The sequence below is a fragment of the Nostoc edaphicum CCNP1411 genome (assembly GCF_014023275.1).
In the GTDB taxonomy this organism is placed as follows: Bacteria; Cyanobacteriota; Cyanobacteriia; order Cyanobacteriales; family Nostocaceae; genus Nostoc; species Nostoc edaphicum_A.
Map to the genome: position 1 here is coordinate 113253 of NZ_CP054697.1, position 57671 is coordinate 170923.

Here is a 57671-nt window from a genome sequence, read left to right on the forward strand (position 1 = left end):
GTTTTCGATGATGCGGATCATGGGGCGCGATTGTTTGCGCTGCAAGAGTTTGGCAACATTTACACGCGGATCATGAATCCGACAACGGATGTATTTGAAAAGCGAATTGCTGCTTTAGAGGGGGGTGTAGCAGCGTTAGCTACCTCTAGCGGTCAGGCGGCGCAGTTCTTGGCTTTAAGTACGATCGCACAAGCTGGGGATAATATTGTTTCCACCAGTTTTTTATATGGGGGAACCTATAACCAATTTAAAGTTGCTTTACCACGTTTAGGGATAAATGTCAAATTTGTCGAAGGAGACGAGGTAGAAAAATTTCGTCAGGCGATCGACGATCGCACAAAAGCATTGTATGTGGAAACCATCGGCAATCCCCAATTCAATATTCCCGACTTTGTTGCCTTAGCCCAAATTGCTCATGAAAATGGGATTCCCCTGATTGTCGATAATACCTTTGGGGCTGGCGGATATCTGGCTCGACCAATTGAACACGGTGCAGATATCGTAGTCGAATCTGCAACTAAGTGGATTGGTGGTCACGGCACTTCTATCGGTGGCGTAATTGTCGATTCTGGCAAATTTGACTGGGGTAATGGCAAATTTCCCGTCTTTACTGAACCATCCCCCGGTTATCATGGGTTGGTTTTTCAAGAAGTATTTGGTGTAGGTAGTCAATTTGGTAATATTGCCTTCATTATCCGTGCCAGAGTAGAAGGGTTAAGGGATTTTGGCCCCTCATTGAGTCCATTTAACGCCTTTCTATTATTACAGGGATTAGAAACTCTTTCTCTGCGTGTAGACCGCCATGTGAGCAACGCTTTAGAATTAGCCCAGTGGTTAGAAAAGCAACCACAAGTAGCATGGGTCAATTATCCAGGACTTCCCCATCACCCTTATCATGAACGAGCCAAAAAATATCTCAGACACGGATTTGGCGGTGTCTTAAATTTTGGTATCAAGGGCGGATTAGAAGCGGGTAAAACCTTTATTAATCATGTCAAATTAGCAAGTCATTTAGCAAACGTTGGGGATGCTAAAACCCTCGTTATTCATCCTGCTTCCACAACCCATCAACAACTAAGTGATACGGAACAACTTTCCGCCGGTGTGACATCTGATTTGGTGCGTGTATCAGTGGGTATTGAACACATCGACGATATCAAAGAAGATTTTGAGCAAGCATTTCAATTTATTAGTCATTAGTCATTGGTCATTTGTCATTGGTCATTTGTCATTATTCTCTTATGCCTCGTCAGTTCCCCTATTCCCCAATACAGTTCAGATAAGACCAAAACACTTGTAGAGACGGCGATTTATCGCGTCTCGAAAACCCAAAATTTTTGCCAGTAGCCCTTAACTGAACCGTATTGCCCTATTCCCTATTTCCTATTCCCTATTCCCTGTTCTAGATGAATTATCAGCACTTCATTTCACCACAAACTCAGTATTATCATTTGCCGATGCCATTTGAGTTAGAAAAAGGTGAAGTTTTAACTGGGGTTCAGGTCGCTTATCGGACTTGGGGAAAATTAAACTTAGAAGGCGATAATGGAGTGTTAATTTGTCATGCTTTAACTGGTTCGGCTGATGCGGATGACTGGTGGGAAGGTTTGTTAGGTTCAAAAAAAGCACTGGATAGCGATCGCGATTTTATTGTATGCAGCAATATTTTGGGAAGTTGTTATGGCACTACCGGAGCAACTAGCATCAATCCCCAAACAGGAATCCGTTATGGCGGCTCATTTCCAGCGATTACGATTCGGGATATGGTTCACTTACAAGCTGCACTGATTAAATATTTGGGAATTAAATCTTTACAGCTAGTCATTGGCGGGTCACTCGGTGGGATGCAGGTACTAGAATGGGCATTATTATATCCAGAAATTGTACAGGCGATCGCACCTATAGCCACTTCCGGTAGACATTCAGCTTGGTGTATTGGGTTGAGTGAAGCTCAAAGACAAGCTATCTATGCTGATCCCAATTGGCTTGGGGGTGAGTATACATCAGAACAGCCACCAAACCAAGGATTAGCTGTAGCGCGGATGATGGCGATGAGTGCTTACCGTTCTTGGCAGACCTTTACAGATCGTTTTGGACGACAGTATGATGCTTCTGCTGACCAATTTGCGATCGCTAGCTACTTACAACATCATGGTCAAAAGCTAGTACAGAGATTTGATGCCAATACTTACATCACTCTCACTCAAGCAATGGATAGTCATGATATTGCTCAAGGTCAAGACTATAAATCTGTTTTGCAAAGCATTGAACAACCTGCTTTAGTTGTTGCTATTGATTCTGACATTCTTTATCCGCCGATAGAACAACAAGAATTAGCAGATTTAATTCCTAATGCTCAACTAGGTTTGCTGAAATCAATTTATGGTCACGATGCTTTTTTAATTGATATAGAAGCCCTGAATGAGCTATTAATTAACTTTCGACAAGCTTTCATACTCTTCCTCGTTATTAAACTCGCGCTCGGCTATCAATTTTAATTAGCATCTGAAGCGCGTGTAGGTTATTAAGAAAAATGTAGATAGTGAGTATCATGAAGTTTCTGGAAAATCTTCATAATTAATCTGATGAAAAATAATCCATTTAAGCTGATACCGGCCTGTTACTTAATTTTGATTAAGGATGACAAAATATTACTTATTAGACGTTTTAACACAGGATATGAAGATGGAAACTATAGTGTTGTTGCCGGTTTAGTAGATGGAAATGAAACTTTTGTCCAGGCTATAGTCAGAGAAGCAAAAGAAGAAGTGGGAATAGATTTAAATATACAAGACTTGGAAGTAGTTCATATTATTCATCGCAAAGATTCTGGGGAGGAATGGATTGATGCTTTTATTTTGGCAAATAAATGGAAATATGAACCTGAAAATATGGAGCCTCAAAAATGTGACGACTTAGGTTGGTTTGAAATTGAAGCTCTTCCCAAAAATATAGTTCAATACGTAAAACACGCAATTGAAAATATAAAAAAAGGAATCTTTTATAGCGAGTATGGTTGGTAATTTACACCATTGGTTAAAAGTAGTTGGAAAACTGCAAAATTTTAGAGATTTTTCCTCATATTCGCCTCAATTACTTGCTGTTAACGGCATGATGAAAGGAGAAACACTTTCATAAGCTTTAGCTGCTTGCAAGACTAGTAAATCTTGATATTTTGCAGCAACAATTTGTATACCTACAGGCAAACCATTTTTGGTGAAGCCACAAGGTACAGATGCAGCAGGTTGCTGTGTGAGATTAAAAGGATAAGAAAAAGGCGACCAATCTCGTTGCGGATTGTCAATATATGACAGGGGTCGATTTTGTCCAACAGGAAAAGCAACTACAGGTAAGGTGGGAGTAATCAGTAAATCATAGTTTTGATGAAATCTTTGCATTTGTCTTGCCAAAGCTTCCCGCGCATCTTGGGCGCTGAGATATTCTGCTAAAGTGAGGCGATCGCCTATTTGAGCAATACTCTGCAAACCTTCTTCAATTACAGCTTGTTGTTCTGGACTAAAGCCACGTAATAACTTAGATGCGCCAGCTTGCCAAAAAGTTTGAAAAATCAGGCGAGGATTTACAAAACCTGGATCGACTTCTTCGACAATCGCACCGAGTTTGGAAAAAACATCTACTGCGGCTTTAACTAAAGCAGCTACCTCTGAATCAACTTCAGCGTAGCCAAAGTTAGGACTGTAAGCAATTCTCAATCCGGCTACACCTTTATCTAAATCAGAAGTATAGTCTTGTTGATCATCTGGTAAAGCATACCAATCACGCACATCAGGATGGGCAATAACATTTAATGCGACAGCTGCATCAGTGACAGTGCGAACCAAAACGCCAACATGAAACAAATTTCCCGTATGGGCTGATGGATAGCCAGCCACACGTCCAAAAGTCGGTTTGAAACCAAACACACCTGTTAACGCCGCCGGTGTTCTGGATGATCCGCCGCCATCTGTACCGAGATGCAGTGTTCCCATTCCCAATGCAGCAGCGACAGCCGCCCCACCACTACTTCCTCCAGGAGTCAAGTTTAAATTCCAGGGATTGCGAGTGATACCAGTTAGTTGACTTTCGGTGACACCTTTCCAACCAAATTCAGAGGTTGTGGTTTTTCCTAATAAAACTGCTCCCTGTTCCCGTAAACGGGCTACCGCAGGTGCATCTTCTTCCCAAGGTTGATTGACGATAATCGCTTTACTTCCTCGGCGCGTTGGCAAACCCTTGGTTAACAGTAAATCTTTAGCAGTAAAGGGTATTCCATCCACCAAGCCAAGGGGATTTCCATTTAACCAACGCACTTCTGAAGCTTGGGCTTCAGCCAAAGCAGTCTTTTCATCTACGATCGCAAAGGCGTTAACTGAGTTATTGTAAGTATTGATTCGTTCTAGGGCTGCTTTGGTGACTGCAACTGGTGACAATTGGCGATCGCCATAGAGCGATAACAGTTGAGAAGTAGATAAATCGGCAATTTCTGACATAATTTTAGGTTTTAGATACTATGTGAGCGAGACTGAGAAATGGTAGCTAGAGATATGCATTCCCTGCTTCATGTAAAATCGATGTGCAGCAAATCTTTGAACTCCAGATTCCAGCCCAATTTCGTTGCAGCCATTTAAACGAGCATAGTTGATGAGCCATTCAAACACCTTTTCACCAAATCCACGCGATCGATGCAACTCATCAGTCACTAAATCATCAATATATAAATATTTTCCATTAGACAAACATTCCGATATTCTGAACCCAGCAACACAGTGCAATTTTCCAGCTTCTTCTAGATAACAAAGCTGATAACCATAATCAACATTCTGGCGCTGAACCTGCTGAATAAATCCTTGCTCAGTCAGATGTGAACGCAATTGCTTGATAATTGGGAAACATTGCAGTATTTCACTCTCCTCACTTGCTATTCTGATGTTGCTCACACGTCCTCCGTATGCGTAACGAAAACCGATTAAGTAGCCACGTTAACCAGTGAATTACCGACTGTCCTCAAGCAGAAAGCTGAGAAACTAGAAGCCCAACCAGTGCTGGCGTAAGCTAGATAGTTTTAAACTAGGCTGTGAAATATCTACGCAGCCTGGTTTTTAAAAGTTGCATTAAGTGCGATGAGCGAAGCTTAAGCCTATGGCGATCGCAATTTTTCTAAAAACCTCACTGGCTGGAGAAGCTTGTTCACTAATTGCGATCGGATTTCCAGTATCTCCACCGCTACAAATGCGGGGATCAATGGGAATTTGTCCCAACAGAGGCGCAAGTAATTCTGCGGCCAGTTGTTCACCACCACCACTACCAAAAATCGGTGTGCGTGAACCACAATCACCGCAAATTAAATAACTCATATTTTCAATAATGCCAAGCACAGGAACACCCACTTGGCGAAACATATATATATTACGTCGTACATCTGCAACAGCCACTTGTTGAGGAGTCGTCACTAAAATGACTCCGCAAATTGGGCTTTCTTGGATAATTGTAATTTGAGCATCACCTGTACCAGGAGGTAAATCTATCAATAAATAATCTAATTCGCCCCATTCTACATCTTGCAAAAATTGCGTGATAATTTTATGCAATACAGGCCCCCGCCATGCTAAAGGGCGATTTGCTTCTGCAAGTAAACCCACTGACATTATTTTTATTCCTTGAGCTTTTAGAGGTAAAAACTTATCACCTGTGGGAGTATTAATCACTTGAATATCAGCTTTCCCTAAACCTAACATTTGGGGAATATTGGGGCCATAAACATCAGCATCTAATAGTCCTACTTTTGCACCTTGTAATTGTAAAGCTGCGGCTATATTAACGGCTGTTGTGGATTTACCCACACCACCTTTACCGCTAGAGATGCCTAGAGTTGTTCTCACGCCAGGAATTGTACAAATTTGAATATAAGTTTTTTTACACCAAGATAGAAATGACAATTTAGATTGAATTTCTGGCTGTAATTGGTGCTGATGAGAACCAATATATAAACGTAAGTAAATATAGTCATCAACTATGCGTAAGTTTCGTACCATTCCTAAACTAACGATGTCATTATTTAAGGTAGGTTCGATAATCTGCTTGAGCAATTGGACGATTTCTTGCTGATGTGCTGTAGTCATATCTTCTGGATGTTAGCTAAATATTGCAGAGATAATTTACCATTTATTCCACATTTACCCGGCTTTCTCACAAGCTTCGCGATCGCTATAGCGTAGATGCGTTGGCGTAGCCTCTCGTAGAGAAGCAGCTTGTCGTCAGACATCGCTACAATCAAACGATTGTGAACTTGATGCCAAAGGTCAGGCTGTTCCAAATACGGGTTCATTCCAGGAAATGGATTTACCATTGCACTTTACCTTAGTTATTCACTGCTCCCTTGAGACTATTCTATCTGTTTTAATCTTCTGAATTGCCCGTTGCGCTTGGATCGACACTTCTTTGTCAGGGTCATCTAAGGCTTGTTGCAGTGGGTTAATAACATCAGGATGAGCTAAATTACCAAGTGCGATCGCAGCTTCTTTGCGAACATCTGCATATTCATCTGTTAATGCTTGGATTAATCTCGGTATAACTTGAATATCTGGGATTTTTTGCAAAGCTTGTGCTGCTGATTTGCGTACTTGCCAATGTTCATCACTTAAAGCTATTTCTAATGCTGAAGTTGCTTGTTGATTTTCATGAATAGCCAGAGATTTGGCTGCATTACGGCGAACTTGCCAGTTGCTATCATTTGTAAGTGCTTGACAAAGTATTGTAATCACTTCTGCATCTTGTAAATGTTCTAAAGTTAAAGCAGCAGCACGACGTACACTTGCTTCCTCATCAAAGATTAAATTTAAAGCTTGTGGACATTTTTCTAGTTGATTGATATATCGCAGTGTCGTAACGGCTGCTTCTCTTAACTCAGGATTTTTTGATTCTAAAAATGGTAAAATTTCGGGTAAAGATTGAATATCATGTACCTTCCGCAAAAGCACTAAAATATTTAATTGAAGATTTATATCATTACTTTGGAGTTTATCTAGTAAAAGTAACAATTCATCTTGTGTAACTAACTCGTTTAATGCTGATGCAGCTTCAGTGCGAATATCTGTATCTGCTGAACCGAGGCTTTCAATTAAGGCAGGGATGGCAACGGGATTAGCAATTTCCCAAAGAGCAGCGATCGCTATTTTCTGAACAGCAATATTTTCATCTTTCAAAGCGATAATTAAAGCGTCTATTGTTTCTTCATCGCCTAAATGTTGTAAGGTTTTGACGGCTACTAAGCGGTCATTTACATCAGGAGATCGCAGCATTTCTAGCCAATCTTTGAGGTCATCATTCATTAATTTTTACCACAGAGGCACAGAGTTACAGAGAATCTTTAACGTAATAAAAAGGGAATTTGTACTGTAATTGCATTAGTAGGACATTCTTTTTCACAAGGTAGACAAAACCAACACTCATCATATTTCATGTAAGCTTTGCCTGTCTCTGGATTTTTCGCCAACACATCTAAAGGACAAACCTCAATACAAGCTGTACATTTTTCTAAACATTTCGATTCATCAACGATGACAGGAACATCTATTCTTTGTGTGATTAAAGCCATACATTTATTACTCCCTAATTCAATTAATAAACTTTAAACGAAAAATTCTAATCCTTCCCACGGAGATGCTTTAGCAGTTTTGATTCTGGTGTCTAAATCAGAAGCATGAATTTCCAGTTTATGGTCATTTGGATCAAGGAAATACAAAGAAGCACCTTCGGATTGATTTTCTTGCCAAATTTTTGCCCCTGATTGTTGAATGTGTTGGCTAAGAATAGGAAAATCTTCAATAGAAACAGTCAGACCAATATGGGTATATTCAGGTATAGGACTTTCTCGAACTTTCTGGTCTAAAATCAATGCCAACCAAATGTCACCAGCCGAAAGATAAGCACCTTTAGTCCATTTTGCCAGTAAGCGAAAACCTAGCACATTGGTATAGAAAGTGAGAGATTTCTCTAAATCTCTGACAGATAAAGTAATGTGGTTAACTCCAGTAATCATTTTTTAAGTTATTTACTCTTGAGACTGCAATTTTTTATAGAATGTCACCGACTGTTTGATATTCGTATAACCAATTTTTTCATAAAAAAAGTGAGCCTCTTTACGTTTAATATTAGAACGGAGTATGACTCCTTCACAGCCAAGCATATTAGCCCACTGTTCAACTTGTTGCATTAAAAGCCTTCCAATTCCATTATGTCGATAATTTTTATCTACCACTAAACCGAAAATGATTGCTTGGGTAGGAATAATTATTAATTCTGAAATATGAGCGTGTGCCCAACCAATTACATATTCATCTTCTAGAGTGGCAACATACACAAGATGAGCATCGTTATTTTTAATTTTAGTAAGGCGTTGCTCTATTTGTTGATTTGTCACAGAATACTCAAGTTGTTCGCAAAGACTAGCAATTCTTTCTACATCTTTAATCTCAGCTTTTCTAATTTTAATTGTCTGACCTATAGTCATTTTAATTGTCATAAGTTTAAAACACATTTATTCAGTTATTCAATGTTGCGCGGATAAAACGATAACCCAAATCAATCTCCATTAAATTACGAACATCACCATATTTATTTACCCATTCACCACTACTTAAATCTGCTGCCAATAACTGTAATCCTTTATTTATTAAATCTTGATTGCCTAACGCAAAAGATGATATTCCCGCACGTACTTCTGGTTGAAGATATAACTCTGGTCGTCTCCAGGCTGCTGCTGCGAATAAATCAGATAAATCGTATGGTAACAAAAGTGGTATAGCTTCAACACGCCTTTTAGTACTCCTTTGAATTAAATTAATCTGTTCGTTAAGTGGTAAAAATCGTAAAGCATCTTCCCACAAAAACGGAAAATAATCATAAAGCCATATTTTCTGAGCAAACCTAATATCAAAACTTAGCAAAATGATTGCTCCATCTCTAATAATTCGTTGCATTTCTTGAAACGCTTTTTCGAGATGAGTAAAGTGATGAATTGCTAGGATACTTACAACGCCATCAACAGACTTATCTGGTAGAGGTAAATTTTCTGCATAGCCAGTGAACCACTTAACTTGTGGATGTTTTACTGCTTGTTGTTGCATTATTAAAGAAGGTTCAATAGCATTAACAAGAAATCCTCTGTTAGCTAGGGCTAAACTGTAACCACCAGTACCAGCACCAATATCAGCAATAATGCTACCTTTGGGTAAATTGAGTAAATCAATTAGTTGATTTACAATGCGGATATCAGGAATGCGAGTTTTTGAATATTGTTGACCAATTGAGTTATAAATAGACATATTTCTTATAAAATAAAACAAATAATTTAAGATTGAACTTTAAATGAATAAAGAATCTGTTAGTTAACCAATTCTACCAATTTTAATAGTTCACATATCATAAACTTTGGTTGCACTTCCTGTATTAAATTCTGGTTTTTTCGGTTGTAATAGCAAAAATCAATATTAACTTGCATTGCTCCCGCATAGTCATGAGTGAGAGAATCTCCTACGTAAAGGACTTCTGCTGGTGTTAAATCTAATTTCGATAACGCATGATGAAATATTTCAGGAGGTGGTTTAGCAAAACCAATTGCTTCAGAAACTACAATTTCCTCAAAAAAATGCTCAATTCCCGCAGCTTGCATTCTCGGTATTTGCGATGATACAAAACCGTTGGTGATGACAGCCAAACGATAACTACGTGCAAGAGCGTTTAATACTTCATTTACATCAGGTTCCATTACGGCTGAATTATTAAAAATATGCCAAAAACTTTGACTAATATTACTACTTTTATCTGTTTGTATATCTAAGTGAGCAAATGTATCTCGATAAGACATCTCTATTAACTCATCAGGAGAAAAAGTTTCTCGCTGACTCCAATACTTGGAATTATAAGTTTCATATACTTGAAGAAAACTAGTTTCATTTATTCCATGTAAGTCTAAAGATATTCCACAAACTTTCAGCGCTCCGAGTATAGCTTGGCGTTCACATAGCTCAAAATTTAATAGTGTATTATCGAGATCGAAAATTATTACTTTATAACTCATTCAATTATTTAATTCACGAAAAGGCTTTTTTAGATAGTTGAAATTTTTCTAATTATTTTTAGTATCTCTCTGAAATCTTGACTATAAAGTTTATAATTTTTATCATTAGGCTTCCTGACTAAAATTGCTTGTATATCCGCCCGCAATGCTCCAGCAATATCAGCATGATAGCTGTCACCTATCATTACACATTCTTTCTTTTCAATATTTAAATCATTGATGACATAATCATAAAATTTGAGGCTTGGTTTCTCATGTCCAATTTTCCCCGATGTATATATGCCTTCAAAGTATTTTGTAATATTTAGTTTGTCTATAATTTCGTGCAGTTCAGGTATATGATTTGAGAGAATTATATTTTTATAATTATTTGTAATTGCATCTTGCAAAGTAGAAATTACATCATCATATAAATGCCATTTTTCTAAGTCTTTATATTCATTCTGGACTTGGGAAGCATATTTTATTGCCTGAGTTCTATTTATTCCTACTTTTTCATATATTTCTGCAAAATATTCATTCATATACTCCCACCATGTTTTCCCATTCAACAATAAACTATGGGGAGTTTCAGGAGAGTGCCAAGTAAAGCCAATATTCACAAATGGTCGAATATCTTCTACATCTATATTGTGAATTCCATGATGTTGTAATATGGAATGCAAAGTTTCACTCCACATTCCGTCACGATAACCTAGTGTATGATCAAAATCCCAAAATAGATATTTCATATTTATTTAACTGCTATATTGTAGGCTTCATGATGTAAATTTACGTCCACAATATAAGGATCTACAGGACGTTTAAACAATATCATTTGCTCTGATTCATCTTTTTTTAAGTTGACGTGACAAAACCACTCATCATCATTCTTTTCAGGATAATCTAAGCGGTAATGATAAAGTCCCCAACGAGTTTCTTGACGATATAAGGATGCTCTAGCTGCCATTTCTGCACAGTCTCTAATAAAATGAACTTCCAAAGAACGCATTAATTCATGGGGGTCACGAGCGCCCATTATATCTAATGTTTGTTGATATTGGACAAAATGTTTCAGACCAATCTCAATTTTATTGCCTGATTTTGGTGGTTGCAGATAATCATTAACTAACCGTCTTAATTTGTATTCAACTTGAGTATGAGGTACACCATTGGGACGTGTTAATGGTGCATAAATTCTGGCTTTTTCAGCTTCTAAAAAATCTGTATCTGGTTCGATAAAATCTAAATCTTCGATATATTCAATAGCATGAGTCCCGGCTATGCGACCGAAAACAAATGCCCCAATCATATAATTATGCGGAACGCTGGCCATGTCTCCGGCTGCATATAAACCGGTGACAGTTGTTTGAGCGTTTTCATTCACCCACACACCAGAAGCACTATGACCACTACATAAGCCAATTTCAGAAATGTGCATCTCTATGCCGTGGGTGCGGTAATCTTCATTTCTACCTTGATGAAACCGTTCTCTACTTGGTCGTTCATTTGCCCAAAGTATGGATTCAATTTCGGCAATTGTATCTTCATCAAGATGGGTCATTTTGAGTTGGACTGGCCCTTTCCCAGAATTTAATTCTTTCCAGATTTCCAACATCATTTGACCACTCCAATAGTCGCAGCTAATGAAGCGATTTCCTTCGGCGTTGGCTGTATGTGCGCCAAAAGGCCCAGCAACATAAGCACAGGCGGGGCCGTTGTAGTCTTTGATTAAAGGATTAATTTGAAAACATTCAATATTACTAAGTTCTGCACCTGCATGATAAGCCATTGAATAGCCATCCCCGGCATTAGTAGGATTTTCATAAGTGCCGTAGAGATAACCGGAAGCGGGTAATCCTAATCTGCCGCAAGCACCTGTACATAAAATGACTGCTTTAGCTTGAATGACAATATAATCACCATTTCTGACATCAAATCCTACTGCACCAATAGCACGTCCTTCTTTGATTAATACGCGGGTTGCCATAACGCGATTTGTCACTTTGACTTTGTGGCGTTTGACTTGGCGAGTGAGAATTGTTTTGAGGTCTTTTCCTTCTGGCATAGGTAAGACATATTTACCCACACGATGCACTTGTTTTAGGTCATAGTTGCCTTGGGCATCTTTTTGAAATTTCACGCCCCAACTTTCTAATTCTTGGATAACTTCGTAACCTAATTTGCCTGTTTGATATACGGCTTTTTGGTTGACAATACCATCGTTAGCAAGGGTGATTTCGCGGACGTATTGTTCTGGGGTAGAATGACCGGGAATAACTGCGGTATTCACTCCATCCATACCCATTGCGATCGCACCACTCCGTCGGATGTTAGCCTTTTCTAAGATCAGCACCTCTGCATCAGGATTGGCTTGTTTGGCTTTAATTCCAGCCATTGTACCGGCCGTACCGCCACCGATGACAAGTACATCCGTTTTTATTTGTTGGGTGTTGATGTCCATAAGCTTTTGGGAGTAGAGAGGGACTTCTAAGATTTATTACCGTTCCAAACAATATCTTTGACTTGGATTTGCTTAGGAACTAGCTTGATTTTGTAAAAAGTATCGGCAATGTTTTGTTGCTGAGTGATTACTTCATCTGTTAGCGGTAAAACACCATACTTTCGTCGTTTTTCGGCAATTTCTAATGCTGCTGCGGGAATACCTAACTCTGGTTCTAAAAACTTGGCAACTTCTGCTGGATTATTTGTTGCCCATTTATCTACAATGCTTACTTCATCTAACAGGGTTTTCAACAAATCTGGGTGAGATTTAACAAACTCTTGACGCGCAAGATAGTAACCCCGATTCGGTGCTAAATTTGTTGCATCTGTTAATTTTCTAACCTTTGTGTCGTGTTCAACTGCTGCTAGGTAAGGGTCCCAAATTGCCCAAGCATCAACATTACCACCAGTAAATGCAGCACGGGCATCTGCTGGTGTTAGATGTGCTGGTTGAATGTCACTATACTTTAATCCGGCAGCTTCTACAGCTTTGACAACAAGATAGTTACTGTTCGAGCCTTTAGCAAAGGCTACTTTTTTCCCTTTAAGGTCAGCAACCGTTTTAATTGGTGAATCTTTAGGTACAATAATTGCTTCAGCTTTGGGACTCCAAGGATCGTAAGCAACATAAACCAAGGGAGTACCTCCGGCTTGGGCAAATATTGGTGGTGATTCACCTGTATAGCCAAAGTCAATACTACCTGCGTTCATTGCTTCTAGCATCGGTGGGCCGGCGGGAAATTCTGCCCATGTCACCGAAGCACCAGCAGTCGTTAAAGTTTTTGCTAAATTACCTCGGTTTTTGAGAGCGCTGAGAATAGTCGCCGCTTTTTGATAGCCGATACGAACTACCACACCTTGTTTTGCTGTCTGTGTTGCTACAGAATTACCTGTATTGGTGGCAGAACACGCAGATATCACAAAAGTCAAACTTAACCCACAGGTAAAGAATAAGGCAAATATGCCAATTCTGGATATTTCATAATTTTGAAGAAGGCTGCTGACAATCTTCATCAGTCGATTTGGTAAATACTTAGTGAGCATAAGTACATTTAAACTACAATCAATATAAATACTACGATAATTCGGGCAATTTACCGTATTTTGCTCATAGAATATTCACATAGATAAGCCGCAAATGCAAGCTCCAAAAATTGTGATCGCATTCCTTAGTGTGTATTAGCTAGCTGTTGAACTTTTTCTCCAAATCTTCCTTTGCCCTTAGAAGACTGAGAGAACCAAACTTTTGATGACCAATACGAACTACCTTTTCTGGGTCTTGACCTATGCTAAATGACGGCATAGATGCGTAAATTACCGAATTATTTGGAGAACAAGCAGAAATTATCAAACTCAAGCTGAGACTAACAGCAAATAGAAAGGTAAATGTTTTGTTTGAATGCTGTTTGAATAAACCTATCTATAATTTTGTGGAATTTTAATACAAGTGCAGAAAAAACATCCTGATTTATAAACATTTTGCCCTTAATTTAAAATATGGAAAATTTATACTTAAAAAGTATTAAAGGCTTAACTAACTTTCATTAGAATTATTGAGAGTATTACAAACTACAGTAAGCTGACGAATTTAAGGTAGTATCTAGCTAAAGAATGATATCTTTCTGCTTCAATTATTGTTTTCTGAGAGTGATGGAAGAGCGCTAACTAGGGGAAAAGCGTTGTATGTTGAGTACAGGACTTACGCAAAATAATAGAAAAACGAACGCATACTCCTACGGGGATCTTGCTACGCGCAGCGTCTCGTAAGAGTTGTACACAAAGAAATGAGAGTTTCAGAGAGTTATTGCGTAAGTCTTACCAATAAAGAGATAACGTAACTATTGATTCTAGCTAAAACCGCCATGAACCCTAGTTTTTTAACTGCCCATACTACAACCGCGATCGCTATTGTTGGCGGAGGTTTTAGTGGTTCTCTAGTTGCTACCCACCTATTGAAAACTGCTAGTCAACCCCTCACCATTAAGCTGATTGAGCGTAGCGATCAAATTGGCAAGGGAATCGCCTACAGCACAGATACCAACTGTCATTTGCTAAATGTATCGGCAGGCAACATGAGTGCATTTGCCCATGATCCAGGGCATTTGTTACGTTGGCTTCAGCACAACCGCGATGAGTTAACAGTATTTTTTTCAGAAGAAGTAAATGCCAGTACCTTCATACCTCGTAAGGTTTATGGTTTATACATTCAATCGGTTTTAGCAGAAGCAGAAGCCACAGCACCCAGTGATGTGCGACTAGAACGCTTGACCGATGAAGTGGTAGGAGTACAGCCTGAAGAAAAAGGCGCAATGATTTCTCTACGTAGTGGTCGCTGTTTTGCGGCAGACAGAGTTGTGTTGGCATTGGGGAACTCACCTTCTGCACCCCCCGCTATTCAAAACCCAAATAGTAATGATGATTATCTGCGGAATGCTTGGTCAGCCGATGCCCTAGCAGACCTTGATGCTGATGCACCTGTGTTGCTAATTGGTACGGGGCTGACAATGGTGGATATGGTTCTATCTCTGAGCGATCGCCAACATCGGGGTAAAATTTATGCTGTGTCCCGACGAGGATTATTTCCCCTCAAACATCAAGCGGCTCAACCTTATCCCTGCTTCTTGACGCTAGAAAATTCACCAAAAAGTGTGCGTTCCTGGTTACGTCGGCTACGTGCCGAGGTGGAAATTGCTGCTGCCCAAGGCTACGACTGGCGAGCAGTAATTGATTCTCTGCGCCCCATAAATCAGAAAATCTGGCAAAAACTACCGACGGAGGAACAGCAACGTTTTTTGCGTCATTTGACACCCTATTGGGACGTGCATCGTCACCGCATTGCCCCAGAAGTAGCAAATGTTGTCACTGAAATGCTAGATTCTGGTCAACTCACCATCTCTGCTGGGCGGATTCGGGAATATCTTGCTTTACCTGATGGTGTAGCAGTGACTGTATCCCAACGCAAAACCCAAACTAATCATACCTTCCACGTTCGCCGGGTGGTGAATTGTACAGGGGTGGCAGCAGATTATCGCCGATCGCCTCATCCTTTGATTACTAATTTGCGATCGCAGAAATTAATTCGCCCCAATGCCATCGGTTTAGGATTAGATACAGATACCCACGGTGCTTTGTATGCAGCAGACGGTAACGTTTCGACGCTGTTTTATACCTTGGGAACCCCGCGCAAAGGCGACTTGTGGGAAACTATCGCCGTTCCAGAATTACGGGGACAGGCGCAGGAATTATCTAAGGCGTTGTTGCAGTCGCTACCAGTGCGTGTGCGCCCTATTCCAACGATGCCTTTGTTAAACGATGGCAGTGCAGAGATACCGCAGTCAACTTTCTTATTTCGGCAATTTTTTGACCCTGCAACTAGTAGTTATACTTACTTAATTGGCGATCGGCAGACAGGAGATGCTGTTCTAGTCGATCCTGTATTAGAGCAAGTTGACCGCGATTTGGAATCATTGGATGAACTGGGATTAAAGCTACGCTACTGTCTAGAAACTCACCTTCATGCCGATCACATCACAGGGGCAGGTAAACTGAGGCAACAAACAGGTTGTGAGGTGATTGTTCCTCAAAATACTGCTGTGACAAAAGCCGATCGCTCCCTTGTCGGTGGCGAAATCTTAGAGGTGGGATCGGTAATCATCGAAACGATTTTCACACCAGGACACAGCGCTAGTCACATAGCATATTTGGTGAACAAAACACATCTGTTAACTGGTGATGCCTTATTTATTCGTGGTTGTGGACGCACAGATTTTCAGGGGGGCGATCCTGGAACCTTATACGATGTGGTGACACAACGCTTATTCACCTTGCCAGATGAGACTTTGGTGTATCCTGCCCATGACTATAAAGGGCGCACTGTTTCCACCATTGGCGAAGAAAAGCGGCTTAATCCTAGATTTAGCGTTCGCGGAGCGACTCGGAACGAGTATCGCAGTCGCAGCCAATTTATTACCATCATGAATAATCTCAAATTGAGTTATCCCCAGAAGATGAATGCAACAGTACCGGCGAATGAATACTGTGGTGATTTTATTCCTCAAGAAAGCTTAGACCAAGCTACGAGTTCGGCAACAGATGAAGAACAGAAACAAATAGAACTCACAGTTATGACTAATACAGAAATTTACAATGATTACTTTGCTATGTATATCTAGAGCAGAGTGAAAATCAAGGGCTAGTGAGGCACTGAGTCCACTACCAGCCCCAACAATCAATGTAATATTTGTTTGGCATACCCCCAATTTCTCCCTCAAATGATTAACACAACAAACAATTTACTAAAGCTGTACTAAACAAGCTCCTGACTTTTAGTCAACCATGCTCCACGGTTCGAGCAAAAAATTCCTGCAAGACAGGGCAGAACAAATCCTAGAGTAGTCAAAAAACCTCGTCCAAAGTTTCCATCTAGAAAACCAATCCACATTCTACTTTCGCTAGTTTTTTATCTCCTCAGGCTTATAGTGTGGCGGCTATTACTATCGCCAACGGCAGTAATAATGTAGGCATTTATATGCCCTTATTTGCTAATAGTACTTTTTCTGAGTTGCTAGTGATTATTGCAGTCTTCTTGTTACTGGTAGGTGTTTGGTGTTACGTAGCTTATAGATTAACCTGTCAGAAGTCGCTCGCAAATTTGCTAACCCGTTACGGCAATAATTTTGTTCCTTTTGTCTTGATAGGTTTAGGTGTGTTTATTATCTTAGACAGTGCTTCATTGACTCCAACTGCTTTGACAGCTACTTGTCTATGTTTAATGGGACTAATCAAAATAATCCAAACTTCTAAATTCAAAGCACAAAGTTTGTAATTTTCAAGGGATATGAAAAAATTTCCCCTTTATCAAAAATTATGCAAAAATATTGAAAAAGCTTCTTTAAGCGCTTACCAGTAATAAAATGCTCCGCCGTCGCTTTTGCCTTGAAGGCGAAAGCGCCAAAGATATAGTCGTGTAGCCAAAATATCCTTGATACGGTGAGGCAGCGCGCAGAAAGGGGGTTTCCCTCATGAGCGACTGCGGAACCTCGTTTGCGGAGCGTCTCCGCAGGAAAAGGGGCGGGGCTTTTTATTTCTTGAATCTCCCTTATGTTGGCAATAATTTTGCTTTTTAACTCTTTTACTCAAGTGTTAAGCAGCTAAAAGCTTCCTTCGCTGATTACAAAAATCTCAAACCAGGGAGAAAAATATGCAGTTCATCAAAATTATTCTTGTCGCTCTCGTGTTTATTGTGAATTTGACAATTGCTCAACCTTCTTGGGCAGGCAAAGATTTCACCAAAGGAACTGATTATGCTGAGGTAACTCAGGAACTCAATCAACTTTTAAATCTGAAAGATAACCCTGAACAAGCTGGCTATACACCTGAGCAATTTCAAGCCCGACTATCACAATTGCAGTCTCAGAAATATGTGATCGAAACAGCTAGAAAACGAGCGCAGTGCTTTAATCAAACCGGTAAAACTTTGGGTATCTACGCCAATAAACCGAAAAAATATCCAACTCAACTTTACTTCTTAGCAGCAGGGGAAATTACAGATGATGATTGGGATTGTGATGGTATCTACATACCCGCAGGTACTCAGGTAGTTTTAAGTCCTAATACTGAAGTACAAGAGTTAACCCAACCCATTGCTGTCAAGTTTGTCGATGGTACACAGTCCATTGCTAAAACTAATCCAGCTACTGGTGCAATTGAATTGAATGTTGCACCTGCCAAAGTCTTCAAAGCTGGTGAAGGCAACTGGTTGCTACCTACGTTATCTCAGGCAGATATTGACGCGCAAGTTCCTAGTCCACAAATCATTGACTAATGTTTGCTAGGCATTCAATTTTGATGCGATAAGCGCGTCAATTCTAATTCTACTAAATAATACTTTACCCCTCCTAACCAAGAGGGGTTTTTAATTAATAGGAGATTGAAGAGCAATTTTAATATAGTTAGCGACGAATTAGTGGACGTAAATCAACCGCCGAATTGCGTGATTTTGGGCAATATCAAGTTCTCTTCATCGCTGAAAATGAAAAACAGCTACTTGCACAAATTCAGCAAGTACCTATAACTGAGTATAAAACTCAACGCCGTAGATTAGCTTTGGCAGAAGTTCCTCACTAACAAAAACGTCGCCTTCGTCGTCATCCAGTTCGCACAATACAAACTTTGCTCAAATAGTTCAGATGGGAATACTAAAAATCTTTCAGAAAAAGATTGTTGGGCAACTTTAGTAACAGGACACCATAATAAACCTTCTCGTGCTAACAGACGATTCAACTCTTGAATGCCAGGGATTTTCGCCACAACAGTGTTAAAACTGCTGCCACCATTAAGGATAAATTTAGAACTCTGTCTCGTAATCCTAACTGTTTATAATATTTTTGTTGGGCAAAAACTGCTGGGGTTAATAAAGCTTTTAAGTGTTTAGCAATCGCTTCATTATCTATAGTAGGAGTATTATGTCGGTGTGGGTGGTCAGAATTTTGTTTTGGTCACTTGGGAATGGTGGGAAACTAAACTTTTCATTACCTCATTTGATAATTGAATTTACCTAAAAAGTGAGCCTCACATTTTACAAAGTTATTCTCTAGTTACAATACTTTTTTTACCCTATTTAAGTTGTCAAAGCCCTTAATAAGAATGATAATAAAATAGAGGGGGAGGTGTCGCTCCCTCGTCCCCCCATACACAATTATCATTCTTATTAAGGCTATTTTGAGTATTTTAACTGATTGACAAAAGGCACTTTATCTTAAATTCTCGCCGATGGCTATAGATTAATCTAACTTTCTAATTAAGAATTATTTTAATAAGTCCAGTTTTGCTTGGTCTGTAGGCTATATGTTCCATCTTTCACATTCACCCGCTCAGGAATCACATTTAAATCTCTAAATATATTTGCCTGATGCTGTAGAGCATTGAGCGATTGGTCGTCAATCGGAATGATGGCACGTTCGCTACTATGTTTCTGTAAAATTTCGAGAACGGATGGATCGATTTCATGATGTTCTACCAATCTTTGAACAGCTTCTAATTCCTGTTTTTTCGCCCAAGTTCCAGCTTCATTTACCTCTTCTAAAATTACCTTAAGCAAGTCGGGATAGTCGCGTACCAGTTCTGGAATCGCGTAGTAATAGGTAGGAACTTCCACAGAGGCTTTGTCACCAAATATGCTCTCTAAATCTGCAATCGATCGCCCTGGGTAAGCGCTTCGGACTTGCGTTGCTGTGTAGGGAACCCAAATCACCCAAGCATCGATTTCACCCCTGCGGAATCGCGGCAGCGCCTCTGGTTGTGTGAGATAAACTGGCTCGATGTCGCTAAAATCTAGACCGACTTTTGCCAGCGATCGCACAAGTATATAATGTGCGCTTGAGCCTTTGTCAAAAGCGATCTTTTTGCCCTTCAGGTCTGCTAGTGTCTGAATCGGCGAATCTTCCCGTACTAGAATCGCTTGACCTTTGGGAGCGGTATATTTTTCTTTAGCCACCCGCACAAATACGTGATCTGCCGCTTGAGAGAAGATGCTGGCCGTAGCACCACCGCCGCAGAAGTCAATTGTCCCGTTGCTAAGTGCTTCTATTAGAGAAGAGGCTGATAAAAAGCTCGTCCAGGTGACAGTCAGCCCATAAGGTCGCAAACGCATTTCCAGCAAGCCTTGAGTCCGCAGAACTTCCAGATTTGTCATCCCCTCTGGATATCCAATTTTCAGTTGCTTGAGCCGCCGCGCCTGCTCTCCTAAGGGCGTGTTGCTAGATTGAGCAGAACGCTGAGAAAACCAGCGATCCAAAAGTACACAGAAAATTATCCCCCCCATAAACAGTCCCACGGTTTCCAGTAACTGGATTGTCGACCTTTTGGGTAGTTTGAACTGATTACCAGATTCAGAAGCAGCAACAGCATGACCGTCAAAAACTAGAGGCAAGACCAAAATCAAGACAAGTCCGATGGAAAATCGAATTGCAAACCTGTAGGTAGCCGATCTACGACTGGCTGATCTGAGCGACCGTAAGATATTTTGACCTGTGCATCTAGGCAAAAGGTCAATCAAACGGCTAATCATAATGACTCCTTTGATAAATATAGGTGATGGAAATTGCCGGATGAACTTGGAGATGCAGGATAAATTCAAAGCACCGCTTGATATATAAACTACCAAACTTGCTCGCTCGTTACACCCAATATGCGATACTCACATTATCATATCGATATTGTGTGGATTTTCTACAAACGTTGAGCGATCGCTAGTTTTGGTCATCAGATAGGTGTTAAGTGAGGAATGTTGATGGATTGGTTCATTGCAACAATTAAGATTGGGCTAGCTGCGGCTGTGGCAACAACATTTGATGACAATATTTATCTAACGGCCTTCTTCAGTGAGGTCAATCGGACTTTTCGTCCTCAACATATTGTAGTTGGTGAAATTCTAGGGTTCACGGCATTAATCATAGTAAGTTTACTTGGTTTCTTACTGGGTCTAGCAATTCCATCAACTTGGACTGGTTTACTGGGGATTCTGCCGATACTCATTGGCTTGAACAATTTGCTTAATCTAAATAAGGATGACTCCGCTGAAGATAAGTCAGCCAATTTGAAAAGAAACTCTAAATTTCGAGGATTTGATTCCAGAAAGCGATCGCTCTGGGACGTAATCCGCGATCCGCAGACCTATCGCGTCTCCTCGGTAACAATTGCCAACGGCGGCAACAATCTTGGCATCTATATCCCCCTGTTTGCCACTAGCTCAATCCAAAATCTCACTGTGATCGTACCAGTTTGCTATTTTATTGTTTTTTGCTGGTTGTTTATGTCCTACAGTCTGACTCGTCTACCTGGTATCGCTTTGATACTCAGCCGTTATGCTAGCAAGATTTTCCCCTTCGTTCTGATGTGGCTGGGTTTTAGAATTCTGGTAGACAGCGAATCTTATCGTATTTTTCTCCCGAACACTTGACAGATAAACGTTATTAGTTATCAGTTTGGTGAGATTCTGAAGGCTAAAGTCAATAGAACTTAACTCGTGCATAAGCAGTCTCACTTTACCCGAATGATTCACCAACAACTCTAATAAGCTAAATTCTATACCTGTCAACCGAATGCGTTGCTCATTTTTGTGGACTTGCCGCTTATTGATATCGATTTTGAGATTGCCCACATGGATTATAAGAGAGTTAGGAATAGTATTGATACTGGTTTTGTGGGAGCGCCGTTTTAGTACGCAGGCAATCCGAGCTTCTAATTCCTTGGGTGAGAAAGGTTTTGTCATATAATCATCAGCCCCTAATTCCAGCCCAGTGATCCGATCTGCTACATCTCCCAAGGCTGTAAGCATGATAATTGGCACATCTGATTGTTTCCGTAATTCTTGGCACACACCGTAGCCATCCAGCTTTGGCATCATTACATCTAGAACTATCAAATCAGGGGTCAACAGGCGAAAAGCTGACAAAGCTTCTTCACCATCACTAGCTGTAACTACACTGTAGCCAATCATTTCTAGACGCGTCTGTAAAATCCGGCGGATGCTGGCTTCGTCATCTACTACCAGGATTTTTCCTTTATCACTTGATAAGTTTCTCAATGCTGTTCCTCCACAGCGAGAACTCTCAACCATCTATTATCTGCTTATTAGGAGTCAAAACTGCAAAACAGTATTGACATACAGTCATGAGGAAAGAAGCGATGCCTGCGGCGAGCTACGCTTACGCTTAATACTTGCATCTGTGCAACAGATTATGCTGGGACATCTACCTGAAAACAGATTTGTACACAATTAATAAATTATTCTGCAAGGGACTCGTATTTTCCATCGATTTGGTGTACCTTGTTAATTCCGTGCAAATTATTTATACCTAATTTCTCCCAAATTTACTCAGACAACTTTTTTGCCAATGCCTTCAAGGGAACAGCCAATGAAAACTTCTAATGATACAGATACTAAGAAGATCATCAAAAAATCCGACAAGCTTACTCTGAAACAGATGAAGTTGATCGAAGAAGCAGAAGACCAACTTCTTGAAGCTAATACTGACAATTCTACTGCCCCTGTGGTTGAGGTTGAGGAGAAATCAGTAGTCGCTCCTGAATCAAGAGTTCCTGATTATATTCCGCACCTTGACAATCCTCCAGTACAGTCTATTGGCAACTCTGGCTGGCAAGTGTCTGATGTCTGGCGGGATATTCGAGTAGATGATTTTTGTAATTAAAGCAGGCAATTTGTATTCCCAGACGGTTCTGCATCAAGGCGGTTGCAATTATCCATGATCCGAATCTTAGAGATTGAGGGACAGGCATCAAGCAAGGGAGAAAAGTTTTCCCGAATGCATTCTTGTGCAGCAATACCTTTGTCTCTTCGCTGAACCAATATTATGGCAACCGCCTGAGCAACTTTTGTAAACTATCTTTGCACTCAGTCAAAGTTATAGTTGCATTGTGCCTATAATAAGTTACGGCTAACTATAACTGGAAGTTAGCACCCTGTAAATGGTTATCGCTTGGATTACACATCAAAGGCGATACCAAAGACAAGCAAAATTTATCGGCAGCGTAATAGAAACTATTCCGTTGCCAACATGCACCCAGAGCGATCGCATGTTGGAAAAAGAGTGAGCAGAGGAGCAGGGGGGCAGAGGAGCAGAGGAGATGGAGAAAGAACCGATTAAAAGTCATAAAGACTTGAAAGTTTATCAAATGGCTTTTGATGCCGCCATGAAAATCTTTGAACTGTCCAAAAAGTTTCCTGTTGAAGAGCGTTATTCATTAACGGATCAGATTCGGCGCTCGTCCCGTTCTGTGTGTGCAAATATGGCAGAGGCTTGGCGAAAACGTCGTTATGAGGCAGCTTTTGTAGCGAAACTAAATGATTGCGAGTCCGAAGCTGCTGAAACTCAGACTTGGATTGAGTTCGCTGTTAAATGTAACTATCTCTCTGTCGAATCAGGTAGAGAACTATATGGAACTTACAACCAAATTTTAGGTGGTCTAGTAAATATGATTGCCAACCCAACACCTTGGTTAATGAAACGTTAGCATTCTTTCCCCATCTCCTCTGCCCCTCTGCTCCTCTGCTCCCCTGCTCCCCTGCTGGATTCGTGCATTTTAATCGTAGATTATGTCGGATAAAAGATAAGGGTAGCTTATTTTGTGTTCCACCCTAATTCGTGTATACTGAATTTTTAAATTCAGAGCCACCCAGTGCGATCGCGCAAGATTATTGTGAATAACCCTGAACTAAATAACTTACCTCCTATTAAACTTATTCCTCTGGACGCTGAAACTGCATCGCTCTCTGGGCGTACTAGAGTTACAAGACCACCAACCGATATTCGGTGGGTAAAAGTTCTGGAATTTTTACGCAGCAACAATCTTGCACCAAACAGCCGCAAGCTTTACGAACGAGAACTCAAACGAGTTTTTGGCTTGGAGTGAGCTTCACTATCATGAGCTACGCCCACGTCATCTTGCGCTATATAAAGAATATCTCCGTGATGAACTGCGGACTGATGCAGATAAACCGCTTTCAAAAAGCAGCATCAATGCAGGAATTGCGGCTCTCAAAAGCTTTTTCAAATGGATGTGTTACACGTATCCTGAAATTATTTCTACTAATCCGACACTGGGGATAAAACTGGAAAAAGTGCCACTGCCACCAGCCCAAAGTTTGACCCCAGAAGACATGGAACGGGTTTGGTCAGCGTTGGAATTCTTGGGAGAAACAAGGCAACGGGATACAGCACTCGTTCACATTCTTAGTCATGGACTCCGGGCAGGGGAAGTTGTACAGCTAAATGTTGGCTCATTTGATGACAAGCTGCTATTTCTACCAGACACCAAAACCAATGAACCACGCTTAGTTCCACTGCGAAAAGAGAGCCGGGAAGTTTTAGCAGAGTATTTGCGATCGCGAGAAGAAAGGAGTGAGGTGTTAAACAGCCTTAGTCCACTGATGATTTCACACCATGCTTCGTACAAAGGTGAACGCTTAAGTTATCACGGCATTTACTTCGCTGTAGAAAAAATTGGTGAAATAGCTCACATTGAGGATTTGCACCCTCACTCCTTTCGCCACACCTATGCCACTGACTTATTGCTATTGGGAGTTGACCCCAGCCATGCACGAAAATTAACAGGACATCAAAGCGAGAAAGCGTTTCGGCGCTATACCCTTCGCAGTGAGCAAGAAGCTGCGATCGCTGCTTACTATCGTGCAATCGGTGAAGAAGCGGAGTAAGGTATGCCGAAACCGTTAGACCCCAAGTGTCAGCTATGCGCCAAATTACCAACAACTCAAGCAAAACTACTGCATGGGCCACAAGGGGACGGGTGTTGGAATCCAAAAGTCTGCCACAATCGCCGCTCATTCTATCGCCACCGCGACAAGAATAATTCAGCAGAAATTGATGCAATCGCAGTCGAACCACCAGCAACATATTTTGCAGTGCTGTATTTGTATAAAGAACCGGGGGATAAGCCATTGCACGCTATGTCGGCAGAACTCTGGCTGGGGCAAAAGCCTGTTTGTCGCTTAGAGGCAATTCACTGCTTTGGGCTAACGGCTGGTAAGATACGCGCCTATACAGATCAGGTGTTGCAGGCGTTTGCAAAACAATATGGTATTTCACTATATCAATATAAGGATATGTTTGAAATTACCTCAAGTTACTGCCCAGTTCGTCCTTGCCCGTTACATCCAGAATCCTAGAGATGACCACATACCACCAATTAACCATCTGGGATGTATTAGATGAGTTGTCTGAATCTCCACCAACTTCTTCCCTTGATGCTATGTGGGATTGTTTGGATGCCGAGCTAGAGAATTTACCCTTGGAGGCACAGTTATTAACCGCAGCGCTTGCCTTCAGTCAGATTGCGGATATTCTTAAGTCTCGTGCCGAAGTGCTATTGCAAGATACCCGCGATCGCAATAGTCTTTTGGGGCCTGTTGTTAGCACCGATCTCTTTGCTGGTCTAGTGCGGACAACAATGCACCTAGATTTAGATGATTTGATTGAGCCGGAAATACCACAAACCTTTAAACCACACGGCCCACACCAATTTTCACATTCTACTGAATCGGGTGATTCTGTAGCAGCACCTGTTGAAAAAGCGAATGTTTTGGCAATGCTCGATGAGGTGACAACTTTAGAAGATGTCCGCAATTTGGCATCAGATGAGGACGTGGAAAAATGGCAGGGCGCGATCGCTAACTATCTGATAAATGTCAAAGATGAGATTTCTTTAGTTAAACTGCAACGTGTGTTGCAAATGCCGATGGTAGAAGTATGGTTGGGGTTATTGCTGGGTGGGTTTACACTAGAACAGCGTGGTGATTTTTATCACAATCAAAATGTCTGGGTGAAAAGTTCTCCAATCACTAACACCTACCCGATTTGATTTAAAATTTTGAACTTTCAAGCTGCTTTGAAACTCCATAAATTCATCACTTCTGCTGCTGACAAACCAGGTTGTACTCTCTCTCAACAGCCACCAGCAGCAAAGCTTGCAAGGATGACAGATACGGTAAAAGCAAAATTCCCAATTCTTGCAAATGCAAAATACTTGAAACCCTTGATTTATCGTTACAATAGTATTAGTAGTTAATAACCCCCAGAGGGTTAGTCTGAGCGATATTGAGCTTACTCGTCGTCAGGAGATTCCTTATCTTCTTCGTCATCCTTGTCAAAATTTGTATTGCTGAGGGGGACTTATGGGTGAATCGAAACGCCGCAAGGCAATATTAGGCAATCACTATGGTTTACCTGATATTTTCAATGAAGTCCAATCAATGTGGACACAGATTAATTTCTCGATCAAGCGAGTCAAAGATTCTGATAGTGGATGTTTACTTGTTCAGTGTTCTAACAACGACCGAGGATTCCATCAAGACACTATTGCCCAAATTCAAAAAGAAATAGAAAATTGGAAATGTGATTTAGATATTCCTATCTTGATCCAAGTTCTCCCAAGAGGAGTTCAAAATTCAGGAACTAAACTTTTTGATGGGTTCGTTACCCTTTGGTGCAATTGTCCAGAATTTGAATTGTGGCGAGAAATATTTGAAAGTGAACTCGTTAAGTAAACTTTGTTGCATTAAATTATTGTTTCCTCGCTGCACCATTATTTCTGTTGCTTCCACTCGATTTTGTACTCCCGTTCCACAGCCGCCAGTAATTTTGCCTGCAACGAAGATAAATAAGGTTTTGCTTGTTTCCCAAGCCCCTGCAACAGCCAATCCACAGCCTCGTCACGGGTCGCCACTTGATGCAACTGCCGTAATCTCACACATAACTGCTGCATGAATTGGCAGTCTTCATCAAGCAATTCCAGTAACTTCAGGTGTTCGATTTTTACGGTGTAGTCACCATCCCAGGTTTGAACTGTACAGCTATAGTCTCCAACATGGCTGACTACGCCCCAATAACCCGCTTTACCTCTCAAGTCTGGATTATCTTTGGGCAGAAGAACGCATATCTCCCCAACGTGGTAAGGATTGGGTACTTTCGTCCTTTCGCGTATCTTATCCACTACGTCTTTCACTATGCGACCGGATGGAATTTTATTGCCAGCTTGCTCTACTGCCTGCTGCCAGACATCCGCTTGCACAGCTGGTTCCAACTCTGCTTTCGCCAAAAAACGCAATTGTCGTTCGTTGGTCGGCATTGGAATTTGCCGACCAATGGTCGGCAAAAACTTTTGAAGATTCCCATAAACCACAGTCGCTGAAATCTTCAAGTAAGCCGCGTCACGACTATAATTGAAGCGATCGCGGCAGTATTCTTCAAAAGTCCGGTGCGTGGAACGGTACAGCCGTCTGTCCCTCAACTCCATCAGCGCCTGGCCTGCTGACTAAAAATGCCCTTTCTACCTGACGTTCCAATTGCAAGCGTAAGCTTTGTTCTTGGTCGGTCAACTCTCTTACTTCAACAGCCGTCACCGTAATCGTTGCTGAGGCTGGGTTTTCGTGCAAAGAATTATTTTCCTTTGCAGAGTCGGTTGCTGGCTTAGGTTCACCAGATGCCACAGGGATAACTTTCTTGCGTCTAGATGGTGGTTTGTTCATTGCCCCACCTCTAGGCTGACAGCAGTTGAACAAATATTGAATTGTGTCATCATGGGATATATGTTTTTTATCTATGCCCCCAACAATACGAAGGATGGGGTTTTTCGTTGCTTTTTATATTTTGCAGCTTTAAAGCACTACCAAATATAAAACTCATTAACAAATCTCATAGACCAAGTATAAAAAAAACCACTACGCCAGAGGTATTACAACAACAAAATACTGTTTGGGCGTATTCTAGAAAATACCCTCTTCAAGACATGGGTAAAACAACGGCTAATGCTTGATTATTTGACGGCGGGTATTGCATTTTGGATGACTTTGTTTGGAGTACAGGAGTCGTTGTTAGAATTTCGCCTGGGTTATCTCGGTCGTTACTGGTTTCTTGCGATTAGTGCTAGCCTGCTCCTGAGCTTTTTGCTCTCTGCCCCAATTATTATCACGCTAATCATTAAATTTGCAGTAGATCCATTCACTTTCCCAGGCAATATTATTCTTTGTGCGATCGCTGCCGTCATCTTTGGTGTGATTCTCACCTTGGCGCAATGGCTGATACTCCGTCAATCCGAGATGACACCAAGAGTCTTTGCTCTGATCAATACAGTTATTGGAATTCTCATCTACTTCCTACTGATGTGGCTCAATGAAGGTACTCTGGAGTGGAGCGGTAATCTCTTTGGGGGCTGGAAAACTGTCCTCGTCTTTTTAGCTGGTGGTGCGATTACCGGAGCAGCCACAGGTAAAGCTTTGGATTTTTACTGTGAGCGAGTAGAACAGCGATTAATTCAGCTTGAGAGAGACAGAGTAGCAAGAGAAACCAGAGAGAGAGAACGGATAAAAAACGAAATATTTGAAAGAAAAAAGCTTGAGGCAGAAAAGCTCGAAAGAGAAGCCCTAGAAAGAAAAATGATTGAGAGAGAAATGGCCTTAGCTGAAGAGAAAAAGTGGTACGAAGAACATGGTGATGATGATTTAGATTATGAGGATGAAGATGATGAAGAATAATATTTGAGTATCAATTTACACGCTAAACTGTCAGGTAAAATGAGTCCAAAACACAAAATTACCCTGGCTTTTATCCTTCTTTAGTAGTAAAGGAAAATTTTTGTGTAGCCAAGGGACTTATAGTAGCCAAAATTTCATTGAGACAAAGAGGCAGCGCAGTCTTCTGCCTTAGTGCTAGCTCCTCCCTTTAGGAGCTATATCTGCATGGTATTTATTGAACTCTTGAAGCGCGATCACAATCTCAAAGTTTTCTTGGCTTTTAACCATTTAATATCAAGCAGATAAATGTAATTTGCTTAAATTCAAGATTAAAATCATGATTTTAACTTGCTAAGGGAGTCCGAAATTAGCAATTCTTACAAAAGAAAGTTTTGTTGCAGAAAACTACTTTTGTCAGTAATTAGTAACGCTGTCAATAATAGTACAAGCAACTGTTTTCAATGAAAAACGATTGTCTCTTGTGTTTCCCGTGTTCCTGATTTCGCTAAGTTTCCCTAATTCCTATGAGTTACAAAAAATACGTTGCTGGCATTCCAAGCATTGCCAAACTAAAGCATCAATATTTCTTACACATTTGTAGTGTGTTAGCTTACAAGCAAAGGCAGTATCCGCGATCGCAACCTACAGATACCGGATACTGATAACTTCAACACCTTTTATCTATGAACCTATCCCACTAAGAGCTTGTCATGTAACAACCTTGCCTCTTTTGAGCTAGAAATGCCTTCTCAGTAAGCTTTCTAGATAATAAATTGTAAAAGTTGTTTCTTGACAGGCTCTAATAATATTTGTGCTATAAAGCTAAAGCTTAAGCTTATTGAGAACTAAGAACGAAAAAATAAGGTTTTCAAGCACATTTTCCAAAACTAAGTAGAAATTTTTGGAATACTGGGATAGGTTGCTCTTTAATACTTAAAATGCGATGTTTTGCAAAGATATTTATTGTAACTAAGAGATGCAACGATATTTAGAACAAGCGCTATTGATAACAAATTAAAAAAAAATTATAAATTATGACTCATTTTGGTATCCTTTGTCCACCCAGCACTGGACATCTTAACCCAATGACAGCGTTGGGTCGAGAATTACAAAGACGTGGGCATCGTGTGACTCTCTTTGGAATTGCCGATGCTCAATCTAAAGCACTGGCAGCAGGATTAGATTTTTACATGATCAGAGAGTCTCAGCACGCTCATGGAGGAACTGAAGAGTCCCTAACAAAGTTGGGACAATTAAACGGTTTTGCCGCTTTGGAATATACTATGAATCTAATGAAAGAAGGAGTAAATCTGCTGCTTAATAAAGCTCCAGAAGCTCTTAGAGAAGCTGGTGTAGAAGCATTATTAGTAGACCAATTTATAGTAGAAGGTGAGACTATTGCTGAATTTCTGCAAATTCCTTTTATTACTGTATGCAATGCCTTGCCAGTTAATGCAGAAGATGATATACCGCCTTTTTTTACAGACTGGAGATATAACCCGGCATGGTGGGCGCGTCTACGCAATCGATGTGCTTACTTGTTGATGAAGCCGCTCACAAAACCAATCACGCAGATTTTAGATACCTATCGCCAAAAGTGGAGCTTGCCCCTTTATTCTCAAACACCTGACAAAGATACCTTCTCTCAGCTTGCCCAGTTGAGCCAATTGCCTAAAGAATTTGATTTCCCAAGGCAGTCTTTGCCCAAGTGTTTTCATTTTACTGGCCCCTATCAAGATTCAACTGGACGAGAACCCATACCTTTTCCTTATGAAAAGTTGACTGGGCAACCGTTGATTTACGCATCGATGGGAACTATACAAAATAGTTTATTAGAAATTTTTCAAACTATTGCCTCAGTTTGCGTTGGATTAGATACCCAGCTAGTAATCTCTCTTGGTAAAGAGAGTGGATCAGAACCGCTCCAAGGACTACCTGGATCTCCGATAATTGTTAGTTACGCACCTCAACTGGAACTACTTAAAAAAGCAACTCTCACCATTACCCATGCAGGATTGAATACAGTTTTAGAATCTTTAAATAACGGTATCCCGATGGTAGCAATTCCAATCGCTAATGACCAGCCAGCAGTAGCAGCACGTATAGCATGGAGTGGAGCTGGTGAATTTGTGCCTGTAGCTAGTGTAAGTGTTCCTAAACTGCGAACAGCGATAAAGCAAGTTCTTGAGCAAGACTCTTATAAGCAGAATGCACTGAGATTACAATCTGCTATCCATCATTCTGGAGGAGTCAGTCGTGCTGCCGATATTATCGAACAGGCCATAACTACGAGGAAACCTGTTTTCCTATCGAAGGATAAATAGTGTTGTTAAACATTATTTACAAGATTAGGAAAAAATAAATTTACAATTTAATAAAATGAGGCTTATAAATAAGACAAAATTTAGGATACAAGAATGGCACAGTAACTCTTTGATTTTTAAAGTTACTCTCCTATATTTTTTATCTTTTTCAACACCAACTACTGCACAAATTGTCCCAGATACTAGCCTTATTGATGAGTCTCGTGTTCTCAATCAAGGTAATACAAGTATTATCAATGGAGGAACTAAAGCAGGTAATAACTTATTTCATAGTTTTAAACAGTTTTCTTTACCTACAGATGGCACTGCGTATTTCAACAATACTTTGGATATCCAAAACATTTTTAGCCGAGTTACAAGTAAATCTCCTTCCGAAATTAATGGTTTGATTCGAGCGAATGGCACAGCAAATCTGTTTTTGATTAATCCTAATGGAATTATTTTCGGACCTAATGCGAGATTAAACGTTGGTGGTTCGTTTGTTGCAAGCACAGCGAATAGCATTAACTTTGCTAATAATTATCAATTCAGTGTTACAGATCCACAAGATATACCACCATTACTGACTCTTAAGGTGCCTATAGGACTGCAATATGGAGTAAATTCTGGTGCGATTCAAGTTCGTGGCACAGGACATAATTTAACTATTTCTACACCCTTGTTCTCGCCCATCTTAGGATCTGGCGCTAGTCCAGATAGTCTACATCTATCTCCAGGAAAAACTCTTGCTTTGATAGGAGGTGATGTTAGCCTAACAGGTGGTATTTTAACGGCTCCAGGAGGGCGAATTGAATTAGGTGCTGTCAAATCTGGCATAGTTAATCTTATTCCTAGCCCCACTGGTTGGACTTTAGATTATAAATATGTACAAGATTTTCAAGATATTAAGCTGTCTCAACAAGCGTTAGTAGATGCTAGCGGACTTAGTAGCGGTTCAATTCAATTAGTGAGTAAGCAGATTTCATTAACCAATGGCTCAGTAGCATTAATTCAAAATCAAGGAGTGCAGTCAGGGGGAAGTATAAATGTGAATGTTCTTGAATCTCTCGAGTTAAGTGGAACTTCTCTTGATGGAAAAATTGGTAGTGGATTTTTGAATGAAACTGTAGCAGGGAATATAGGTGATATTGTCGTTTCAGCAAAAAATTTAGCTATTCAGGATGGAGCAGTTATCAATGCCAAAACTTTTACGGGAGCGAATAGCGGCAATATAATTCTTAATGTTTCTGAATCGACGCAAATAATAGGATTTTCCTCTATTAACTCTAATAACAATAGTGGCATTGGCAATTATACATTTAGTTCTGGCAATGGTGGAGAAATAATCATCAATACAGGGGGAGTCACAGCTTTTAATGGAGGAACTATAATATCTGGAACCTTTGGGGATGGCAAGAGTGGGAATTTAATTGTTAATGCCTCCCAAGGCATAAAACTAAGTGATTTTAATCCTTTTATTGTTATTGGAGCAAGCCAGCTTGCTGTTGCAAGCTTTAGTGCTGGAGATACTGGCGATTTAACCATTAATACACCAAAAGTTTTTTTACAAAATGGCGGCAGCATTAATTCTTATGCTTTTGCTACTGGCAATGCAGGAAATATTAAAGTAAATGCTTATAATTCTGTAGACATAACACGTGAAGGTTCAAATGGATTGAATTATAAAATGCCTTTTGGTATCTCTTCATACGCGACTCCAAGCTCTGATGTAACACAACAAGAATTATTAAATGTACCTATAATTCCAAATGGAGCATCTGGAGATGTAATAATTAATACTACCAAATTAAACATTAGAGATGGTGGAGTAATTAACGGAAGTAATTTAGGAAATGGTAATGCAGGTAGCTTAAGGATTAATGCTAATGCGATTTATTTAGATAATGACGGGAGTATTGTAGCAGCAACTGTATTTGGTGAAGGAGGCAATATTTTTTTAAACTCCTCGTCTTTACAATTACATCGAGGCGGTAACATTAATGCCACCGCAGGCGGTGGTGGTAACGGCGGAAATATCGACATCAATACACGACTTATAATTGGCTCAGGAAATAGCAGTATAAAAGCTAATGCATTCGAGGGACGTGGCGGCAATATCAGAATCAACACCGAAGGACTATTCCTTTCTCCTGATAGCAAAATTACAACTAGTTCAGAATTCGGATTGAATGGTAATATCCAGATCAACGCTTTGGATAATAATTCTGGCATCAATAAAGCTGCACCAGAAGTGGTTCCAACAACTCCTCAAATTACCCCAGCTTGCCAAAAACAAGTAGGCACAGGAACCAGTAGCTTTGCTGTTAGTAGTCGCAATCTACAATCTAAGCCTAACGACCTAATACATAACAATATTGAGCAAAGTAACTCTTTTTCCATTTCAGGTTTTAATAATCTGTATAATCCAGAATCATTAAGAAGTAACCAACCCACACAAATTATAGAAGCTAACGTTTTGATTCGGGATTCTCAAGGGAATTTTGTTTTGACCACAGACCAAGCAAATTTAGCTTTGGATGATGCTTCACTGTCTGCAAGTTCTTGTTTTTCAGTATTTCAGTGATAAAAACATAGAAAAATGATTTTACCTCAATGTTGCTTTAAATATCTCTTCTCAGGCGTTTTAGCGCTATCTATAATTCTAGTTCAATCATCTTCCCCTGCCCAGACTTTAAAAGAAGAAAAAGAACTCCTCAAGAATCAAGCAGTATCCCTGACTTCATCAGGTCACGAACAATTAGCTCTAGATCGAGCAAATGATGCTTTAAAAAGTTGGCAGGAATCTAACAAAATTTATCGCCAATTAAACGATCAAGAGGGAATTACGGTAAGCCTGATTAATCAAAATCTTGCTTTCCAAGCATTAGGATTACACAAAGAAGCTTGCAATAAACTTTTAGAAGCTTTAAACTTTAATACAAATCTAGGTATTTGCGACACGACTTTGCAGCAACTTGCTCTTGCTGAAAAAGAGCAACTGACAACATTAATTGGTAAGCAGAAGGCAACATCGGTTAACTTGCTTGGGTTACAGAATCTCGGAGAAGTCTTGCGGATTTTGGGTAAGTTAAACGAATCTGAAACAGTTCTACAAGAAACATTAACGCTAGCAAAACTTGTATCTTCATCAAGAATTAGCGATATTTATCTGTCTCTGGGTAATATTGAACAGACAATTTATCAGCAATTGCAAGATAAATATTCTTGGATAGAGGAACCACTTTTTAGAGAGCAGATTGCTAATATTATTCCACAAAAGGCGCAAAAATCGCTTTTGTATTACCAAACATTAGAAAATATACCAGATATCTCCAAATCAGCTAAACTGCAAGCTCAGTTAAATCACTTAACTTTACTGATAAGTTGGGGAAAATGGCTCAGTCATCAACCAAATCAAGCGAACCTTCATCAGAAAGTTAATCAACAGATCCGAGTATTGGTAAATCAAATAGATGAAAATTCTTCTGCCTTTTTGGAGTTATCACCTGAGCCATCTATTCATGCTCGGTTGAATTTTGCTAATAACCTCAGCCAGATCCCAGATGAACAATTGAAATCAGTAGCAATTCGATATGCTAAATTAGCCTTGAAAATGGCTGAAACTATTAATAGTATCCGATGGTTATCCTATAGTTTTGGTACTTTAGGTAAATTATCAACTCAAACAGAACAAAAACAGGCATATTTTAAGAAAGCTTTAGGATTCGCTCAATCAATTCGGTCTTCCGATATCGCCTACCAATGGCAACAGCAGTTAGGATTAATTTACCAAAAGCAGGGAAAAACTGAGTTAGCGATTCAGAACTATAATGCTGCGATCGCAAACATGACTCAAGTTCGTGATAGTTTTTTGTCAAGTAACCGAGATTTACAGTTCTCATTCCAGGAGGAAATGGAACCGGCATATCGCAATTATATGCGATTACTCTTAGCATCTCCTAGTCCTGATCTAAAAAAAGTAATACAAGTAAATCAAGGACTACAAATAGCACGTTTAGAAAACTTTCTTCGATGTGGCAAGCTTGACATTGTTGCTTTAAACCAGCTTCAAAATCTCAAGAACGTTCCATCTGTAATTAATATTATTGACTTAGAAGATACTATAGAGATAATTGTTCAGTCTCCAAATGGCTTACTTCACCATCATTCTGTTGACTCTAAGTTAGTCAGATTTCAGGTGAATCAGCTTTTAGAAGCGTTACAAAGCGAAAAACTTATTAATATCAATGAGAGCGCTATTACCCATTATTCTCAAAAAATTTATGAATCTTTAATTACACCAATTAAAAGATATATACCCTCATCAGGGACGTTAGTATTCACTTTAGATAAATCTTTTCAAAGCTTACCAATGGGATTATTATATGATGGTAAAGATTATCTAATAGAGCATTATAGTATTGCAGGAACTGTAGGTTCTAGGGTAAGGCAACCTAGAATCTTGCATGAAAACCAGATGGTAGCTTTGATAGCTGGACTATCAAAAATTAGCCCCAGCTATATAGATAAAAATGCACCCAAAAACATGGGAAATTTGCCTCCATCTAAACAAGAACTAGAAAATGTTGAAAAACAAACTAAATCGTCAGTAGCCTTGTTAGACGATAAATTTACCTTTAAAAGGTTCAAAGAAGAACTGACTCAAAATAATTTTCCTATTGTACATATTACTACCCACGGTCAATTCAGTTCTGATCCACTCAAAACAGTACTGGTAGCCTATGACAAACTAATTAATATTAGAGACTTTGACAGCTTAATCAGAGACAAAACTGAAAATAGTCAAGATGCAATTGAGTTACTTGTCCTCAGCGCCTGCGAAACTGCAAAAGGCAACAAGCAGTCAGTGATGGGAATTGCAGGGATAGCTGCCCAGGCAGGTGCGCGGAGTACTGTCGCTACTTTGTGGCGCGTGGATGCCAATTCTACCGCTTTGCTTATGCAAGAATTTTATAAAGGGTTGAATAATGGCTTACCTAAAGCAGAGGCATTACGTCAGGCACAATTGAGTTTACTGTCAAATCCCCAATATCAAAAATCTTACTACTGGGCCCCGTTCCTCCTGGTGGGAAGTTGGTTGTAGAATTTCACCATCTTCAAACCTTCTTGCGCTTTTTGTAACTCTTTTGAATTATTACTACTTTTCGCTATCTCAAAAGCCTTGGTGTATTGGCGTTTAGCTTCGTTTGTCAACCAAGCCCTCAGATAGCGATCGCCCAGTACTCTGTAAAGAGTTGGATTTCGGCTAGGAGTTGCGGTTTCCGTGTGTGACTTCAGCATCTCAATTGTTTCATTTAAAAGATTTTCTGACGCATAGATTGCGTCTATATCAAGAACAGTCTCCTCTGGTGGTAGTCCTAATTCTTTAATGCGTTTAATATTTTGTGCAATTTCTTCTTGTGAAGCTATAGACAATAGGTTAACAGGCGTTGAGTCATAGCTAAAAGCATTACCATCTTTGTAAGCAAAGACAGATATTGTATATATGCCCTCCGGTTGAAACTCCTTTTCATCACTTGGGTAGGCAAGCCGAGTTTGACTTACAATTTTTTCCCATCTAAACTCGTAACTTTCTACTTTGACTTTGTAAGAAGTAGCACCCTTAACAGGAGTCCAAGTTATTTCCGGGCGAGGATTCAATGTTGAAGTACTGTAAGGAGAAATAATTGTCGGCTCATCGCTTTCTTCTGTGCCTCCTTTCGGACGGAAGCATCCTACGACATTGTTAGGGTTGCAATTAGCATTAATAGTTTCAATCTTGGGGCATTCGTCTGAAACAATACCACTAGATAATTTTAAAATTTTCCCAGAACTGTAACAGAGAAAGTCAATAGTACCACCGTTTAAAACTTCTATGCTTTCTTTTTCACAAATCAAGCTTTTAGTGCCAAAGCGTTTCTCGCCTCTGCCCATTATCCTGCCAATTGCCTCACAGCGAACTTGGCTTCTTTTAACTCTTATTAGTGGTACACTTGCGACCAATGGCACATCTTTTAATATCAAAAAAGTCAAGCAGAAAAATGCCCAATATTTTGTACTTAATCCCACAAAAATTTCTCTATTTTTAGTATTATTTCCTTTTATTAGCTTATCATTTTTCCAGTATACGATCTAGTAATTCCTGTCTCCAAATAGTAACGTCTGAATCTGTAGACTTAGCAAGTAAACAGAATTCTATAGAAATTCTGGCATCATCGATTTTACCTAATGTTTCTTGTGCTTTAGCTAATAGGCAATAAGCATCTATTCTTTGATTATCTAAACTCAGTGCTTTCTGTAAATATTTTTCAGCATCACTTATTTTATTTTGTTCTAAGCTTGCCCAGCCCAAATTTTTATATAATGCGGCTTGTATTAATGGGTCGTTACTTTTTTTTAATCCTGACCGAGCTAAAGAAATTGCTAAATTGTAGTTACCCGTTTTAATCTTAAGTCTGGACAAGTTGTTAATAGCTATCATCGCTGAACTACTACTTTTAATAGCTATACTATATTCTTTTTCTGCTAATTTATAATCTCCTTGACCATCATAAAAACGTCCTAAATTATAATGCACTGTCCAATCATTTGGGTTGAATTGAAGCAACTTTTTATAAACATATTCTACACATTTATTATCTGATATTTGCTGACAGTTTATTCCTAAGAGATTGTAGGCATCTAAATTTTGATTATTATATTTTATAGAAAGCTCATAATTTTTTTTAGCCGCGCTAAGATTACCTATTAGCATGAGCCGAGAAGCTTTATTCAAATAATACTTAGATATATCCTGTTTAGTTGAAGGATTAGTTTGGATTGCCCAGACAAAAAAATTTTCTGCGCTTTGATAATCATTCCTTGTTTCTGATTTCTCTCCTTGAACAACTAAATAATTAGCTACACTAGGTGCAGATAACTTGCCTATTACAAAAATTATTAATGCACCTGCTACAAATCTTCCAATCTTAAAAACTTTAGACTTGAGAAAATGATGAACTTTACTTTCCCAAGGAAGTTTTTGTATTCGTTCAGTTATTATTTCTGTAGTTTGTGGTCGAAACCCTGGAAAAGGATGTATCATTTCATCGATTAAATCTGCTACAGGCTTATCAATCTGCGGTGCTTTATCTCTCCAGATTAGCTTTCCTGTCCTATCTTCTGTTGGTAACTGCAACATTGCTACGCCAGTAACCAAATTGACGATAGTTCGTCCCAACGCATAGAAGTCAGATTGCGGTAACGCTCGACCATCCATTTGTTCAGGTGCAGAGAACCCAATCGAACAAACTGCTGTTACCTCATATCCACTTCCTCCTCCTCCTGTTATGCTATCTTTTCCGCTAGACCCCACTTTCGCTAAGTAAGTTCTAGTAATTTTCCTTACAGTACCAAAGTCAACAAGTGCCAGATTACCAGTTGGTTGATAAATAATATTTGTTGGTTTAATATCTCTATGGAAATATCCTATCTTGTGTACATGATCAAGAATGTCCAGCAATTGCAACATCCATTCTAGTGCTACATTTTGAGAAATTTTGCCATTCGTTTCTAACCACTGTTGTAAATTCTCTCCTTCCATCTTCTCCATTACTAAGCAATGCAATTCTAGGCGTGGTTCCTTTGGTAGTGTAAAAGTAAAGTAATCACTACTAGCAGCTTGAGGAATTCCCGGATGAGATAAGTTGATTAATGCTAGTACTTCTCGTCGCACTAGTTCAACGTATTTAGGTTCATTCCACCTTAATACTTTCATCACTCTTGTTCGAGGTTTTGTTCCCCATTTTGGCTCAATATCTTCAACCTCGAAAACATCCGTATAGCTATCTATATCTTTTTCTAAAGGGCGTAATGGGTGTAGCAAGCGGATACGCTCATTTATTAGCAAGGGGGTTCCGCAGGCTAAACAGTTTCCAATATCATCAGGGTTATAGCGCTGATTACAAAGGTGATTTATGCAGTAAACCACTTTTACTCCTGAATATGATTACTTGCTTTTAAGCCATTAAGTTTGTTATTTGAACTATTAAAATTTTTATAGATTAAACTTAATGGATCGACTAAAATATACTTTCTAATAGCTGGTTCTAAACTATAAGAAACTTCATCTTTAGCAGATTTCTGATTTATTTCAATTAAACAACGCTGTTCTAAAACCTCTATAGCATCCATCATATTAGAAATTGAAATTTCACAATTATTTTTTCCCCTAATAATATTAATTACATCTGAAAACTTCAATGGAGGTAGTTCTTCTGATGTATGTTCTGCTAAACAAAGCAAAATTTGTTTTTGAATATCATTTAAAAGTCCATTTTCTCCAAATTGTTGATTTAACATCTTCAAAATATTTTCGCTAATCAAAGTAGTCTTGTAATCCAAAAATTTGCTTATATCCCCTCCAAAAAATTTATTTATCCGGTTGGCAACTAATTCTAAAAGTGATGGATTTGCACGGTAAATTTTAATCAGTTTTTTACATTCCTTTTCTCCTTTCAAATCTTTTTTACGTAATATTTGCATTGCTGCATTTTCTTCTAAACCTTGTATCTGCACGTATGCTGGTAGGAGAGTTGTAGCCGTGTAAGCAATTTGATCTAAAGGTAACTGACTCGTCACTATTATGCAGCTTTGATGCTGCTCTTCTATAAGACGACGAAATAAATTTCCACACTCTATTTTTTTCTCAAATACCTCTATTTGTGCTAAACCTTCCAGCCCATCTAATATTAGTAAACAGCGATATATTTTTAATTGATCTAATATCAAACCAAGTTTAAATTCCCTAGATTTATTTTCTATTTTTAAATTTAATACTTTAATTATTTCATCTAAAACATCCTCAAGTGAAGAACCATAATTGATACTTTTCCAGATGACACAATCGTATGAATTTGGTTCCTCTAAAAGTAATTCTTCAACTATTTTGGCAGCAACAAAAGTTTTTCCAGTACCCGCAGATCCAAACAAATATACACAATGATGCTTAAAAAGCTTAATTTGGTTTTTTAAATAATTAATTTCTTTTTCTCGCCCATAAAACAAATTTATTTTAGGCAACTCTCCATAAATTTTAGTCTTACCTATTAAACTATCGTTTTTATTAAGATAATCTTTTTTTACTATTTCAAGCAAAACATTTTTCACAGTTGCTTTTTTTATTTGTACTCCATCACCAATAACTTCAGAAAGCATTGTCCATAAGTTTGGGCCTACTGCTGTCCGCAAATAATGCATATTATACCCTGAATTAGCTGCTATCTCTTGATAATCTTGACCATTCCAAGCCCCTTTTATAATAGCGATTTCAGCTTTTGACAAATGCTTACCAGTAGACTCAAACACTTGTCCATCTAGACCTTCAATTATTTTCTCTATGTCTAAATTTTTATATGAATCCATATCGAACAGTAAATTTACTTTAATTTATCAATACCTTTACCAAAAATAAGCAAAATTCTAGATGCATAAGTGTTTAGCTTAAAAGGTAGTTGGACTGTCAAAACCTTGATATTAAAAGCAACACGTAAAAAAACCTTGTGGGAAACTTTAAAGGAATTTTTAGGGCTGATTGTTTTTGCTAAACCTCAGATAACGGGGAGTTATATAATGAAACATCATTAACTCACCCTCGTAAATTGGCACAAGTATTGATCTATACTGTAATCTATTCACGTTAAATTTAACCTAAAATCTAACCTATACTTTTTTTAAAATAACCTATACTCCTTCACAAAAATTCATAAAATTATTTCTTCCTAGTTTCCTTTCTAAGGTGTATGATTTAATGGCTACATCCAAAAAGTAGTATTACGCTATCTCAAGTTACAGTTACATCTAGTTCATATTCGTGAAAAATAACCAAGGCTAGCAGCCAGGAACCACCCTCAGTGAGTATCTATAATCGCTAGTTGACTCCGTTAATAAACGAAAGATGAGCTTATATCAAAAGAGTCGGGACTTATGATGCTTACTCTGAAGCTTGGCATAGATGATAGTTAAAGTAGTTTGAGCCAAAGCTACTATTAAACCTAGTAATTACATACAGAGATGAGGAGGCTTAAATTAAAAATTAGGATAACACCAGATACAAGATGGGTAGAATTTCTGCAATATCAAGCTAATTGAAGGTAGGTATGGAGGTAAAGAATTTATGACAATACCCACATTTAACGGACAAAGCGCCACTAAGGAGTAGCGCTTTGTCCGTGGTTCAAATTGCATATAACCTCAGAGCGGGGTTGATCTCGAAGGAACAAAACAAGTAGACGTTGAAGTTTGGCGACAGAGACGACTACTAAATTTGTCCGAGAGTTTTTACCACGCTGCGATATCTATTATAGGATATACTGCTTAGAAAGTCTATTTCTTGCAGTATGTTTTGGCTGTCGAAATTCCTTAAATTAGTTAAATGTAAAGTTTAATGAAGATAAAACCCGGATTTTGGAGCAAAGAATATTAGCAGCGTGAATAACCCCCTCTGAAGCTTGAAAATCAAGTAATCAGGGGAATAACCGTGTTAAATAAAAAAACTCCCAATAGCTCAGTAGTTGAGCGCGTGGGATCATGCATTACAGTGTTCGCACCTCAACTTTATGCTGTGGTGTCAGGTAGTTTTAAGAATATCCTTACAAAAGCTAAAGTTTCACAGCTTTCAAATTGGCTGTGTTTAGATGATAGCGACAGAAACATTACTCGAGTAACTGTTGCAGGTGATTGCGACACAGGATTTTACTGGCAATTCTTGCTCGTAAACGTAGTTCTCTCCAAGGAATTCCAAGGGGAGAACCGATGAATGCAGCGACAACTGAATACCCCAATTATCTCACTGCCGCCGAGTATCATGAATTAGCGGTGGGCAGCGCCATTCATCCGGCGTTGATTGAGCGCAACTTTTTCCATGTAGAGGGAGAATCAGTTTATGATTTCCTGTTCATATCTGATAAGATCCCACGTAAGAATGCGGGTCGGGTAACAGATGGATACATCAAAATGTATCAGCATCTATTACTAGGTGGGACGTGGATTCAATCACTTGACCCATTCAAAAACTGGCAACCGATGGAATGGGGGCGGATCAAGCCCAACTTTCCTCGCATTGATTGGCAAAAAGGTAAACCAGTCAAATACGAGTCGCCACCCAAGACAGCAAACCGTGTTACCTACTTCGATATCGCTAACCCCATTTGGGACAAAGTTGCAAAGCGTTATTTAATTAAGCGCTATCATTCACTTTTAGCGCTGCGCTTACTGGATCAACTCAATCCACTAATATTTTGGGAGTGGGTAAAGCAGCATCCAGAGATTCCAGTTATCTTATGCGAGGGCGAAAAAAAAGCGGCCTGCTTGCTGAGTTTAGGGTTTTTAGCGATCGCACTCCCTGGAATTTGGAACGGGCGCGTAGGCAAACAAGATTTTGATGAACGATTGCATCCTGACTTAGTACCAATGGCTCAGGCAGGACGCAAGTTCATTATTTTATTCGACTACGAAACAAGAGCTAATACCCGTTGGTCAGTTTTTCAAGCCACTGTTCGCACTGCAAAAGCAATCGAATCAGCAGGTTGCTTTTGTGAAGTTGCGCTGTTACCAGGCCCAGAGAAAGGTGTTGATGATTTTGTTGTGGCGCGGGGCGAAGATGCCAACGCTCTACTGACCGCAATCATCGATGATGCTAAATCACTAAAAGATTACCAGCGCTCATATCGGGCTAAGAAATGGGGACTTAGCAAATACAAACCAGATGTCACCGTTAATGTCAAGTATCTCTCTGAGGCTTTGTGCATTCCTGAACTTGAAGAAAAATGCAATCTGCCTGAGCTTTATGAGCTTGAAAAGGAACAACTTTTCACGCCATCTATAAAAGGACATTGGAGAAAGAAGGAGTCTACGGATTCTGGCGGAGTTGATTCAGACAAATCGAAGAAATCTCCTAGCTTCAATTTCCCAAAATCAGGACTAGTCGTACTCTGGAGCGACATGGGCACTGGTAAAACTGAACTCATGCGCTGGTGGCGTGACCAAAACCCCGACGCTCGGTTCCTCAACAACGGGCATCGCGTCAACCTGCTGAAGAATTTAAGCGATCGCCTGAAAACTGCGATGTATTCAGACTTGGGTTTTGGTGGTTTAGCTCAAGCCCAAGCCCTTAGTATTACCATTGACAGCTTGCACAAACTCAATACGCAAGCGCTGATTTATGGCTGCATATTTATAGATGAAGCTTGCCAATACCTTACCCACCTCCTACACAGTAATACGTGTAAACAGCACCGTGCAGCAATCTTGGAGGTACTGGAATATATAGTATACAACGCGCCACTAGTCGTCCTTGCCGACGCACACATGGATGATTTAACCGTGGACTTCTTTCGGGCAATGCGACCAGTAGGTGAAGTACCTTACATCGTCAAAAATGAATGGAAAAATGGCTCACGCACTATATATTGGTACGAAGGCAGTAATTCAAGCGCCCTAGTTGCCCAAATCTCGGCAGCCCTGATGCAAGGTCTGAAAGTCATGGTTGCAAGTGACTCCAAGCGTTTCATCAAAAAACTCGAAAAGTCTTTTACTATTAAGTACGAAGATCCTAACTCTGACCAATCCCATACACCCCAAAAATGGCGCATCTGGTCTGTCCACTCCGATAATTCCGGCAGTGATGAAAACGTCGCTTTCATCAAAGATATCACCAACGCCGTCAAAAACTTTGATGCTTTGTTCACCTCTCCCAGCCTGGGAACTGGTGTCGATATTTCCGAGTATCATTTCGATTTGGTGTTTGGTGTTTTTCATGGAGTTTCCCAAACTGCTACCGAATGCGCCCAGCAACTGTACCGATATCGCCCGAAAGTTCCGTTTCATATTTGGGTGGCCCCGCGTCCTCCCTTTGGTTACCAGGATACAAACGCATCCAAGATTAAAGAGCGCTTGCTCCAAACCAATGAAATGACCGCTTTTCTGTTGCGGATTGACAGAGAAACGGGTAAGCGGGGAGCGGAGAAAGATTGGGCGCTTGAGGCTTACTGCCAAATTATGGCTAACCGCCACTATTCTCTCAATAATCTGCGCGATGATCTTGCGATCGCTCCTCACCGAAATGGGCAATACATTTATATATGTGGGCAGTGAAGATGATGAGCAATCTCTTGAAAGTCTAAAAGCAGCAGCACAAGCTTTGGATAGTGCCCACAATTCGGCTGTTGCCAAGGCCAAGAATATTACTTTGAGCGAGTACCGTGCCCGTCAGAGCAAAGATTACCTTGACCCTAATGAAATTTTTGAATGTGAAAAGTTCCGCATTTCTGATTCTTACGGCATCGAAGTAACCGAATCACTCGTAGAAATGGATAAAGGTGGTCGCTTAATTAGAGCGATCGCTGGACTTGAGGCCATTTTAGCCCCACCCGAAGAATCGTTTACTGACCCCAAAACCGGGCAAACTTATCCTACCCCACCAACAATTGTCACCCAAAAAGACCGCACCGAGCGCGACAATCTACCTTTGTGCATCGACTGGGGCAATTACTCGGCGCGGTGGCTGGCTAGATTTAACCTGGGGCTGCATCAAATTCTCACTTCTTTAATGAAGGGTGATGAACTTACTGCCGACGATTCCACCTTACTCAAGATGACGGAGATCGCTATACATTGTGCTGCTCACGTCAAAGCAATTCTTGGGTTTACTATTCCCCTAGACTGTAAACCTATTTGGTTGCTGGCGACTTTACTAGAGCAGCTGGGGCTAAAGTTGACCTTCCGTAAGCAGGGCAAGCGCGGTCAACAGGTGAAACTTTTCTCTTTAAATAAAGAGGAATTAGAATTTGCTCAAGAGGTAATTGCTCATCGCGTGGAAAAGCGTAATCAAAAAGAAAATCGAACCTATTATCCTGCTCAAACCCCTGCTGCGTATAATGTAAACCCCAATCAGCAGGCCGTATCCACACCCCCCCCTAATGCTATAGGGAACTCCCATTGCCAAGGGGAGGATACTACCGAATTTGAGTCGCCTCCGACCGATCGCACTACCCTACTTCATTGTGTGGAAATACTTCGCTCTGGTATTAAGCAGGGGGTTGACGCGATTAAAGGCATCCTTAAGCGATGGGTTGAGGATTTGCGCTGGGAGACGGTGCTGGAACTTGAAGCGATCGCAGCGAGTGAACTGCGACTTGTGGAATCTCTTGTCCCGGAATTTTACAGCTTGCTAAGTGAAGAGGTGTTGCCGATGGAGGGGGGCTAAACTTTCGTCATAACTAACCGCATCATTGAAGTAATTTCTACTTTTGCTTTCAGCAATTGTGCTGATGCTGCTTTGCTAAATCGATTTTTTGGTAAAATGGGGTCAATGCCTTTTCTTTACTGAATTATCGGTCACTTCGACTAAACAGGGTTTCCCGAAGTCGTCTGACGAAACCGGAGCAAGTAGTGCTAAAGATGATACCGCTCCCAATACTTGATCTTCTCTCACCTCCAGGTACTTGTATAGCTCGTCCAAGGTGCGATGCCCAGAGATTTCCTGAATCACTCTTAAGGGAATTCCGGCATTACTCATCGAGGTGAGTGCTGTGCGCCGAAAGCTGTGAGAACTTATGCCTTCAACTCCTACTTTTTTGCAAGCGACTCGCAATATCCACAATGCCGAATCCCGGTGCAGGTGGTTATTCGCTCTTGAGTGGTCAGCATTTCCAGGGAACAGCCAAGGAGAATCATCACGCGGTTTATATGCTTGCAACCTGACTCGCAATTCTTGAATTACCGGGATGGCACGGGTAGCCAGTTTCCCTTTCGTGTTACCCTTGCGAAAGATGATTTTGGCTCTGACTTTTCCTTTGGCATCATATACGTCCCGCTTAAGCAACGTCACTGCTTCGTTCACCCGACACGCTGTGTAAAGCATCACCGCAAACAGCGCTTTATCTCGCAGTGAATCCACCCCCTCCGAGAACAGAAGTTGGATTTCCTGCAAAGACAAAATCTTTGCTCGACCATGCCTATCAATTTTCAAGGTTGCTGCCCCATCAACACCCCGCCCTGTTCTTATTATCCCAGTCCACGAGACAGGAATTGCTACGGGGTGCAATTTTCACAGTTATGCAGACCCGCTCATAAAGATACGAAAGTACGATCCAGATCCACGCCACACAACGAGCAATTAAGAACAAGGCTGGTATCTTTTTTTGTGGTTCCCCCTAAAAATACACCTCTAAAAGAAAAACCTAAAAATAGGTGAAAAAATAAACCGATAATGACTTTATAGTTAATCAGTAATACAACAGGTCAAAGAGCATACTTCTAACAGTTCACTACAGAAATATTACAGGTGTAGGTTTGGGTTAAAGAAAACGGGCAAAGGTGCTTATTTTAAGAAACTTGTACAAAATTCTTCCCTGCTTCTGTTGCTTTCATGCCAAATCAAGCTTATCGGAATAGCCCGCTTTTTCATCGCTATCACGACATAAAACTATAGAGTCATTTTTAGTTTATTTTTTGAGAGTGGTTTGATTGCTCTATAAAAAATTCTTCAAAAAACGGACGGGTAAAACTTGCTCCCCAAAAACTCAAACTTTTTTCCGATGCGTTTGGACACTAATTATTTAAAACTGACAACTAATTATTTAATGGACACCAGGGCTTAAAAGCAGGGGCAACTTTTAGAGACGTATGCGTAGCAAGATCCCCGTAGGGGTACAGACTGACTGTACTGGATGCAATTATTGCTTTCTTACTCAGCAATCTAACTAGGTACTCAGCACTGTTTCGATGAGCAAAAATTAGATAAAGGAATCCTGCAAGTGTTTAAGCCTGAGATAATTTTTGATTGCCAATGGTAGCCGTTGGCAGTAGCATCTCTTTACAAAAGCCATCGCTTGAAGAATGCGCTGACACACTTGGCGATGATAGCATCAAGGTAATTCATCATGATGAATTACACGATTTAATAAGCGTGGCAAGTCCCAGTTTACCTAGATGACACGTGAACATGAGCAATACAGGGCGTAAAAAAAAGCTGGCATCTTTCAACTGTGACCAAAGGAAGTGGGAGCAGTTTATCGCCTGTTGCAACTCAAAAGGCACAACAGCAACAGCCACGCTGCTCGAATTTATCGATCTCTACTTAGGCGATTCCCAAGATAAGCTTGATGCAATAAGTGGTAATAATTTAGACAAACGCCTAGATTCTCAGATTAAGGCAAGTGTTGAGAAGTACTTAGTTACGAGTAACAATAGTAACGCCAGTCCGACTAATGAAACGATAAGAGCTATTTGCGAAAGACTTGATAAGCTGGAGTCAGAGTTTTCAAATGAATCTAATAGCAACCAAACCACAGCAATTGATAATCTCGCCAATTTAGAACAAAAAGTGGAGAAGATGTATGCCCGAATGACACAGTTGGCTGAGGCGATTATTAAAATACAAGACTATCTCAACAACCAACAAAAGCGGGGACAGAAATCGTACTACAATAATTCATCCTTCAAAGCGCATACTCCTAGAATGCAACCGTTAACTGAAGAAGGTTTGGCTTCAAGACTTGGTGTAAGTGAGGAAACTGTACGTAAGGAGCGAATTAAACTCCCCCCACCGCTTTTTGTAGCATGGTGTAAGGGCAAAGATAGAGCAGGGCTAGGGTGGGAATTTAACGAAAGTACAAGATTTTATCAGCCAGCAAGTTAGTATTAACTGTAACAAGCGATTGGGCGTTTTTTTGCGGTCTTGGGGAGTTTTACGGCGTGCATGGTCTGCTAAAAAACCTGCCTTACGGTCATATTGAATGGCGCACTCTAAAGCAGGAATGTAAAAATCAGCGATGGTGTTGTGGGTGTTGCTGGTGTAACTAATTTTCTAGGAATATTCACGCAGGTTTTTCAACTTTCTAACCAGTTATCTAATTTTAAGTTGGGAATATTGATAAAATCTTTGATATTGTTAGTAACAAGAATATCGTCACGAGAACAAGCTACAGCAGCAATCAAAGCATCAAATTCTCCGGTTGGTTTCCCAATTTTTCTGAGTTCGCTTTGAATCTTGCCAAATTCGATAGCTGCTTCTATTCCAAATGGTTCTACTGGTAGTAATTCAGTAAACTGCGCTAATATATCTAGATTTTTGGCCACCTGTTGAGAACAATAAACGCCTTTATATAGTTCTGCAACTACAATGATAGAGAGATAGCATTGACTGAAAAAGCGATTAAATTTAGTAACAGCTTGGGGATTTTCGTTCAGCAGTGCAATGCAAATATTGGTATCTAGCAGATACATTAGTCTAAATCCTGATTATCAAGTGAGGCTATGGTTCTGCCTTTATAAGCATGGCGCTGTTGGTCAATCTCTGTAAATATTTCTCCTAATTCCGGTTGGTTCTTCCAAACCCCAAATAATTGATTGAGTCTAGCTAGTCTCTCCTCGTTTGTTAATAGTGGCTGTGGTTCTATAATTTGATTGGCAATAAATTCTACGTCTATGATTATCTCTGTCCCATCTGGAATATTATTAAGTTGTTCTAGAATTTCAATATTTTGACCACGTTTTATCCCTCTAACCTTCATATTTGATTATCTCCTGTAATTATTAGTTGACGGTTAACAGTTGTCTGTTAACGGTGAACAGCCCCCAATCATCAATCTCTAAATTAAAACTCATTTGTCCATAATTTAAGGATAGCTCAGGTTGCACATAAGACACTTTCGCTTTGATTTCATCCATAGCCAACCACAAATCTAATAACGCTTTTTCTTCAGTCAGGCGTTTCTTTTCATCACCAATGCGTGGAATTACTTTTAACGCTACTTCAAATATCCGCATAAATAAGTAGCTTTATCAACATAGCGAAAACCATCATCAAGCGGTAGGCTATCACTTGCCCAACGGAGATTTCCAACGACTGGATGCCCTGAACTTGATTATCTTGGATGCGATCGCCTAATTCATTAAATACCGGATCAACAGAATACCCAACTGAATTCTGACTCCTGACTCCTGAATTCTGTTCGATAATTAATCGTTTCTACTTGTTGAGCAACTCTAAGTCCCAGGTATAAAAACCAATCTGCTCAGGAACCCTAGTGAATCGCCCTATGCGATGACCCTGTGATAACTCATTCAATACCTTGTTTTTCACTTCTTTAATCTCAGTCGCAGTGAGTTCGCCATAGATTCCGTTGGTAATTTCTGAAACCCCGAAAACTTTACTGGAATTATTTTCTAGAAAAGTTGTTAGTGCATCAATTAAAAACTGACCCTGAAATTCTTCGAGCATTGGTATGTCTTTGGGTTGGGGCGGCAAAACTTGTTTCTTATTTTTGCCTTTGACTCTGGTGGACGAATTTTTCGTCTCCGGTTTGGGTAGCAAAGTTAAAGAGAGAGTATAACATCCCGGTTTAGTAGGGACACTGAACCATTTGTTAGTTTCCTTCCCATGAGTGAGGGATGATTGAACTCTGCCTTTGATGAGCTTGAAGGCATCTGGCTCTAACTCCCCATAAAGCGTTTTGACAATAAAATCGATGTGAACAATTGTGCCAATGTGTTCTACCAAAACCTGTTCAATAGCTTCCGGGCGAGACAACGATTGGAAAATAGGCAGCATGACCGTCTCGGTTCCATCTTGCGGTCGCTGTTGAGTTAATGTTTCTATCGGTGGCTCTAGGAGGAATGGACTATCTATAGATGCATCAGATTCTTCACCTGACCAAGCTTGTATAAGTGTGAATATGTTTTGTTGAGTGGACTCAAGCAATTGTGTTGCGACTGTTGATGTATCCTGTGAATCGTCTAGCTCAAGATGGGTAATAGGTTCAACATCGTCATTAACAGATTCCTCACTTAAGAATAAGAAGAAGTTTTTTCCTTTTTCAGAGGTGAATTCTTCATTAGCCACCTCCTCAGCCAAAGGCCAGTTAGATAATAGAGCTTCTACATGAGTGAGATTTGCTTTGGCTAGGGTATATAATTTCTCATACTCTTCTACCAGAGGTGCGTAGTAATCTCGCAATGCGAATAGTGACTCGATTGCTTTTTGGGGAGGTGATAAAGGAACGGGGCTATTCATCAAGTTTGGAATTAACTATACCTTGCGACACTCGTATAGTTATGAAACGACATCGAGTGAATTGGAAAAGAATTGACAGTTTCAGACCTATTGTAAAGTATTTGAGTAAGTTGAAGCTTCGCTTTGTTTTTCATGTTGTCAAAGCGATTCATGCTATAGACTTCTTGGTATTTGTGGGGAAAGGGTCAGGTGGGGCCTGGGGATGAGGCGCGGGTGTAAAGGGGAAAGGATGGAATTTTCCCTTTCCCTTCCCTTTAACTAATAATAAAACCCTCACTTTCTTAGGAGGGTTGTAGTAGAGCTACAAGTGAGAATTGGCAATTAGTTAGAGGTTCTACACTGAGCAATAATTTCCATAGCTCTTCTTTGATGTTCAGGGATGGAGTTGAGGGCAGATATAAGTAATTCCCGCAGAATCTCAGACTGATTTCTTCCAACCACCTGTGAATAGAGCTTTAAATCACTCACATATTTTGGTTCTACGCGAAGTGTAACACTGGCAGAATTATGTTTATTTGACTTGGAACGCATAATTTGACTCCCCTTATAATATGCTCCTACAAGTATGGGTGTAATCGCATAACCTGAGAATAAAGTAATATTGTAATAATATCATAAAAACATTATAGAAGTCAGAATATTTAGCTTAAAAAATCGATAAATCAGCATAATATGTCAAAAGTAAGAGACAAGTTATCTATGAAGAATTCCAAAAAGAAAAAAGCTTCTCTACCAGTTTATCTAGATGAGTTTGAACGTGAAAGATTAGAGAAAATCGCCTCTGATTGGGGTACAAGTCTATCAACTACAATCAAAAGGCTGATTAGAGAGAGAGAAATTAATTATTGAGTAAGCTCATCAATGAATAACTGAATAAAGTAGGACGATAATCTTTGAATTCTGTCTTACATCCTGTGAAAAAAGTTCACAAAAAAGCTTGTTAAGTTTGTCTCAAGCTTTAGTTGATGTGATAGTATGATGCAGTCACTAACAGTAGAAAGAAAATAAATATGGTGAATATTTATCTCAAAGAAATTCTACTTTAGTGTTGTAATTTGGCACTGCTATTTTTTGGCAATCGTTAATATTAAGTAGCGGTTATAGATGCGTAATGTCAAAAGTTATTCTCTGGATGAAGGGATAAATTATGGAACCAAGGACATGAATCGCCATACTCTTGATTCTGACGAATGTATTCTTCTCTTAAGTTTCGAGGTAACACAATTAGACTTATCTGACTATTTATGACAAACAAAGGAGCGATTGTTTTGGTAAGTAATAGAAACGAACACGGGTCACGCCAAAGAGCTAAAACTAAGAATCAGGTAATTGCCAAGCTGATTGGCAAAGTAGGTTTGAAATACCAATATCAGATATATGCAGCTGGGACAACGTTGATTGTGGCTTTTCAAACAATGCCAGCCCATGCGTTTGGACTATTTGACCCAACACAAATTGCATTGACGTGTATGTTTGGAACAGCAGCTGCTACAGGAAATGCCTCTATTAACGCCTTACCCGCAGTAATAAACGCCGCAATAACAGTGATGTTATTCGTTTATTTCGTAGCGTCTGGAGTGAAGGTGGCTAATGCACTGGGAGACGGACAAGAAGTAACGCAGATAGTGCAACAACCTATAGGCATATTTTTTGTGACTTTGGTGTTATTCATCGCCCAAAACATTCTTTTTGCTGGTGTCACAGCAGCTTGTTAATTAAAAGGGAACAGGGAACTGGGAACAGGGAACAGGGAACACACTTAATGAACGTCTTTTTAAAAGAGCAGGGGAAGAAAATGTTTTCCAGCCTTCCCAGTCCTCCTTTTTAGTCACTCCTTTCTCATCCTTAATTCTGTTCCCTATTGCCCGTTCTCTATTCCCTATTTTATGAAACAACAACCACAAATTAAACAAGTTAATCAATCTTTAGGTCAAAATGCCTCAATAGGGATTTTGACGGGTTTTCAGTTTGCGATTTCTTTAGTTTCGTTTGGAGTAGGTTTTTTCATAGCATTCTTATTTGGCATAGGAATGATATGGAGCATATTGATAGGTGTTTGGGTAAGTGCTACAGCTTTAGTTTTATCAGGGAAACGACCTTATTTATTTTGGTCTAGAGTGTTCCCAGGTGTTCCAATATGGTCTAGAGGATACGTCAAATACTCTTCTCCTCAAAACAAGAAAAGAGCAGGCTCTAAAAAAATTCCTAAATCATGGTGAAAATTAAGAATTCTCCAAATGTCAAAAAAGTATCGGCTTTTGAAGATTTTTTGGATTTGACCACAATAATTAGATTGAAAAAAGGCAGCTATAATATTGGGGCGTATTTGTTAAGTAAAAAGCAAGTAAGTGACACGAATAATACTTTACAATTAGTATTTGGATATAGCTGCACAGGGTTTCATCCGTTGTTTAATTCGGATGAACAAGTAGAAGCGATAGCGAAAGCTTTTGAGAATGGTTGCAAAGAAATTCCCCAGGGAGAAAAATTTACTTTTCGCTGGTCTTCTTTATGTAATGAATCAGAAGTATTTGAAGCATATCGAGAGAGATTAACAAATCCAGTATCTCCTGAAAGTGAGTTTCTGGATTGGGGGCAAGTAGCGAGAATGCAAGAACTGTCGCGGCGACGGCAGCGTAAAAATATAAAATTGAACATTTATACAACTTTCACTATTAAACCAGGAGGGACAGAGGGAGGCGATGCTGTAGATAGAGCGATAGTGAAGCTGGCGAATTTTTTACAGCGTCGGTTTACACCAACGGGGGCAACTGAACTGACAAAGAAAAATTTAATCCAGATTCTGGAAAAAGCAATAAATGTATCATTGAGACATCAGCAGATATTATCTGAAATGAAATTATTCCCATCACCGAAAACAGAAAAGGAGCTATGGAATGATTTAACTTATTGCCTGGGAGCGAAAAGTGTAAAAGTGCCACATACACTAGTATTTGATGAATCGGGTTTGAGGGAAGAAATTAACGAAGCGTCACCATTAAAATCACAATATATTGACCAATTACACGCGACTTCAGTACTTTTAAACAATGGGATTCCCTACGCTGATAGGCAATGGGTATGCCTACCAAGTAAAAATAAAGAGAAAAAATATGTAGGAGTGATGACGCTGGCTCAAAAACCAGAAGCATTTGCTTCTACAAGGGATCAGGTGCGCTTTTTATGGAATGTGTTTTCGCGTGAAGTGATTTATGATGTTGAAATCATCACAGAAATCAGCCCAGCCGATCAAAAACTGACTAGGCTAACTCAACAGTTAATAACTAGGCGTTCGCGTCATGCGGAAATTAGTGCCAGCAAAAAAACTATAGACGTAGCATCACAGATTAATACTGAATGGTCTGTAAACGCCCAAAAGCAGTTATACACAGGTGACACGCCAGAAAATCTAGCATTAATTGTTCTTGTATACCGCAACTCCTTAGAAGAAATTGATGATGCTTGCAGACTGATTTCAGGTTATATAAATCAGCCAACGGAGTTAATACGTGAAACCCAGTATGCATGGTCTATCTGGTTAGATACTTTACTGATAAAACAAAAACCCCAACTAACCAGCCCTTACAACAGACGGACAACATTTTTCACGAGCGAGATAATCGGATTAACGCCAGTAATACAGAATATGAAAGCCGATGAAAAAGGCTTTGAATTGATTGCAGATGAAGGGCACTCATCAGTTTGGATAGATTTCTCAAAAACGAAAAATGTAATGATTATTGGGACTACAGGGAGTGGGAAATCAGTATTAGTATCGTCAATTATTGCGGAGTGCTTGGCAAAAGATATGTCGGTATTAATTATAGATTTGCCAAACGATGACGGTTCAGGAACCTTCGGAGATTTTACGCCATACTACAACGGATTCTACTTTGATATCTCCAGACAATCAAATAATATTGTTCAGCCGCTAGATTTATCAAAAATCCCATTAGAACAAAGAGAAGACAGGGTAAAAGCACATCGCAATGATGTAAATCTAATAGTGTTGCAGTTGGTTCTGGGTTCACAGCAGTTTGAGGGGTTCCTTGCTCAAACAATAGAATCGTTGATACCTTTAGGGACAAAAGCTTTTTACGAGAATCCAGATATTGAACGACGTTTTGAGTTGGCACACTCAGCAGGAATCGGAACCCCAGAGTGGGATAACACGCCGACTCTAGTTGATATGGAACAGTTTTTTTGTGCCGATTGTATTGATTTAGGCTATGAGGATGAGAATGTTGATAAGGCGCTCAATTATATACGCTTACGACTACAGTACTGGCAAGCAAGCTCAATAGGAAATGCAATTTGTAAACCTTCAACTTTCCAAACAGACAGCAAGCTAATTACGTTTGCATTAACGAATCTGCAATCAGATAGAGAAGCAGAGGTGTTCGGGATGTCAGCGTATATTGCGGCATCGAGACAATCACTATCATCGACAAACAGTATGTTTTTCATGGATGAGGCGAGTGTATTGCTACGGTTCCCGTCGTTATCTCGGTTAGTAGGCCGTAAATGTGCTACGGCTCGGAAATCAGGATGTCGCATTGCTCTAGCTGCTCAAGATGTGATTTCGATTGCCAAATCAGAAGCAGGGGAACAAATATTACAAAATATGCCTTGTCGATTAATCGGGCGAATTGTCCCTGGGGCAGCGAGAAGTTTTTCGGAATTGCTTGGTATGCCGAGAGAAATTATAGATGTAAATGAAACTTTCATGCCAAACATCCAACAGCTATATACGTTATGGCTGTTGGACTACAACAATAAATATATAAGATGCCGTTATTATCCTTCATCTCCCCTTTTGGGTTTGGTTGTGAATGGTAGGGAGGAGCAAGAATCACGAGACAAGTTTAAAAAAATTTACAATGATAAGTTCACTTGGGTAGCAGAATTTTCTAAGTATTATGTTGAGTGCATTAAGCAAGGGAAACCATTATGAAAATCCTTACATCAGCAATTCAAAACAAGATTTTACTGGCAATATTGGCAGGTGTAGTATCAATTGGGAGTTTTCAAGTATGGAAAGACAAGCAAGCGAAATATGAGAAGTTTATTGCTGGTCAAGAAAATAATTGTAAAGTGTATATAGAAATGGGAGAGGATGCAGTTAAACGTAGTCCGAGCTTGAGAAATCTCAAATACAATAATATAGTGAATCCGGGACTAGAGCAACCTGGAATAAATTCTGAATACGAAGTAGACAGTAGATATCTTTTGCTTTACAACAAGCCTGTTTCCACTCTTCCAGCAAATACTCTGGTTTATGACAACGGTTTTTTTAAAAGTTTATTGAAAAACGGCAAAAACCCTCCAGAGTCATTACTGGTTAAAGCTGTTTCTTTTGATTTGAAAAATCAACAAGCAACTGTTAGTTCATCCTGTGCAAAAAAACCTTTTGTAGTTCGCTTGGAGAATTTATATGAAGAATTTCAACCAGTTGATCGCGATCTCAGGGGTAGTAGTTCAGATTTATTTTTCTAGTATTCCAGCCAATGCAACCAATGCAGCCAGTGGACAATCTAACAATAATTCAAATCAATCTTTTTTGCTGCAATTTCAAGAGATTTACAATAGCTTACAAACTTACATAAATAGCTATCAAAAAGAATTTACTAAAGCAGTAGGAAAGCTGGAAGCGGAATTAAATCAGGCAATTGAATCTAGTGTAGGTGATTTAGGTATTCCCGATCCTTTAAAAGCTGGCAAGAACATTGAGAAAGTTTTACAAAAGCAAGAAACTGAATTACTAGTATTAGACCCTCGGATTCAAGCCAAGGATGCGATTAGAGAATGGAACCAGCAATACACTCGCGGTCAATCTCAATCAGTATTAGGTGGAGAAGGTCAAAGAGTACAAGCTCAAGAAGCCCAAATAACCAATGATGCGATTTTGCAATCTTCGGATAATGCTGATGCTGCCCAGCAGGATGTTATCACCCAAGATATCTTAAAAAAGATAGCTGTCCAAAATTTCCAAACGGCTGTGGTTAGCAAATCAATTCATGCAGAAGCTCAGAAACAATCCCGTTCATTAGCGGCTGCAAATATTAATCTTGCCGATATTTCTAACCGTATGGATGAACAAGCAAGACTTGAGCAGCAAGAATCTAATGCAGCAGCTAGACAAATATTAGAATCTGCTGCCGTCAATGATGCTTTTTGGGAAAATCAATAAAGAGGGGGAAGGGGGAAGGGGGAATGGGGAATGGGGAAGCAAGCTACACATTAGCGTCTCGTAGAGAGCGTCTTGATTGCTGACTCCTGACTTCTGAGTGCTGAATTATTATCTTTAATTCTTTTCCTTTCCCCCATTTCCTCTTCCCCCTTTTGGTAAAAATAGCTGATTAAATAAAATGCTTTTAACTATTATTTTGGCTCAATCAACTGGACAGCAACCTGGACAAAATACGGGTACTAGTAATTCAGGTGAGATCGTTGATGGTGCTATTGATGGGGCAGATTTGATTGTCAAATCTTTTGCTAATGATTGGACAGAGCTAGCATCTGGGACAAGTTCTATTTATACGGCTGTTGTGGCTGTATCAATGTTGGTTGCAGTAGTTTTAGTCAGTTTTGCCTCCTTGGGTTGGTATAGAAAGTTCGCTGAAGAAGGTTTTTCTTACAATTTTGTAAATGAAATGGTTTTTCCATTGTTAGTAATTGTAATGCTGACTAACAATGGTTTTTTATTGGCTAATACCACAATCGCTCTAAAAGATGTATCTGTAACTTTAAATAGAAGTATTTTAAGTATTACTAGAAATGGTGTAAAGCTAAAAGACGCTATCAGGAATGTGAATGCCGATCAGAGTTTCATTTTAGCTACACAGACAGCTTTGGCTAAATGTGAAAAACTTGAAACTTCTCAAACAGATAGTAACGGTAACACAACAAATCCTAGACAAACTTGCATCAAAGAAAATATAGAAAAAGCTCAATCAGACGCGCGCAAAGCCAGAGAGAAAAGGGGAACTGGTTCAGGTTCGGGAAGCTGGAACCCTTTGGATATTGGTGGGGAACTTGTCAATAGTGCAATTCAAGGTCTTGTTTATGTGATCCTGAGTGGTTTGTCCGCAGGTTTCCAATATATAGTGCAATTATCCTTTTTGCTAGTTGCTTACGTTGCACCTATATTCTTGGTATTGTCTTTGCTGCCTTTTGAAAGCAAGCCCCTTTATGCGTGGTTGTCCGGTTGGCTAGGTTTGACACTAATACTAATTTCATACTCGATAATAGTAGGTATAGTTGCGAGTGCGATAGTTGACAAACCTTCAAGCAATCCATTGTTGATGCAACTAATACAAGCAATTTTTTCGCCATTACTTGCAGTAGCCATTGGTACAGGAGGGGGAATGTCAGTATTCACAGCTTTTACTAGTGGAATTAAATTCTCTGTGGGATTAAGAAAATGAGGCTACTAGAAAAAAAAGAATTAAATTTTACGCCAATATTTTTGATAGGGAATGCAGTATTACTGAGCCTACTACTGTTAATAGAAATAATAAATTTTGCGAGAGTGGGAACTATAGCTAACTCGAAAGCACCGACATTAGTAGAATTAAATGATGGAGAATCTATAAGAGTTAGCGCGATGCATAGTGAGTCGAGAACGCCTGGAGCCATCAGGTATTTTGTCGGGCAAACAATGACAGGGCTATTGAGTTGGAATACACTGCCAAAAGTGACTGA

At 39.7% G+C, this 57671-nt stretch carries 51 protein-coding genes and 6 pseudogenes (2 of these 57 cut by a window edge); 30 read left to right on the forward strand and 27 right to left on the reverse strand.

Annotation, left to right across the window (positions count from 1 at the left end; all coding sequences use genetic code 11):
- The 3 genes from HUN01_RS02095 to HUN01_RS02105 form a co-directional block, all read left to right on the forward strand.
- Positions 1-1200, forward strand: the 3' portion of a protein-coding gene (locus HUN01_RS02095; RefSeq protein WP_181927441.1) for an O-acetylhomoserine aminocarboxypropyltransferase/cysteine synthase family protein. Its footprint begins 105 nt before the window's first position; only the last 1200 of its 1305 coding nucleotides appear in the window; the start codon falls outside the window, past its left edge; the stop codon is at positions 1198-1200.
- 206 nt (positions 1201-1406) lie between these two features.
- Positions 1407-2498 (forward strand): homoserine O-acetyltransferase MetX, encoded by a 1092-nt coding sequence (metX, locus tag HUN01_RS02100; RefSeq protein WP_181927442.1) that lies wholly within the window; start codon positions 1407-1409, stop codon positions 2496-2498.
- An 87-nt stretch (positions 2499-2585) separates the two neighbouring features.
- Complete coding sequence (locus tag HUN01_RS02105; protein ID WP_181927443.1) at positions 2586-3023, forward strand: NUDIX hydrolase; 438 nt, start codon at positions 2586-2588, stop codon at positions 3021-3023.
- Positions 3024-3089: 66 nt separating this feature from the next.
- Here HUN01_RS02105 and HUN01_RS02110 read toward each other — a convergent pair whose 3' ends face one another.
- The 13 genes and pseudogenes from HUN01_RS02110 to HUN01_RS02170 all read right to left on the reverse strand — a co-directional run bounded on the left by HUN01_RS02110 (position 3090) and on the right by HUN01_RS02170 (position 13576).
- Positions 3090-4490 carry an amidase gene (locus HUN01_RS02110; RefSeq protein WP_181927444.1) on the reverse strand — a complete coding sequence of 467 codons (1401 nt, stop codon included), beginning with the start codon at positions 4488-4490 and terminating at the stop codon, positions 3090-3092.
- An 18-nt stretch (positions 4491-4508) separates the two neighbouring features.
- Positions 4509-4937, reverse strand: coding sequence for a GNAT family N-acetyltransferase (locus HUN01_RS02115; RefSeq protein ID WP_181927445.1), 429 nt, complete (start codon positions 4935-4937; stop codon positions 4509-4511).
- Between the two features lie 174 nt (positions 4938-5111).
- Positions 5112-6119, reverse strand: a complete 1008-nt coding sequence (locus tag HUN01_RS02120; RefSeq protein WP_181927446.1) for an Mrp/NBP35 family ATP-binding protein — start codon at positions 6117-6119, stop codon at positions 5112-5114.
- Positions 6120-6193: 74 nt separating this feature from the next.
- A pseudogene (locus HUN01_RS02125) lies at positions 6194-6346 on the reverse strand (DUF4058 family protein); the annotation flags it as partial.
- A 19-nt stretch (positions 6347-6365) separates the two neighbouring features.
- Positions 6366-7328: a HEAT repeat domain-containing protein gene (locus HUN01_RS02130; protein WP_181927447.1), complete on the reverse strand. Its 963-nt coding sequence runs from the start codon at positions 7326-7328 to the stop codon at positions 6366-6368.
- A gap of 38 nt (positions 7329-7366) precedes the next feature.
- Complete coding sequence (locus HUN01_RS02135) at positions 7367-7594, reverse strand: 4Fe-4S dicluster domain-containing protein (protein WP_069068766.1); 228 nt, start codon at positions 7592-7594, stop codon at positions 7367-7369.
- 33 nt (positions 7595-7627) lie between these two features.
- Positions 7628-8038, reverse strand: coding sequence for a VOC family protein (locus tag HUN01_RS02140; RefSeq protein WP_181927448.1), 411 nt, complete (start codon positions 8036-8038; stop codon positions 7628-7630).
- A gap of 12 nt (positions 8039-8050) precedes the next feature.
- On the reverse strand, positions 8051-8521 hold the full coding sequence (locus HUN01_RS02145) for a GNAT family N-acetyltransferase (protein ID WP_181927449.1): 471 nt from the start codon (positions 8519-8521) through the stop codon (positions 8051-8053).
- A gap of 19 nt (positions 8522-8540) precedes the next feature.
- On the reverse strand, positions 8541-9323 hold the full coding sequence (locus tag HUN01_RS02150) for a class I SAM-dependent methyltransferase (protein WP_181927450.1): 783 nt from the start codon (positions 9321-9323) through the stop codon (positions 8541-8543).
- A 59-nt stretch (positions 9324-9382) separates the two neighbouring features.
- A complete protein-coding gene (locus HUN01_RS02155) occupies positions 9383-10078 on the reverse strand; it encodes an HAD family hydrolase (RefSeq protein WP_181927451.1) in 696 nt (231 codons plus the stop codon).
- Between the two features lie 29 nt (positions 10079-10107).
- Positions 10108-10809, reverse strand: coding sequence for an HAD family hydrolase (locus HUN01_RS02160; protein ID WP_181927452.1), 702 nt, complete (start codon positions 10807-10809; stop codon positions 10108-10110).
- Between the two features lie 2 nt (positions 10810-10811).
- On the reverse strand, positions 10812-12521 hold the full coding sequence (locus HUN01_RS02165; protein WP_181927453.1) for a fumarate reductase/succinate dehydrogenase flavoprotein subunit: 1710 nt from the start codon (positions 12519-12521) through the stop codon (positions 10812-10814).
- A gap of 26 nt (positions 12522-12547) precedes the next feature.
- Complete coding sequence (locus HUN01_RS02170; protein WP_238845460.1) at positions 12548-13576, reverse strand: sulfonate ABC transporter substrate-binding protein; 1029 nt, start codon at positions 13574-13576, stop codon at positions 12548-12550.
- Positions 13577-14424: 848 nt separating this feature from the next.
- Between HUN01_RS02170 and HUN01_RS02175 the strand changes: the two genes are divergently transcribed.
- The 3 genes and pseudogenes from HUN01_RS02175 to HUN01_RS02185 all read left to right on the forward strand — a co-directional run bounded on the left by HUN01_RS02175 (position 14425) and on the right by HUN01_RS02185 (position 18386).
- Positions 14425-16734: an FAD/NAD(P)-binding protein gene (locus HUN01_RS02175; RefSeq protein ID WP_181927455.1), complete on the forward strand. Its 2310-nt coding sequence runs from the start codon at positions 14425-14427 to the stop codon at positions 16732-16734.
- A gap of 269 nt (positions 16735-17003) precedes the next feature.
- Positions 17004-17387: pseudogene (locus HUN01_RS02180) on the forward strand (cadmium resistance transporter); the annotation flags it as partial.
- A 375-nt stretch (positions 17388-17762) separates the two neighbouring features.
- On the forward strand, positions 17763-18386 hold the full coding sequence (locus HUN01_RS02185) for a hypothetical protein (RefSeq protein WP_181927456.1): 624 nt from the start codon (positions 17763-17765) through the stop codon (positions 18384-18386).
- Between the two features lie 347 nt (positions 18387-18733).
- Here the strand turns inward: HUN01_RS02185 and HUN01_RS35150 are convergent.
- Both HUN01_RS35150 and HUN01_RS02195 read right to left on the reverse strand, forming a co-directional pair.
- A pseudogene (locus HUN01_RS35150) lies at positions 18734-19014 on the reverse strand (IS4 family transposase); the annotation flags it as partial.
- Between the two features lie 359 nt (positions 19015-19373).
- Positions 19374-20630: an aliphatic sulfonate ABC transporter substrate-binding protein gene (locus tag HUN01_RS02195; RefSeq protein ID WP_181927269.1), complete on the reverse strand. Its 1257-nt coding sequence runs from the start codon at positions 20628-20630 to the stop codon at positions 19374-19376.
- Between the two features lie 222 nt (positions 20631-20852).
- Here HUN01_RS02195 and HUN01_RS02200 point away from each other — a divergent pair.
- Positions 20853-21512 (forward strand): annotated as a pseudogene (locus HUN01_RS02200) (cadmium resistance transporter); the annotation flags it as partial.
- Here the strand turns inward: HUN01_RS02200 and HUN01_RS02205 are convergent.
- On the reverse strand, positions 21396-22181 hold the full coding sequence (locus HUN01_RS02205; protein ID WP_181927270.1) for a response regulator: 786 nt from the start codon (positions 22179-22181) through the stop codon (positions 21396-21398). The pseudogene HUN01_RS02200 and the gene HUN01_RS02205 overlap by 117 nt on opposite strands.
- A 298-nt stretch (positions 22182-22479) precedes the next feature.
- On the opposite strand from HUN01_RS02205, the gene HUN01_RS02210 reads away from it, so the two are divergent.
- The 7 genes and pseudogenes from HUN01_RS02210 to HUN01_RS02240 all read left to right on the forward strand — a co-directional run bounded on the left by HUN01_RS02210 (position 22480) and on the right by HUN01_RS02240 (position 26645).
- A complete protein-coding gene (locus HUN01_RS02210) occupies positions 22480-22773 on the forward strand; it encodes a hypothetical protein (protein WP_181927271.1) in 294 nt (97 codons plus the stop codon).
- Positions 22774-23209: 436 nt separating this feature from the next.
- On the forward strand, positions 23210-23596 hold the full coding sequence (locus HUN01_RS02215) for a four helix bundle protein (protein WP_094333589.1): 387 nt from the start codon (positions 23210-23212) through the stop codon (positions 23594-23596).
- A 183-nt stretch (positions 23597-23779) separates the two neighbouring features.
- Positions 23780-24797, forward strand: a pseudogene (locus HUN01_RS02220) (tyrosine-type recombinase/integrase).
- Positions 24798-24800: 3 nt separating this feature from the next.
- On the forward strand, positions 24801-25268 hold the full coding sequence (locus tag HUN01_RS02225) for a hypothetical protein (RefSeq protein WP_181927272.1): 468 nt from the start codon (positions 24801-24803) through the stop codon (positions 25266-25268).
- A gap of 2 nt (positions 25269-25270) precedes the next feature.
- A complete protein-coding gene (locus tag HUN01_RS02230; RefSeq protein WP_181927273.1) occupies positions 25271-25960 on the forward strand; it encodes a hypothetical protein in 690 nt (229 codons plus the stop codon).
- Positions 25961-25969: 9 nt separating this feature from the next.
- Positions 25970-26167: a hypothetical protein gene (locus tag HUN01_RS02235; RefSeq protein ID WP_181927274.1), complete on the forward strand. Its 198-nt coding sequence runs from the start codon at positions 25970-25972 to the stop codon at positions 26165-26167.
- Between the two features lie 106 nt (positions 26168-26273).
- Positions 26274-26645: a hypothetical protein gene (locus tag HUN01_RS02240; RefSeq protein WP_181927275.1), complete on the forward strand. Its 372-nt coding sequence runs from the start codon at positions 26274-26276 to the stop codon at positions 26643-26645.
- 38 nt (positions 26646-26683) lie between these two features.
- Here the strand turns inward: HUN01_RS02240 and HUN01_RS02245 are convergent, their stop codons facing one another.
- Positions 26684-27394, reverse strand: a complete 711-nt coding sequence (locus HUN01_RS02245) for a hypothetical protein (RefSeq protein ID WP_238845392.1) — start codon at positions 27392-27394, stop codon at positions 26684-26686.
- On the reverse strand, positions 27345-27626 hold the full coding sequence (locus tag HUN01_RS35155; protein WP_238845394.1) for a hypothetical protein: 282 nt from the start codon (positions 27624-27626) through the stop codon (positions 27345-27347). The genes HUN01_RS02245 and HUN01_RS35155 overlap by 50 nt, the downstream gene beginning before the upstream one ends.
- Before the next feature lie 279 nt (positions 27627-27905).
- Here HUN01_RS35155 and HUN01_RS02250 point away from each other — a divergent pair, with 279 nt between their 5' ends.
- From HUN01_RS02250 to HUN01_RS02270, 5 genes are all read left to right on the forward strand, one after another.
- Positions 27906-28631, forward strand: a complete 726-nt coding sequence (locus HUN01_RS02250) for a hypothetical protein (protein ID WP_181927276.1) — start codon at positions 27906-27908, stop codon at positions 28629-28631.
- A 503-nt stretch (positions 28632-29134) separates the two neighbouring features.
- Positions 29135-29272, forward strand: coding sequence for a hypothetical protein (locus tag HUN01_RS02255; RefSeq protein ID WP_181927277.1), 138 nt, complete (start codon positions 29135-29137; stop codon positions 29270-29272).
- Between the two features lie 372 nt (positions 29273-29644).
- Positions 29645-30934 (forward strand): glycosyltransferase, encoded by a 1290-nt coding sequence (locus HUN01_RS02260; protein ID WP_181927278.1) that lies wholly within the window; start codon positions 29645-29647, stop codon positions 30932-30934.
- 109 nt (positions 30935-31043) lie between these two features.
- Entirely contained in the window at positions 31044-33497 is a 2454-nt protein-coding gene (locus HUN01_RS02265) for a two-partner secretion domain-containing protein (protein ID WP_181927279.1), read from the forward strand.
- A 15-nt stretch (positions 33498-33512) separates the two neighbouring features.
- Positions 33513-36017: a CHAT domain-containing protein gene (locus tag HUN01_RS02270; protein WP_181927280.1), complete on the forward strand. Its 2505-nt coding sequence runs from the start codon at positions 33513-33515 to the stop codon at positions 36015-36017.
- Here HUN01_RS02270 and HUN01_RS02275 read toward each other — a convergent pair.
- Genes HUN01_RS02275 through HUN01_RS02285 form a run of 3 tightly spaced genes read right to left on the reverse strand, consistent with a single transcriptional unit; the run spans position 35978 to position 40315 of the window.
- Complete coding sequence (locus HUN01_RS02275) at positions 35978-36982, reverse strand: hypothetical protein (protein WP_238845396.1); 1005 nt, start codon at positions 36980-36982, stop codon at positions 35978-35980. The two genes, HUN01_RS02270 and HUN01_RS02275, sit on opposite strands and share 40 nt — an antisense overlap.
- A 43-nt stretch (positions 36983-37025) precedes the next feature.
- The gene (locus HUN01_RS02280) at positions 37026-38882 is read right to left on the reverse strand and encodes a serine/threonine-protein kinase (RefSeq protein WP_181927281.1); all 1857 of its coding nucleotides are present in this window, start codon (positions 38880-38882) and stop codon (positions 37026-37028) included.
- Between the two features lie 2 nt (positions 38883-38884).
- Positions 38885-40315: a helix-turn-helix domain-containing protein gene (locus tag HUN01_RS02285; protein WP_181927282.1), complete on the reverse strand. Its 1431-nt coding sequence runs from the start codon at positions 40313-40315 to the stop codon at positions 38885-38887.
- Between the two features lie 1389 nt (positions 40316-41704).
- On the opposite strand from HUN01_RS02285, the gene HUN01_RS02290 reads away from it, so the two are divergent.
- Together HUN01_RS02290 and HUN01_RS36480 are read left to right on the forward strand one after the other, a co-directional pair.
- Positions 41705-44044: a plasmid replication protein, CyRepA1 family gene (locus HUN01_RS02290; RefSeq protein ID WP_420832732.1), complete on the forward strand. Its 2340-nt coding sequence runs from the start codon at positions 41705-41707 to the stop codon at positions 44042-44044.
- On the forward strand, positions 44013-45155 hold the full coding sequence (locus HUN01_RS36480) for a hypothetical protein (RefSeq protein WP_420832733.1): 1143 nt from the start codon (positions 44013-44015) through the stop codon (positions 45153-45155). The genes HUN01_RS02290 and HUN01_RS36480 overlap by 32 nt, the downstream gene beginning before the upstream one ends.
- Before the next feature lie 102 nt (positions 45156-45257).
- Here HUN01_RS36480 and HUN01_RS02295 read toward each other — a convergent pair whose 3' ends face one another.
- On the reverse strand, positions 45258-45920 hold the full coding sequence (locus tag HUN01_RS02295; RefSeq protein ID WP_181927463.1) for a tyrosine-type recombinase/integrase: 663 nt from the start codon (positions 45918-45920) through the stop codon (positions 45258-45260).
- A gap of 975 nt (positions 45921-46895) precedes the next feature.
- Here HUN01_RS02295 and HUN01_RS02300 point away from each other — a divergent pair.
- The gene (locus HUN01_RS02300; RefSeq protein ID WP_181927464.1) at positions 46896-47591 is read left to right on the forward strand and encodes a hypothetical protein; all 696 of its coding nucleotides are present in this window, start codon (positions 46896-46898) and stop codon (positions 47589-47591) included.
- A 191-nt stretch (positions 47592-47782) separates the two neighbouring features.
- Here the strand turns inward: HUN01_RS02300 and HUN01_RS02305 are convergent, their stop codons facing one another.
- The 5 genes and pseudogenes from HUN01_RS02305 to HUN01_RS02325 form a co-directional block, all read right to left on the reverse strand.
- On the reverse strand, positions 47783-48178 hold the full coding sequence (locus HUN01_RS02305) for a type II toxin-antitoxin system VapC family toxin (protein WP_114083958.1): 396 nt from the start codon (positions 48176-48178) through the stop codon (positions 47783-47785).
- The gene (locus tag HUN01_RS02310; protein WP_181927283.1) at positions 48178-48465 is read right to left on the reverse strand and encodes a hypothetical protein; all 288 of its coding nucleotides are present in this window, start codon (positions 48463-48465) and stop codon (positions 48178-48180) included. The genes HUN01_RS02305 and HUN01_RS02310 overlap by 1 nt, the downstream gene beginning before the upstream one ends.
- A gap of 22 nt (positions 48466-48487) precedes the next feature.
- Positions 48488-48727 (reverse strand): annotated as a pseudogene (locus HUN01_RS02315) (hypothetical protein); the annotation flags it as partial.
- A gap of 196 nt (positions 48728-48923) precedes the next feature.
- Positions 48924-49967: a hypothetical protein gene (locus HUN01_RS02320; protein WP_181927284.1), complete on the reverse strand. Its 1044-nt coding sequence runs from the start codon at positions 49965-49967 to the stop codon at positions 48924-48926.
- Between the two features lie 321 nt (positions 49968-50288).
- Positions 50289-50498, reverse strand: a complete 210-nt coding sequence (locus tag HUN01_RS02325) for a hypothetical protein (protein WP_147262545.1) — start codon at positions 50496-50498, stop codon at positions 50289-50291.
- Between the two features lie 168 nt (positions 50499-50666).
- On the opposite strand from HUN01_RS02325, the gene HUN01_RS02330 reads away from it, so the two are divergent.
- From HUN01_RS02330 to HUN01_RS02365, 8 genes are all read left to right on the forward strand, one after another.
- Positions 50667-50816 carry a ribbon-helix-helix protein, CopG family gene (locus tag HUN01_RS02330; RefSeq protein WP_114083956.1) on the forward strand — a complete coding sequence of 50 codons (150 nt, stop codon included), beginning with the start codon at positions 50667-50669 and terminating at the stop codon, positions 50814-50816.
- 395 nt (positions 50817-51211) lie between these two features.
- Positions 51212-51682 (forward strand): hypothetical protein, encoded by a 471-nt coding sequence (locus HUN01_RS02335; RefSeq protein WP_228039061.1) that lies wholly within the window; start codon positions 51212-51214, stop codon positions 51680-51682.
- A gap of 171 nt (positions 51683-51853) precedes the next feature.
- Positions 51854-52186 (forward strand): hypothetical protein, encoded by a 333-nt coding sequence (locus HUN01_RS02340; RefSeq protein ID WP_114083955.1) that lies wholly within the window; start codon positions 51854-51856, stop codon positions 52184-52186.
- Between the two features lie 1514 nt (positions 52187-53700).
- Entirely contained in the window at positions 53701-54921 is a 1221-nt protein-coding gene (locus tag HUN01_RS35160) for a helicase HerA domain-containing protein (RefSeq protein ID WP_238845464.1), read from the forward strand.
- On the forward strand, positions 54918-55463 hold the full coding sequence (locus HUN01_RS02350; protein ID WP_181927286.1) for a hypothetical protein: 546 nt from the start codon (positions 54918-54920) through the stop codon (positions 55461-55463). The genes HUN01_RS35160 and HUN01_RS02350 overlap by 4 nt, the downstream gene beginning before the upstream one ends.
- On the forward strand, positions 55402-56157 hold the full coding sequence (locus HUN01_RS02355; RefSeq protein ID WP_228039060.1) for a hypothetical protein: 756 nt from the start codon (positions 55402-55404) through the stop codon (positions 56155-56157). The genes HUN01_RS02350 and HUN01_RS02355 overlap by 62 nt, the downstream gene beginning before the upstream one ends.
- A 178-nt stretch (positions 56158-56335) precedes the next feature.
- Positions 56336-57394, forward strand: a complete 1059-nt coding sequence (locus HUN01_RS02360) for a hypothetical protein (RefSeq protein ID WP_181927287.1) — start codon at positions 56336-56338, stop codon at positions 57392-57394.
- Positions 57391-57671, forward strand: partial view of a hypothetical protein gene (locus HUN01_RS02365; protein WP_181927288.1) — the 5' portion only. 439 nt of this gene lie beyond the right edge of the window; 281 of the gene's 720 nt are visible here — the first part of the coding sequence; it begins with the start codon at positions 57391-57393; its stop codon lies off the right edge, out of view. Before HUN01_RS02360 ends, HUN01_RS02365 begins: the two co-directional genes overlap by 4 nt.

Coding starts and splice junctions, on each gene's coding strand:
- metX (WP_181927442.1), top strand. CDS start 1,407: ATGAATTATCAGCACTTCATTTCACCACAAACTCAGTATTATCATTTG.
- HUN01_RS02105 (WP_181927443.1), top strand. CDS start 2,586: ATGAAAAATAATCCATTTAAGCTGATACCGGCCTGTTACTTAATTTTG.
- HUN01_RS02110 (WP_181927444.1), bottom strand. CDS start 4,490: ATGTCAGAAATTGCCGATTTATCTACTTCTCAACTGTTATCGCTCTAT.
- HUN01_RS02120 (WP_181927446.1), bottom strand. CDS start 6,119: ATGACTACAGCACATCAGCAAGAAATCGTCCAATTGCTCAAGCAGATT.
- HUN01_RS02130 (WP_181927447.1), bottom strand. CDS start 7,328: ATGAATGATGACCTCAAAGATTGGCTAGAAATGCTGCGATCTCCTGAT.
- HUN01_RS02135 (WP_069068766.1), bottom strand. CDS start 7,594: ATGGCTTTAATCACACAAAGAATAGATGTTCCTGTCATCGTTGATGAA.
- HUN01_RS02140 (WP_181927448.1), bottom strand. CDS start 8,038: ATGATTACTGGAGTTAACCACATTACTTTATCTGTCAGAGATTTAGAG.
- HUN01_RS02145 (WP_181927449.1), bottom strand. CDS start 8,521: ATGACAATTAAAATGACTATAGGTCAGACAATTAAAATTAGAAAAGCT.
- HUN01_RS02150 (WP_181927450.1), bottom strand. CDS start 9,323: ATGTCTATTTATAACTCAATTGGTCAACAATATTCAAAAACTCGCATT.
- HUN01_RS02155 (WP_181927451.1), bottom strand. CDS start 10,078: ATGAGTTATAAAGTAATAATTTTCGATCTCGATAATACACTATTAAAT.
- HUN01_RS02160 (WP_181927452.1), bottom strand. CDS start 10,809: ATGAAATATCTATTTTGGGATTTTGATCATACACTAGGTTATCGTGAC.
- HUN01_RS02165 (WP_181927453.1), bottom strand. CDS start 12,521: ATGGACATCAACACCCAACAAATAAAAACGGATGTACTTGTCATCGGT.
- HUN01_RS02170 (WP_238845460.1), bottom strand. CDS start 13,576: ATGAAGATTGTCAGCAGCCTTCTTCAAAATTATGAAATATCCAGAATT.
- HUN01_RS02175 (WP_181927455.1), top strand. CDS start 14,425: ATGAACCCTAGTTTTTTAACTGCCCATACTACAACCGCGATCGCTATT.
- HUN01_RS02185 (WP_181927456.1), top strand. CDS start 17,763: ATGCAGTTCATCAAAATTATTCTTGTCGCTCTCGTGTTTATTGTGAAT.
- HUN01_RS02195 (WP_181927269.1), bottom strand. CDS start 20,630: ATGATTAGCCGTTTGATTGACCTTTTGCCTAGATGCACAGGTCAAAAT.
- HUN01_RS02205 (WP_181927270.1), bottom strand. CDS start 22,181: ATGGTTGAGAGTTCTCGCTGTGGAGGAACAGCATTGAGAAACTTATCA.
- HUN01_RS02210 (WP_181927271.1), top strand. CDS start 22,480: ATGAAAACTTCTAATGATACAGATACTAAGAAGATCATCAAAAAATCC.
- HUN01_RS02215 (WP_094333589.1), top strand. CDS start 23,210: ATGGAGAAAGAACCGATTAAAAGTCATAAAGACTTGAAAGTTTATCAA.
- HUN01_RS02225 (WP_181927272.1), top strand. CDS start 24,801: ATGCCGAAACCGTTAGACCCCAAGTGTCAGCTATGCGCCAAATTACCA.
- HUN01_RS02230 (WP_181927273.1), top strand. CDS start 25,271: ATGACCACATACCACCAATTAACCATCTGGGATGTATTAGATGAGTTG.
- HUN01_RS02240 (WP_181927275.1), top strand. CDS start 26,274: ATGGGTGAATCGAAACGCCGCAAGGCAATATTAGGCAATCACTATGGT.
- HUN01_RS02245 (WP_238845392.1), bottom strand. CDS start 27,394: ATGGAGTTGAGGGACAGACGGCTGTACCGTTCCACGCACCGGACTTTT.
- HUN01_RS35155 (WP_238845394.1), bottom strand. CDS start 27,626: ATGAACAAACCACCATCTAGACGCAAGAAAGTTATCCCTGTGGCATCT.
- HUN01_RS02250 (WP_181927276.1), top strand. CDS start 27,906: ATGCTTGATTATTTGACGGCGGGTATTGCATTTTGGATGACTTTGTTT.
- HUN01_RS02255 (WP_181927277.1), top strand. CDS start 29,135: ATGAGTTACAAAAAATACGTTGCTGGCATTCCAAGCATTGCCAAACTA.
- HUN01_RS02260 (WP_181927278.1), top strand. CDS start 29,645: ATGACTCATTTTGGTATCCTTTGTCCACCCAGCACTGGACATCTTAAC.
- HUN01_RS02270 (WP_181927280.1), top strand. CDS start 33,513: ATGATTTTACCTCAATGTTGCTTTAAATATCTCTTCTCAGGCGTTTTA.
- HUN01_RS02285 (WP_181927282.1), bottom strand. CDS start 40,315: ATGGATTCATATAAAAATTTAGACATAGAGAAAATAATTGAAGGTCTA.
- HUN01_RS02290 (WP_420832732.1), top strand. CDS start 41,705: ATGAATGCAGCGACAACTGAATACCCCAATTATCTCACTGCCGCCGAG.
- HUN01_RS36480 (WP_420832733.1), top strand. CDS start 44,013: ATGGGCAATACATTTATATATGTGGGCAGTGAAGATGATGAGCAATCT.
- HUN01_RS02300 (WP_181927464.1), top strand. CDS start 46,896: ATGAGCAATACAGGGCGTAAAAAAAAGCTGGCATCTTTCAACTGTGAC.
- HUN01_RS02305 (WP_114083958.1), bottom strand. CDS start 48,178: ATGTATCTGCTAGATACCAATATTTGCATTGCACTGCTGAACGAAAAT.
- HUN01_RS02310 (WP_181927283.1), bottom strand. CDS start 48,465: ATGAAGGTTAGAGGGATAAAACGTGGTCAAAATATTGAAATTCTAGAA.
- HUN01_RS02320 (WP_181927284.1), bottom strand. CDS start 49,967: ATGAATAGCCCCGTTCCTTTATCACCTCCCCAAAAAGCAATCGAGTCA.
- HUN01_RS02325 (WP_147262545.1), bottom strand. CDS start 50,498: ATGCGTTCCAAGTCAAATAAACATAATTCTGCCAGTGTTACACTTCGC.
- HUN01_RS02330 (WP_114083956.1), top strand. CDS start 50,667: ATGAAGAATTCCAAAAAGAAAAAAGCTTCTCTACCAGTTTATCTAGAT.
- HUN01_RS02335 (WP_228039061.1), top strand. CDS start 51,212: ATGACAAACAAAGGAGCGATTGTTTTGGTAAGTAATAGAAACGAACAC.
- HUN01_RS02340 (WP_114083955.1), top strand. CDS start 51,854: ATGAAACAACAACCACAAATTAAACAAGTTAATCAATCTTTAGGTCAA.
- HUN01_RS35160 (WP_238845464.1), top strand. CDS start 53,701: ATGATTATTGGGACTACAGGGAGTGGGAAATCAGTATTAGTATCGTCA.
- HUN01_RS02350 (WP_181927286.1), top strand. CDS start 54,918: ATGAAAATCCTTACATCAGCAATTCAAAACAAGATTTTACTGGCAATA.
- HUN01_RS02355 (WP_228039060.1), top strand. CDS start 55,402: ATGAAGAATTTCAACCAGTTGATCGCGATCTCAGGGGTAGTAGTTCAG.
- HUN01_RS02360 (WP_181927287.1), top strand. CDS start 56,336: ATGCTTTTAACTATTATTTTGGCTCAATCAACTGGACAGCAACCTGGA.